General features: G+C 45.4%; 46 protein-coding genes and 4 pseudogenes (1 of these 50 cut by a window edge). 16 read left to right on the forward strand and 34 right to left on the reverse strand.

All coding sequences use genetic code 11. The features are described 5' to 3' along the window. The 9 genes from DW694_RS11005 to DW694_RS11045 form a co-directional block, all read right to left on the reverse strand. Positions 1–1,549 carry the 5' portion of a S8 family peptidase gene (locus DW694_RS11005; protein ID WP_118752997.1) on the reverse strand. 263 nt of this gene lie to the left of the window's left edge, so the window shows 1,549 of its 1,812 coding nt (coding positions 1–1,549); the start codon lies at positions 1,547–1,549; the stop codon falls past the left edge of the window. A 104-nt stretch (positions 1,550–1,653) separates the two neighbouring features. Then, on the reverse strand, positions 1,654–2,424 hold the full coding sequence (locus tag DW694_RS11010; protein WP_118752998.1) for a prolipoprotein diacylglyceryl transferase: 771 nt from the start codon (positions 2,422–2,424) through the stop codon (positions 1,654–1,656). Continuing rightward, complete coding sequence (locus DW694_RS11015) at positions 2,421–3,239, reverse strand: arginase family protein (RefSeq protein ID WP_118752999.1); 819 nt, start codon at positions 3,237–3,239, stop codon at positions 2,421–2,423. Before DW694_RS11015 ends, DW694_RS11010 begins: the two co-directional genes overlap by 4 nt. Positions 3,240–3,282: 43 nt before the next feature. After that, a complete protein-coding gene (locus DW694_RS11020; RefSeq protein WP_118753000.1) occupies positions 3,283–4,227 on the reverse strand; it encodes a DUF308 domain-containing protein in 945 nt (314 codons plus the stop codon). 168 nt (positions 4,228–4,395) lie between these two features. Continuing rightward, positions 4,396–4,587: a small, acid-soluble spore protein, alpha/beta type gene (locus DW694_RS11025; RefSeq protein ID WP_015527205.1), complete on the reverse strand. Its 192-nt coding sequence runs from the start codon at positions 4,585–4,587 to the stop codon at positions 4,396–4,398. Positions 4,588–4,684: 97 nt separating this feature from the next. Continuing rightward, a complete protein-coding gene (locus DW694_RS11030) occupies positions 4,685–4,867 on the reverse strand; it encodes a PspC domain-containing protein (RefSeq protein WP_015527206.1) in 183 nt (60 codons plus the stop codon). A 13-nt stretch (positions 4,868–4,880) separates the two neighbouring features. Continuing rightward, positions 4,881–5,798, reverse strand: coding sequence for a DUF4097 family beta strand repeat-containing protein (locus DW694_RS11035; RefSeq protein WP_118753001.1), 918 nt, complete (start codon positions 5,796–5,798; stop codon positions 4,881–4,883). Continuing rightward, positions 5,795–6,571, reverse strand: coding sequence for a DUF1700 domain-containing protein (locus DW694_RS11040; protein ID WP_092068371.1), 777 nt, complete (start codon positions 6,569–6,571; stop codon positions 5,795–5,797). The genes DW694_RS11035 and DW694_RS11040 overlap by 4 nt, the downstream gene beginning before the upstream one ends. Before the next feature lie 2 nt (positions 6,572–6,573). Beyond that, complete coding sequence (locus DW694_RS11045) at positions 6,574–6,891, reverse strand: PadR family transcriptional regulator (RefSeq protein ID WP_015527209.1); 318 nt, start codon at positions 6,889–6,891, stop codon at positions 6,574–6,576. A gap of 256 nt (positions 6,892–7,147) precedes the next feature. Between DW694_RS11045 and DW694_RS11050 the strand changes: the two genes are divergently transcribed. Then, the gene (locus DW694_RS11050; protein WP_182465496.1) at positions 7,148–8,608 is read left to right on the forward strand and encodes an RsmF rRNA methyltransferase first C-terminal domain-containing protein; all 1,461 of its coding nucleotides are present in this window, start codon (positions 7,148–7,150) and stop codon (positions 8,606–8,608) included. A 52-nt stretch (positions 8,609–8,660) separates the two neighbouring features. On the opposite strand, the gene addA is transcribed toward DW694_RS11050, so the two are convergent. After that, positions 8,661–12,383 (reverse strand): helicase-exonuclease AddAB subunit AddA, encoded by a 3,723-nt coding sequence (gene addA, locus DW694_RS11055; protein ID WP_118753002.1) that lies wholly within the window; start codon positions 12,381–12,383, stop codon positions 8,661–8,663. Next, the gene (gene addB, locus DW694_RS11060; protein WP_243164999.1) at positions 12,364–15,786 is read right to left on the reverse strand and encodes a helicase-exonuclease AddAB subunit AddB; all 3,423 of its coding nucleotides are present in this window, start codon (positions 15,784–15,786) and stop codon (positions 12,364–12,366) included. The genes addA and addB overlap by 20 nt, the downstream gene beginning before the upstream one ends. A 167-nt stretch (positions 15,787–15,953) precedes the next feature. Between addB and DW694_RS11065 the strand changes: the two genes are divergently transcribed. Beyond that, positions 15,954–16,391: a hypothetical protein gene (locus tag DW694_RS11065; protein ID WP_022426589.1), complete on the forward strand. Its 438-nt coding sequence runs from the start codon at positions 15,954–15,956 to the stop codon at positions 16,389–16,391. A 23-nt stretch (positions 16,392–16,414) separates the two neighbouring features. On the opposite strand, the gene DW694_RS11070 is transcribed toward DW694_RS11065, so the two are convergent. The 4 genes from DW694_RS11070 to DW694_RS11085 form a co-directional block, all read right to left on the reverse strand. Further along, on the reverse strand, positions 16,415–18,364 hold the full coding sequence (locus tag DW694_RS11070; protein ID WP_092068377.1) for an NAD(+) synthase: 1,950 nt from the start codon (positions 18,362–18,364) through the stop codon (positions 16,415–16,417). A gap of 19 nt (positions 18,365–18,383) precedes the next feature. Beyond that, positions 18,384–19,265 (reverse strand): Hsp33 family molecular chaperone HslO, encoded by an 882-nt coding sequence (hslO, locus tag DW694_RS11075; protein ID WP_015527218.1) that lies wholly within the window; start codon positions 19,263–19,265, stop codon positions 18,384–18,386. A gap of 17 nt (positions 19,266–19,282) precedes the next feature. Beyond that, positions 19,283–20,056: a class I SAM-dependent methyltransferase gene (locus tag DW694_RS11080; protein WP_022426586.1), complete on the reverse strand. Its 774-nt coding sequence runs from the start codon at positions 20,054–20,056 to the stop codon at positions 19,283–19,285. 176 nt (positions 20,057–20,232) lie between these two features. Further along, positions 20,233–21,345, reverse strand: a complete 1,113-nt coding sequence (locus DW694_RS11085; RefSeq protein WP_242872524.1) for a hypothetical protein — start codon at positions 21,343–21,345, stop codon at positions 20,233–20,235. Between the two features lie 443 nt (positions 21,346–21,788). Here DW694_RS11085 and DW694_RS11090 point away from each other — a divergent pair, with 443 nt between their 5' ends. Continuing rightward, positions 21,789–22,346 carry an ECF transporter S component gene (locus tag DW694_RS11090; protein WP_118753003.1) on the forward strand — a complete coding sequence of 186 codons (558 nt, stop codon included), beginning with the start codon at positions 21,789–21,791 and terminating at the stop codon, positions 22,344–22,346. 54 nt (positions 22,347–22,400) lie between these two features. Continuing rightward, on the forward strand, positions 22,401–23,531 hold the full coding sequence (locus DW694_RS11095; protein WP_118753004.1) for an alanine--glyoxylate aminotransferase family protein: 1,131 nt from the start codon (positions 22,401–22,403) through the stop codon (positions 23,529–23,531). A gap of 90 nt (positions 23,532–23,621) precedes the next feature. On the opposite strand, the gene DW694_RS11100 is transcribed toward DW694_RS11095, so the two are convergent. From DW694_RS11100 to DW694_RS11110, 3 genes are all read right to left on the reverse strand, one after another. Next, positions 23,622–24,443 carry a carbohydrate ABC transporter permease gene (locus tag DW694_RS11100; RefSeq protein WP_092068387.1) on the reverse strand — a complete coding sequence of 274 codons (822 nt, stop codon included), beginning with the start codon at positions 24,441–24,443 and terminating at the stop codon, positions 23,622–23,624. Continuing rightward, positions 24,443–25,324, reverse strand: a complete 882-nt coding sequence (locus tag DW694_RS11105) for a sugar ABC transporter permease (protein ID WP_226843038.1) — start codon at positions 25,322–25,324, stop codon at positions 24,443–24,445. Before DW694_RS11105 ends, DW694_RS11100 begins: the two co-directional genes overlap by 1 nt. 84 nt (positions 25,325–25,408) lie before the next feature. Then, positions 25,409–26,734, reverse strand: coding sequence for an ABC transporter substrate-binding protein (locus DW694_RS11110; protein ID WP_015527223.1), 1,326 nt, complete (start codon positions 26,732–26,734; stop codon positions 25,409–25,411). Positions 26,735–27,019: 285 nt separating this feature from the next. On the opposite strand from DW694_RS11110, the gene DW694_RS11115 reads away from it, so the two are divergent. Together DW694_RS11115 and DW694_RS11120 are read left to right on the forward strand one after the other, a co-directional pair. Next, positions 27,020–28,822: a histidine kinase gene (locus tag DW694_RS11115; RefSeq protein ID WP_118753005.1), complete on the forward strand. Its 1,803-nt coding sequence runs from the start codon at positions 27,020–27,022 to the stop codon at positions 28,820–28,822. 4 nt (positions 28,823–28,826) lie between these two features. Next, positions 28,827–29,594 carry a response regulator gene (locus tag DW694_RS11120; protein ID WP_092068395.1) on the forward strand — a complete coding sequence of 256 codons (768 nt, stop codon included), beginning with the start codon at positions 28,827–28,829 and terminating at the stop codon, positions 29,592–29,594. 98 nt (positions 29,595–29,692) lie between these two features. On the opposite strand, the gene DW694_RS11125 is transcribed toward DW694_RS11120, so the two are convergent. From DW694_RS11125 to DW694_RS11195, 14 genes and pseudogenes are all read right to left on the reverse strand, one after another. Further along, a complete protein-coding gene (locus DW694_RS11125; protein ID WP_092068398.1) occupies positions 29,693–31,795 on the reverse strand; it encodes a UvrD-helicase domain-containing protein in 2,103 nt (700 codons plus the stop codon). Between the two features lie 5 nt (positions 31,796–31,800). After that, entirely contained in the window at positions 31,801–32,121 is a 321-nt protein-coding gene (locus tag DW694_RS11130; RefSeq protein WP_015527228.1) for a putative heavy metal-binding protein, read from the reverse strand. A gap of 156 nt (positions 32,122–32,277) precedes the next feature. After that, positions 32,278–34,647, reverse strand: coding sequence for a TIM-barrel domain-containing protein (locus tag DW694_RS11135; RefSeq protein ID WP_118753006.1), 2,370 nt, complete (start codon positions 34,645–34,647; stop codon positions 32,278–32,280). A 172-nt stretch (positions 34,648–34,819) separates the two neighbouring features. Continuing rightward, the gene (locus DW694_RS11140; protein ID WP_092068404.1) at positions 34,820–35,689 is read right to left on the reverse strand and encodes an AraC family transcriptional regulator; all 870 of its coding nucleotides are present in this window, start codon (positions 35,687–35,689) and stop codon (positions 34,820–34,822) included. A 104-nt stretch (positions 35,690–35,793) separates the two neighbouring features. Continuing rightward, on the reverse strand, positions 35,794–36,087 hold the full coding sequence (locus DW694_RS11145) for a hypothetical protein (RefSeq protein ID WP_110103239.1): 294 nt from the start codon (positions 36,085–36,087) through the stop codon (positions 35,794–35,796). A 124-nt stretch (positions 36,088–36,211) separates the two neighbouring features. Next, positions 36,212–37,363, reverse strand: coding sequence for an aminotransferase class V-fold PLP-dependent enzyme (locus tag DW694_RS11150; RefSeq protein WP_110103240.1), 1,152 nt, complete (start codon positions 37,361–37,363; stop codon positions 36,212–36,214). A 4-nt stretch (positions 37,364–37,367) separates the two neighbouring features. Further along, complete coding sequence (locus DW694_RS11155; protein ID WP_092068733.1) at positions 37,368–38,735, reverse strand: hypothetical protein; 1,368 nt, start codon at positions 38,733–38,735, stop codon at positions 37,368–37,370. A 397-nt stretch (positions 38,736–39,132) separates the two neighbouring features. Next, entirely contained in the window at positions 39,133–40,965 is a 1,833-nt protein-coding gene (locus DW694_RS11165) for an ABC transporter ATP-binding protein (RefSeq protein WP_015527233.1), read from the reverse strand. Then, on the reverse strand, positions 40,962–43,124 hold the full coding sequence (locus DW694_RS11170; RefSeq protein WP_092068410.1) for an ABC transporter ATP-binding protein: 2,163 nt from the start codon (positions 43,122–43,124) through the stop codon (positions 40,962–40,964). The genes DW694_RS11165 and DW694_RS11170 overlap by 4 nt, the downstream gene beginning before the upstream one ends. Continuing rightward, positions 43,117–43,635: a MarR family transcriptional regulator gene (locus DW694_RS11175; RefSeq protein WP_286187040.1), complete on the reverse strand. Its 519-nt coding sequence runs from the start codon at positions 43,633–43,635 to the stop codon at positions 43,117–43,119. The genes DW694_RS11170 and DW694_RS11175 overlap by 8 nt, the downstream gene beginning before the upstream one ends. A 303-nt stretch (positions 43,636–43,938) precedes the next feature. Then, the gene (locus tag DW694_RS11180; protein WP_044961487.1) at positions 43,939–44,112 is read right to left on the reverse strand and encodes a DUF4250 domain-containing protein; all 174 of its coding nucleotides are present in this window, start codon (positions 44,110–44,112) and stop codon (positions 43,939–43,941) included. A gap of 287 nt (positions 44,113–44,399) precedes the next feature. Continuing rightward, positions 44,400–46,982 (reverse strand): ATP-dependent chaperone ClpB, encoded by a 2,583-nt coding sequence (gene clpB / locus DW694_RS11190; protein WP_118753008.1) that lies wholly within the window; start codon positions 46,980–46,982, stop codon positions 44,400–44,402. A gap of 105 nt (positions 46,983–47,087) precedes the next feature. Beyond that, a complete protein-coding gene (locus DW694_RS16955; protein ID WP_182465497.1) occupies positions 47,088–47,237 on the reverse strand; it encodes a hypothetical protein in 150 nt (49 codons plus the stop codon). A 208-nt stretch (positions 47,238–47,445) separates the two neighbouring features. Next, positions 47,446–47,712: pseudogene (locus DW694_RS11195) on the reverse strand (ABC transporter ATP-binding protein); the annotation flags it as partial. A 164-nt stretch (positions 47,713–47,876) separates the two neighbouring features. Here DW694_RS11195 and DW694_RS16960 point away from each other — a divergent pair. Further along, positions 47,877–48,017 carry a hypothetical protein gene (locus DW694_RS16960; protein ID WP_021651320.1) on the forward strand — a complete coding sequence of 47 codons (141 nt, stop codon included), beginning with the start codon at positions 47,877–47,879 and terminating at the stop codon, positions 48,015–48,017. Positions 48,018–48,023: 6 nt separating this feature from the next. Continuing rightward, a pseudogene (locus tag DW694_RS11200) lies at positions 48,024–48,131 on the forward strand (transposon-transfer assisting family protein); the annotation flags it as partial. Here the strand turns inward: DW694_RS11200 and DW694_RS17465 are convergent. Next, the gene (locus tag DW694_RS17465; protein ID WP_021651318.1) at positions 48,100–48,459 is read right to left on the reverse strand and encodes a helix-turn-helix domain-containing protein; all 360 of its coding nucleotides are present in this window, start codon (positions 48,457–48,459) and stop codon (positions 48,100–48,102) included. The pseudogene DW694_RS11200 and the gene DW694_RS17465 sit on opposite strands and share 32 nt — an antisense overlap. A gap of 331 nt (positions 48,460–48,790) precedes the next feature. Here DW694_RS17465 and DW694_RS11210 point away from each other — a divergent pair, with 331 nt between their 5' ends. The 6 genes from DW694_RS11210 to DW694_RS11235 are packed head-to-tail and all read left to right on the forward strand — an operon-like array spanning position 48,791 to position 53,414. Beyond that, the gene (locus DW694_RS11210; RefSeq protein WP_182465501.1) at positions 48,791–49,495 is read left to right on the forward strand and encodes a lantibiotic protection ABC transporter ATP-binding protein; all 705 of its coding nucleotides are present in this window, start codon (positions 48,791–48,793) and stop codon (positions 49,493–49,495) included. Then, on the forward strand, positions 49,496–50,242 hold the full coding sequence (locus tag DW694_RS11215; RefSeq protein WP_015527239.1) for a lantibiotic immunity ABC transporter MutE/EpiE family permease subunit: 747 nt from the start codon (positions 49,496–49,498) through the stop codon (positions 50,240–50,242). Between the two features lie 2 nt (positions 50,243–50,244). Then, positions 50,245–50,988: a lantibiotic immunity ABC transporter MutG family permease subunit gene (locus DW694_RS11220; protein WP_025580193.1), complete on the forward strand. Its 744-nt coding sequence runs from the start codon at positions 50,245–50,247 to the stop codon at positions 50,986–50,988. Next, positions 50,981–51,358 carry a NisI/SpaI family lantibiotic immunity lipoprotein gene (locus DW694_RS11225; protein WP_025580194.1) on the forward strand — a complete coding sequence of 126 codons (378 nt, stop codon included), beginning with the start codon at positions 50,981–50,983 and terminating at the stop codon, positions 51,356–51,358. Before DW694_RS11220 ends, DW694_RS11225 begins: the two co-directional genes overlap by 8 nt. Positions 51,359–51,396: 38 nt before the next feature. Then, positions 51,397–52,059: a response regulator transcription factor gene (locus DW694_RS11230; protein ID WP_182465498.1), complete on the forward strand. Its 663-nt coding sequence runs from the start codon at positions 51,397–51,399 to the stop codon at positions 52,057–52,059. After that, on the forward strand, positions 52,050–53,414 hold the full coding sequence (locus DW694_RS11235; RefSeq protein ID WP_118608395.1) for a HAMP domain-containing sensor histidine kinase: 1,365 nt from the start codon (positions 52,050–52,052) through the stop codon (positions 53,412–53,414). The genes DW694_RS11230 and DW694_RS11235 overlap by 10 nt, the downstream gene beginning before the upstream one ends. Positions 53,415–53,575: 161 nt before the next feature. Here DW694_RS11235 and DW694_RS11240 read toward each other — a convergent pair. After that, positions 53,576–53,811 (reverse strand): annotated as a pseudogene (locus DW694_RS11240) (MATE family efflux transporter); the annotation flags it as partial. Between the two features lie 200 nt (positions 53,812–54,011). Here DW694_RS11240 and DW694_RS11245 point away from each other — a divergent pair. Beyond that, positions 54,012–54,086 (forward strand): annotated as a pseudogene (locus DW694_RS11245) (IS200/IS605 family transposase); the annotation flags it as partial. An 8-nt stretch (positions 54,087–54,094) separates the two neighbouring features. Further along, on the forward strand, positions 54,095–54,887 hold a 793-nt coding region (locus tag DW694_RS11250), incomplete at its 3' end, for an RNA-guided endonuclease TnpB family protein (protein WP_286187042.1).

A 54,887-nucleotide genomic window follows, 5' to 3' on the forward strand; every position in this document is an offset into this window, starting at 1 on the left:
CAGGAGCTGCCAGATGTGGAGTGATCATGCCATCTGGCGTATAGCCTCTGCCTGCTGCAATGTAGATGCTTCCGTCACGATGCTGGTAGGCAGTTGCCGTAATGCTGTTCCTGGCGTCTCCCGGCGCTGTCACCGTGGTATAGGGGGATGGTTCCAGAAAATAGGTATCCTGGGAGATCAGCCCTTCCACAGGAAGCCATATATGGAACTGTACGTTCTGTTGATTTCTTGCCTGGGTAAAAATTTTCCAGATACCGGACGCCGGATGGAAAAATCGGATATACACCAGGGAATATCCGGTCTGACGCTCGATCAAGATATAATTCACATACACCTTTGTTTCCACAAAAACAAATGACAGCTCCTGGGTTCTGGAACCTATGGAACTGCTGACTTCCAGTATCTCACCGGTTGGTGACTGGATGGAAAGCTCATAGATTTCCGGCGGTTCTCCCCAGAATTCTATGGTAAAGCCCTGCTCTCTTTCCGCTACACGGAGTTCTGTCACGATCTGTTCCCTTCCCTGAGAAAAAATCCCCGTACTGTGGTTTCTTGTATTTCCTTCGTTTCCTGCTGCCACAGATACGGATACCTGAGAAAAATTTGCCACATAGTCCACATACTGGCTTAACGCATTGGTCCCCAGATGCGCGCCCTGGCTGCTTCCGATCCCCAGGCAGATAGAAAGTGGCATCTTCAGCTTTTTGGCCTGGGAAATCGCAAAAGCAATGGCCATCATCACATCATTTTCCTGAAAAGCTTCTGCCTCCGGAGGATAAAGATAAAAATTCCGGAGATATTGCTTTGCCGGCTTTACCTTGATGATGATCAGGGTTGCCTCCGGCGCTGCTCCGGTAAAATTTTCTCCGGGTACCATATTTCCGGCAGCAATACCCGCCAGTGCCGTGCCATGGCCGTTGGTATCTCTGGATGGCACGATGGCAAACGGCTCCTCGGAAGCCAGTGCCCGGTCGATATCCTTTTTCCGGAATAATTTGCCATATGGAACTTCTGTATCTGCTATATCATCCCCCGGCAAATTATCTGCATCTCCATTTTCAGCTTCCAACTCCCGTCCAGACTGATTTTGTTCTTCCTCTTCTATGGACTGATCCCATAAATAAGCGATTCTGGAGCCGCCTGCATTTCGAAACACTTCATTCTGATAATCAATCCCCGAATCGATCACCGCCACCGCAGTACCTTTTCCACGCAGCTTCAGATAAGGGTGATCGTGCAGCCTGTTGATCCCTGATTCCCCTGCTGCCTCCATATCCATGTAGGTATAACATTTCGGGATCGAATTATAGGAGGTTCCCGTGACCTCAATTTCTCCCATACTTTCCAGCGGAACATAAAGAACCCCGAAAATTTCATTGATCGCCCGAAAAGATGCCCCCGGAAAAAGTTCCATAGTATCCTGGACATTCTGCATATATTTCACGATAAAATCCCCGAAGCGCTGACTCTGTGCCGGATTTTCCGTCTGCGCTCCGGGGATCTTATCCTCTGTTTTCATATTTGGTTCAAAATCTTCTTTTCTGAGCATGACAGGCCTGCTTTCGCCTTTTTCATAGATGTATGCAGCGAAAACCTGTCCTTATACCACTATTGTCCAACTTTTTCCTGATACATGGGAATTCCCTAATCCGTTTAAACACTGCTCTTACTGTCTCTTTTTTTCCTGATCCGTATCAGCAGCACGATCCCCGCAATCCCTGTAAAAATACTGATAAACTGGGAAGTCGACAAAATTCCCACACTTCCACGGATAATATCCCCACGGAAAAACTCGATCACAAACCGTCCAATGCTATAAAAGATCAGATAACAGGCAGTAACCTGACCATCTTCTTTTTTGTTCCGTGCGATCAGCAACAACAAAAGAAAATGCAGAAAATCCAGTCCGCTGGAATACAACTGCGTCGGGATCAGCGCCACGTGATTGGGCGCATATTCGGAATTCTGAAATATCACAGAAAAAACACTCTCTGTCTCTTTTCCATAACAGCAGCCCGCCAGGAAACATCCGATCCGTCCAAATCCCTGGGCCAGTGCCACAGATGGCAGGATCACATCCGCGTATTTAAAAAATACAAGCTTTCTGATCCTGCAATACAGAAGCCCCGTCAGTATCCCGCCGATGATACCGCCAAACACCACAAAACCGGAGCTTAAAGTTTCCATTATAAATCCCGGATCCTGAACAATTGATTTCCACTCTGTGATCCAGAAGAGAAGCTTTGCACAGAAAAATCCACCCACCAGGCACCACAGGATCATTGGAAAGATCTGTTCACTGTCAAGCTTCTGTTTTCCGGCTCTATATTCTGCAATCAGGCAGCCTGCCAAAATTCCAATGGCGATCATCAGACCATAACCGTATACCGTAAATGGCCCGATGGTAAGAAGTTCATTTTTCATCGGTTTCCTCCTGTTATCTCATTCTTATTTCCGTCATGATCTTCGCTCCCGTATGCGGACAGAAAACACTCCAGCAATGCAGCATTGGCCCGGTCATTCAAGGCGCTGTTTCCAGATTCTGCTACATCACATTCACCACAGATATCCACGCCCAGGATTCCCTCTGCACATATTTCTCTGACTCTCTTCAGACATTCCAGCATCGTATTCAGGCGCATATCCCCCTGGCTCCAGTTCGTGTCCGCATCATCCTTGCAGAGAACATCTTTATCCACAGAAATGTACAGCGGCAGCTTTCCCACATGCTTGCTTACAAACGCACACACCTGCGCCTCTTCCATTTCCAGAAGCTTCTCTCTGCTCAAGAATTCCACCTTTTCCTGAATCTCCGATTCCACTCTGGAAAAAGCTTCCTCATCCGGACCGATCAGGATCACCCTTTTAAGCAATGGAAGTTCCATAACAGAATCGTAGATCCATCCTCCGCAGGAAAGCAGACCTCCGAATGCCGGCGGCTGCATATCCGTGTGATTGTCAAATACAAGAAGCGAGAAAGGCTCCGATATCTTTTCCAGCCAGATTCTTGTCATATAGTGATAGTTTCCGGAATCAATAAAATGGATTCCTCCGGAAGAATAAGGGGCAATACGGCTGCGAATGGCATTTATCGCATCCTCATCACAGTAGCAGTTGGTTCCGGGAATGTCCCTGGCCTCCACCCGGGATACTTCTTTTCCCCTCCAGAACTGCTGATCCTCATATATTCCGGAAAAATCCATCATCAGTATCTTTATATTTTTATCTGTATTTTTCATGTGCACATCTTACCACGGAATGGCAGATGATGCAAGAGAAGGGTCAGTCCTTCCACTCTTCCAGTTCTTCATCGGAACCGTCCAGAAGATCCTTCAGGCTGCCGGTTTCCGCCTGGTCTTTGCCTACAGCCCAGAGCTTCATCTCCACATTCTCCGGTTCTTTTTCCCATCGGGAATTCTTCTGCTTTTGCTCTTCTTCCGGTTCTGTGGATTCTTCTGTCTCTTTTCTGTCCGCAAAATATCCGTCTGCATCCTGCGCCGGCATAGCCGCTGTAGTCTCTGCTGTAGTTTCTGTTGGATATTCTGTTTCCTTCCCACTCTGCTGCTCACTCGGCGCATTTTCATCCTGGGTTCTTGTATCATTTGGCACATCCATATCTGCCGTTTCATTTACAGCATCTGAACTGTCTGCACCAGAATCTTCCTTCTCTGTCTCCGCCTTTTTTGCGATCTTTCGAAGCCCCAGCTTCATAATAATATAGAATACGATATCCGCAGCTCCGTCACACACCAGCACCCAGCCGGAAAAGATCAGCAGAGTCATGATCTTCGGAAATCTTCCAAACAGCATCACGATTCCAAGTGCAATGAAAACAAGACTGCCGATCAGAAGCACGCTCCATGTGCCGTTTCCTCCTTTTTTCAGAAGGAAGGCTCCTTTAAACTTCCACAGACTGTCAACCAGTACAAATGCGCTGAGCATCCATGGAAGCAGTTTGATCACGATAGACGGTGTCATAAAAAGAAACACCCCCAGCACAAAAACAACCACACCACTTAGAAGATCCATGATCGTAGCTTTCGCTTTTCCACGTATGTAAATATAGATATGATAAATGCCAGCTCCGATGAGGATCAGCCCGAATACTACTTTGCAGATCACGTCCACCGTCTGCGTGGGGATCAGGATCAGGCAAAGTCCCAGCAGTATATAAAATACTGAGGAGATGATCTCACCCTTTAGAATGTTGTTGATTTTTTCACCCATGTTCCTTCATACCTCCTCTGTTATTCCAACAGTATAGCTCTTTTCCACTGGTCAGTCCACCCTGAACCGTCAAAAAAATTTCTTTTTTCCAGAAAAATATTCTTATAATTCAATACAGCCCGAAGGACTTTTCCGGCGCCATTTCGCCTTGTTCCTTCAGGCTGTATTTTACTTTTTATGTTTCTTCTTTTTTGTCATAAGACCACCGATCCGTCCGGTTTCTTTTGCAGAAAGGCTTTTCCACCCGTCTTTGATCACTTTATCCAGAACTCCCATCTCATCGGCAATCTCGTATTTCAGTTTTTCCGCCTGGGAAAGCTTTCCCTCGAGATATGCTTTTACTTCTTTCTCCCTGTTCATCTTCCACACTCCTCATCTTTTTTATGGAGTATGGACAATTTCCGGATAAATTATGCATTCTGAAAAATATGTCCGTCCTTTATGGGTACTGTCATTTTTAATCCGGGATAATGATCGCCGCAATGATATACGCCAGGATTCCGGCTCCGCCCATCAGCGTGATGATCACCCATACCAGCCGGACAAGAGTCGGATCGATATTAAAGTATTCCGCAATTCCGCCGCAGACACCACATAACATACGGTTTACTGATGATTTGTAAAGTTTTTTGTTGCTCATAATGCTTCCTCCTTTAATCTTCTTCAAATTCAACCTCAACGTTTCCCATTCCGCAATCCAGTTTTATATTTTTCGTGGCACCTTCATTTGTGATCTGTTTATTTCCGGAAGTAATGGATGTTCCCAGAGAATCATCCACCTCCAGATTTCCAAGACCACATTTCAACTCATAATTATACTCAGCAGCTTTTCCTGTAAGTGTAAGCTCCATATCTCCCATACCACAGCTTCCTTTTAAATTCTCCACCTGAAGTTCACTGATGTCAGCAGTTCCCACTCCGACTGTAAAATCTGCTTCCTTTATATCCAGGCTGCTGGAATTTTCAATGGTTCCGGCCCCCACATTTACTTCCATCTGCTCCGCTTTAAAATCACCATCCAGTTCGATGGTTCCGGCTCCCATCTGAAGCTTTATCTTCTGAAAGCTTAAGTTTTCCGGGCAAAAAATTTCTATGGAACGGTTTCTCACTTTTTGATTGCTTGCAATTCTCAGACTACCGTTGTCATTGCTGATCTGAATGCGATTGTGATCCTTCCCTGAAACTTTCACCTGGACTTTATCCTCATTCCATGTTTTCAAAACCAGTTCTTCGTATCTCAGATCACAGAAAAGGTCTGACACAGCCGAGGCCTCATATACTTTCGTATATGCGGAACTGTCTGCACTGTCTGCCAGAACGCCCTTCTCAGTTACCGCGCTCTCTGCAGCTACCTGAAAATCGTCCTCCTGCTCATCCATATCTTCCTCGGAATCTTCCACTTCCCAGCTGTCTTCATGATCCAGAACACGAAGCACCTGCGTGATTCCATGATCCAGAACACTCACATCTCCCATAGTCGCTCCCATGGCAGCTCCGCCGGCAGTAAGTCCCAGGCCTGCTACACCGAATACTGCTGCAAGGATCAGAATTACCTTCAGAAAACGTTTCATACTTTTTCCGCCTTTCTTCCATTCAGGAGATTGCTGCAGAATCCCGTAAATTTCCGCAGGATCGCAGGCAATATCTTACCTGTAAACCACACCGTCAGTAACAGTAACAAAAGTCCAAATGCCATCATCAGGCATCCGATACCGATAGTCAAGATCCCGGCCGGCGGAAGAGACACCGTCATGGCAATCCCAACAACAATGCACGCAGCTGCACCGATCACAAGGATGATCGATCCCGCTCCTGCAAAAAATGTCAGCAGGAAAGGCAGCAATGCCAGTGTCACCAAAATCCCCAGTACTCCGCCAAATAATCCTTTTATCAGAGGAGCCGCAAAAACAAGAACGATCAGCGCAAGAATGATTCCTGCCTTATTCTGCTTTTTCTCTGCGTGATAGCCGCGCTGGGCACGTCTTTTCCTGCGGTCTTCGAAATTTTCTGTATTTCCCGTATCACGATGGGCCTCTCCCTGTCCATTTCCGTATACGGTTACTTCTGTATAATGGTCCGGCATTTCCCCGTTCTCTTTCACACGGGTATCCTGATATCCGTTCTCTGTGTATTCCCCGTAATCTTCACTGTTCTCCTGAAGATCTGCCTTAATGATCGCAGCAACCTTCCCCGGATTTCCCAGTTCCCGGATCACTTCCCCTTCATTCTCAGGACCTGCATCATCAAAATATCCTTCATAATATTCCAGTGCTTCCTGTCTCTCTGCCTCTGAAATATCGGAAAGCAGCCGTTCAAGCTGTTCCATAAACTGCTTTCTGTTCATAATCAAACTCCCTCCTCAAACATCCTGGTGATCTTGGATGAATAGATCTCCCATTCACTTCTGTAAAGATTCAGCTGCGCTGCGCCCTTATCTGTCAGCTTATAATATTTCCGGTTTCTGCCTGCATATTCCATATTGTAGGCTTCCAGACATTCATCCTTCTGAAGCCTGCGAAGGACCGGATACAGCGTAGATTCTGAAACCTCCAGAACACTTCGCACATCCTGGGTGATCTTGTACCCGTAGGTACCGTCCTTCTCTCTGGAAATAACAGCCAGGACGATCGCATCCAGGAGGGCTGCTCCTGTATTAAATACCATCTGCTCACCTCTCTATGACCTGTAAAACGGACATTCACATTCCGTCTTACTACATGCTGATGAACGCGATCACTTCACGATCCAACGCTCACATGATAAGTCATGTAATATTGTTCTGTGAATAATACTATATATCGTATAATATAGTTTTGTCAATAGTATTTAGAAAAATCCCTCTATACTTTATAATATTTTTCGGAAACCACTCTTTTCACACAATATCCGAGAGAGTCAAGTTTATATTATGGAGGAAATTATGACAGATTCAGATAAAATACAGACATTACCGCTTCCTTTTCTGGAGCGTATGAAAGAAATGCTGGGAGATGATTATGATGCTTTCCTGAAAAGCTACAAAAATCCCCGCACCTACGGTCTACGTGTAAACACCGCCAAGCTCTCCTGCCAGGATTTTCAGGCGCTTTCCCCTTTCCCTATCCGGCCGATCCCGTGGATCAATACCGGATACTTCTACGAGGAGGAAAGCCGCCCTGCACGATGTCCTTACTACCAGGCGGGTCTTTATTATCTCCAGGAACCAAGTGCCATGACACCGGCTTCTAGGCTTCCCATCGAACCTGGAGATTTTGTCCTGGACCTCTGCGCAGCTCCCGGAGGAAAAGCCACTGCCCTGGGTGCAGCCTTAAATGACACCGGATTTCTCCTTGCCAACGATATCAGTACTTCCAGAGCCAGAGCCCTTCTTAGGAATCTGGAGCTTTTTGGCATGAAAAATATGCTCGTCACCGACGAAAAGCCCGCCAAACTTGCCCAGCGTTTTCCTGCTTTCTTCAATAAGATCCTTCTGGACGCTCCATGCTCCGGGGAAGGCATGTTCCGAAAAGAGGAAGCCCTTGCCCGCGACTGGACACCGGAAAAATCCGCTGAGCTTTCTGATATCCAGAAAGACCTGGTCTTAAAAGCTGCCGATATGCTCCGTCCGGGCGGAATGCTGCTTTATTCCACCTGCACTTTTTCCCAATGTGAAGACGAAGAAGTGGTAGCCTATCTTCTCAGACAACGCCCGGATATGGAACTTATGGAAATGCCAGGATATGAAGGCTTCTCCAGCGGCCGCCCGGAATATGCCGGCACAGCAGACACTTCCGATTCCGAAATCACGTTAAGCTTAAATGCATTTAATCCGGAAGAACTTCAAAAATGCGTCCGAATCTTTCCACACAAAATGGATGGCGAAGGTCATTTTCTCGCCCTGTTCCGCAAAAAAGGTGACTCTCTTCCACCTGTTTTCCGCTTTTCCGCAAAAGGACCGGACAAAAATACCCGGAAATGGCTGGAGGAATTTTTCTCTGAGATCGGCCTGAAAACCATTGGCGGTCAGGAATTTGACTGGAACCGTGTGGAAGTCCGCAAAGATAAAGTATACTATCAGCTGCCCTTCCCTCTGGATCTCCGCGGAATCTCCTTTCTTCGAAACGGCCTCTACCTGGGTGATCTGAAAAAAAACCGTTTTGAGCCGTCTCAGCCTCTGGCGCTGGCGCTTCACAAAGGAGATGTGGAAGCAGTTATCTCCCTGCCGGTTTCCGACGAGCGGCTTACCCGTTATCTGAAAGGCGAAACGCTTATGATCGAGCCGGAAGAGGCCGCTCACAAAAAAGGCTGGCACCTTCTCTGTGTGGGCGGTTATCCTCTCGGCTTCGGAAAGCTTGTAAACGGGATCCTGAAAAACAAATATCCTGCTGGCTGGAGAGTGTAATCTCTCCGCCGCAGGATATCTGCCCACATTAACATATCATTTCATTTTCAGATCAGAGACTGAACGCTTCTCCAAGAGTAAACGAATAAATATACCGTTCCTTCACCTTCCGGCCTGTCATCCGTTCCAGCGCCTGGGCGTAATCCTCCAGCTGTACATGATAACGGTCGATCAGCTTCTGTTCTTCTCCACGTCTCACAAAGTCCGTTTTATAATCCACCAGAACGATTTCTTCATCCTCTATAAAATACGCATCAATGATTCCCTGTACCAGAACATTTTCCTCACACTGCCACTGCGGATCGAGCTCCGAAGCTTTTCTTGCGATCACAAAAGGCTGTTCCCGGAACAGAAGTCTCTTCTCTGAAGCTGCTTTCATCCGCTGTCCGAGAGGTGTTTCCACAAAATTCCAGATATCCTTTACCCGGACCGACTCAGCCTCTTTTCTTTCCATCTTCCTGGCGTCAACCCATTCTCTCAGCTGTCTGCGGATCTCATCCCTGTTTGCTGTCTTCTGATAGTCCAGGCATTCCATTACACGATGATAAGCCGTTCCACGAAGTGCCCCTGTATACCCTTCCTCTTTCTTCTCCTCGATAAATCGGGGAACCAGCGGCTGGATCTCTTCTTCCGTCTCATAATCCACCGTTTCTTCCAGATCCTGCTCACTGTGGTAGCTTCGCTTTTTCAGTTCTGATACACTCACCTTCACAGGAAGATCTTCCAGATATTGATAGGGATATACAAAGGAAAAACGTCTCTGGATCTCCTCCCGGATCTCACTGTCAAAAACTCTGCCCGGATTCCAGTTCTCCAGTGTTTCCTTCTTCATTTCCCGCTCTGCCTGTTCCATAACCTCACTTTCTGTCAGTTCCCGTGCTGTGACCCGTGTAACTTTGAATTCTGCCGGATCTTTGTACAGAGGATTTGCGGTATTCATAAAGATGCCATATTCATGAAATAATGGTGCCATGCAGCGATGTCTTGCCAGTGCCGGAAGCACATAATCCCAGTAAGTCTTCCCGCCAAGCCTCCTGCCCAGAGAAAGCAATGGTTCCTCACTGTCCCTTAATGCGGACAATTCCCCCAATTCCGAATGCAGGGCTCCAATGGTTCCACTGAGGATCAATTTTTCCTTTGCACGTGTAAGCGCTACATAAAGTACCCTCAGCTCCTCTCCAAGACTTTCCATCAGGAGCGCTCTACGTATGATCTGCCTGCAAAGGGATGGAGCGATGATCCTCTTCTCCGGCAGGATCGCATCCGCACCGATCCCCAGCTCCGGATGGATCAGGATACTTGCGTTCATATCCCGGAAATTAAAGCGTTTTCCCATTCCTGCTGCAAACACTACCGGAAACTCCAGTCCCTTGCTCTTATGGATCGTCATGATCTGTACTGCACTTTCCCCGGTTCCGGAAAGATTTACCTCCCCGTAATCCACCTGATACTGCTGAAGCTTCTGGATATATCTTACAAAATTAAAAAGGCCTCGATAGCTTGTCTTCTCATATTCCATTGCCTTTTCCACAAGCATGTTCAAGTTTGCATTCCTCTGTTCACCATTTGGCATTGCCTTTGCATGGTCTCCATATCCGGTACGTGCAAGTACCTCCAGGATCAGCTGATGGACCGGCGTGTAAGCCGCCTTATCACGAAGTGTATTCATGGTGTCCATAAAACAGGACAGCTTCTCTCCGAGGATTTTTTTGTTTTCCTCAGAGCTCCCATGCTTTCTGTAGTCCTCCACAAACCTGCACACACATTCATAGATCATTCCTTCCGGATATGCGATCCGAAGCTCAGCCAGCTCTTCTGTGGTACATCCAACGATCGGTGAACGCAGTACGCCGGTCATGGGAATATCCTGCAGCGGATTATCCAGGATCCGGAGATAATTCAGCAGTGTCACAACCTCTGTTGCAGAAAAATATCCGGTTCTGGAGGCCGTATATACCGGTATCCCTCTTGCACTCAAAACCTCCCCGAAGGTTTCAGCCCAGCCTGAAGCAGATCGGAGCAGGATCACGATATCTCCATATTGAAGAGGTCGATACTCTCCCGTTTCCTTATCCAGCACCCGTTCATGCCCTACCATAGATCGGATCCTTCCTGCAATGGCAAGGGCCTCCAGCTCTCTCTCATTCTCCGTTACTTCTTCATCCTCCTCTTCCAGCAGCGGACTGTATTTATCCACAAGAAGGATCTCTGTTTTTACAAATTCCGGATCCTGGCCTTCCGGAAAAGAAGCTCCGGGATACAGAGCTGCCGCCTCGTCGTAAGCAATTCCTCCCAGATCTTCCCCCATGATTTGCCGGAAAATAAAGTTGACACTTTCAAGGACTTCCGGTCTGCTTCGGAAATTTTTGTGCAGGTCGATCCGCTGTTCCGGACTGTCTTCCAGTGAATAGCTCTTATATTTTTCCATGAACAGTTCCGGACGGGCCAGACGAAAACGGTAGATGCTCTGCTTTACATCTCCTACCATAAATATATTTTTGCGTTCATTGACCCAGCCGGAAACTGTCTGCATCAGGATCTCCTGAACCAGATTACTGTCCTGATACTCATCCAGCAGGACCTCATCATATTTTTCAGAAAGCTCTCTTGCCGCCTGGCTGGGCACATAGGTTTCTCCTTCCTTTTTCAGAAGGATGTCCAGGGCAAAATGTTCCATATCTGAAAAATCCAGAACATTTTTTTCACGCTTCTTTGCCTGGAAACGTTCTGCAAAATCCTTTGTCAGCTTTACCAGCATCTCCAGCGGTGGTGCAGATGCTTCTGTCAGTTCCGTCAGCTCAGCCAGATTTCCGTAAAAATATCGGATTCCCAGTTCCTTCAGATTATCTTTTGCATCTTCGCGAAGAGCTTTTACCAGATTTTTCAGCTGCTCCGATACTCCCTCCATTTTTTTTGAGGAAAGTCTTGCAAACTTCAGATTCCGGAGATTCTGCGCTATCTCATCATAATCCCTTTTAACGGACAGTTGTTTTAACTGCCGGATCAGTATCATATCTTTTTCCAGAGCCTCCAGATAAAGCTCCGGTCCATCCTGGAGCTGACAGGTCTTCATTGCGGTTTCTGTAAGCTCTTCCGCTTCTTTCAGTGCACAATCTGCAGCCTCCCACAGATATCGGAACCATCGCGTTCCCTCAAGACCTTTTTCCGGATCCAGATGATAATTCTCCACACAGCTGTCCAGCCATTTTTCGGGCCATGGATTACTCATCGCAGCATTATAAAGCTCCAGCACATGTTCCTTCAGTCCTTCATCCGTTTTTCCTGGCGCATAGCATTCCACAAATGCAGTAAAATCTGCCTTTCTTTCTGCATAATGATCCTCAAAAAGCTCCTTCAGCACATCTTCCTGCAAAAGCTTCAGTTCACCCTCATCTGCAGTCCGGTAACCCGGATCCAGTCCGATCAGATGAAAATAATTTCGGATCACATAGGCGCAAAAGCCGTCAATGGTAGTGATCTGTGCCGTATGGATCAACGTCATCTGTCTCTGCAGATGCTCATTATCCGGATCTTCAGCCAGTGCCTGATCCAATCCACGTTCGATACGTTCCCGCATCTCTCCCGCTGCCGCCCTTGTAAATGTCATGATCAGAAGACGGTCAATGTCCACCGGTTTCAAAGGATCCATGATCTTACTTAAGATTCTCTGCACCAGCACTGCAGTTTTACCGGAACCGGCTGCTGCGCTGACCAGAATATTCCGGTCCCGGAGCGTGATGACCTTTTTCTGCTCTTCAGTCCATTTCACTGCCATTCTCTTCCTCTCCCTTCATGATTTTTTTCCACAGTGCATCTTCTTCTATGGACGACAGCCTGTGAAACTCATATCCCGGTATCTTCCTGTCGAAGCCGCACACAGTAAGATACGGACAATATGTGCAGGCATTCTTTTTTCCAAGTTCATAGGGTTCCACTGCCGCATTTCCATCCAGGATCGATTCCCTGATGTCACAGATCTTTCTCCGCACATACGCTCCCAGAGCATCAAACTGCTTCCTTGAGGCAACAGAAGATCTTTTGCTGAAGCTTCCGTCCCGGTTCAGGGATACCGGTATGGAGGCCATAGTGCTGTCGATTTTGGTACTCATATTATCATCTGCCTGTACAAGCCCGTTCATTTTCATTTTCTTCAGCATCTGCTCATTGATGCTTTCCATATCCGCATGGATCTTCTCCTGTATCATAGGATCCTTCACATTATAATAAAACACACCGGCCGGAACGATCTCGCGATCCGGATACTTCCGTTTTTCCACCTGTAATGCTCCATCCAGATAGACCATCAGCTGAAGCTGAAGGCCATGATACAACGCCAGCAGATCAAACGAAGTATTTCCGGTTTTATAATCGATCACCTTCACATAGACCCGGTTGTTCTCCGGCTCTTCCATGATATCCACACGGTCGATCCTTCCGCCCTGAAACCTCACCTCAAATCCTTCCGGCCGGAATGCTCCATGCTTCAGCTGTTCCTGCAAAGCCCACACGGTACGCCGCAAAATACGTCTGGTCCGTTCGATCATATATTCATTTCTCGCACTGCTTTTAAGGATCGTATTTCCGTAATCTGCGGAAACCTGATCCAGACAGCTGTCTATGATACGATTTCGCTCTTCCTCCGTAAGCTCTGCCCAGTCCAGTCCCTCTTTTCGGACTTCCGCTGCAAATTTTTCCAGTGCCATATGCATGACATTTCCCATATCCATAGCTCGGAACTCATACTCTGCACGTTCTGTAACCTTCAGGCCATACTGCAGAAAATGTGCAAATGCACAGGCCGCAAAACGCTCCAGCCGGGTAGCACTGTACGGGGAAATTTCTCCATAGAGGATCTTTGCCACTGTTTTTCCAATCTTATCTGACGGTCGTTCTGAAAAAGATGCCTCTGTAAGCTTTTTTACAAGGATCCGGTATTCCGGGCTCTGAAGATACCAGCTGTACAGTTCCTGGAAGACCGCATTATCCTGGTAAGCTTCTCCTGCAAGCCCTCTCAGGAAATAATCCAGGCTGATTCCCGGAAGCTCCAGTAATTCCATAGGTTCCTGCATATCTCCGCACTGCCGGATCTCCATTTCCGGAAACATCTCCCGGATATTACTGACAAGAAAGGCCGGACTCAGGGCTTTTCCCTGGCTGTCGGACTGACAGAAGGACAGACAGAGCAGTTCTCTTGGCTTGGTCATGTTCAGATACAGATAAAATCGCTGCATGTTCATCAGTTCCTTTGGCCCCGGTGCAAGCTGGATCCCCTGATCTTTAAAAAATTCTCTGTCAATCTCCGTAAGCATTCCTCCACCGGATGTATTCTTCGGAATATTCCCTTCATTTACTCCCACAAAAAACAGTGCACGGATATCCTTCAGCCTGGTTCTCTCCATATCTCCCACAAGTACCTGGTCCATACTTGGCGGGATCAGAGCCACCTTGGCCTGGTTCAGTCCTGTTTCCAGAAGCTGACGGAAATCCTGGCGGTTCACGGTTTCCTCTCCAAGGATCTCCACCATATTATCCAGAAGTTCCATAACAATTCCGTAGATCTGGGCATATTCCTTTTCCATGGCCTTGTCGCCCTGTTCCTTGAATTTCAGTTCCTGATGCTTCAGTTTCTGCTGCACCTGGCTCCGCACTGCAAACTCGTAGAGAAAAGTACAGTATTCCCGCACCGTCTTTTTCCCACCTTTAAAGCTTAGCGCAAGCTCTCTGGTCTCATCTGCGAACCGCTGCCGGATCTCATTAAGCCTCTGAATGCTTTCCGGCGGCATTCCCCGGTAAATACGCACCCACACTTCATCCCATTTCTTAAATCCACGGATACCAAGAGCTAGCACATAATTCTCCAGAAGGTCTGCTTCCTCCCTGGTCACACAGGACATTCCGCACCGGAGATACCGGAATACACTCTCATAGGAAAAATCCTGCACTGCCATCTCAAGTGCTGCCCGGAAATATTCTACAAACGGATTCATCAGGACCGTATGCTTCTCATCAATGAAATACGGGATCCCTGCTGCTGTAAATACCTGCTTTGCAAGATTTCCATACTCCTCCAGGTTACCTGTGATCACGGCGATCTCACCGTAACGGCAGCCCTTTTCCCTTACAAGTCTGGCGATCCGGCGGGCAGCTTCTTCCATTTCCTTCTGCGGGTTCACTGCCGAAAACATGCAGATCTCATCCTGCGCTTTTTTATATATATTTTTTCGGTAACGGAAGATATTTTTTTCAAGGAAATGAAGGGCAGGTGCCTGGGAAAAGCGGGATTTTCCCACATCCTTCAAAAGGACCGGTGTCTCGATCTCCCTGGTCAGCTCCGAAAGCCCGTGGATCATCTGACGGCTCATATAAAAAAGCTGATAAGGTTTTCCTCTCATGTTCAGATTCTCATCCGCATCCATGGTCACCGTTACCAACACCTTCTCACAGACAGCAAGAAGTTCTCCCACAACACGCATCTGAATAGGCGTAAAACCGGTGTAACCATCCAGAAGGAGTACACTGTTTTTCATTTTTTCAGAAAACGGAAGAGCTTTTTCCAGCGCATCCATTACTTCTTCTCCTGTCATATAATGATCCTTCAGATATCCGGTAAATGCCTGGTAAAGAACAGCTACGTCTTTCAGCTTCATCTGAAGTAACGCTCTGTCACCGGAATCCTCGATCATCTCCTGGATCTCACTGTCCCGGATATCGTACTGCATAAACTCCGACAGGATAGACTTCACTTCATCCAGGTATCCCGCTTTACGCATCTGACCTCCCAGATAGGAAAGCTCCTTTCCATGCTGCTGTACCATCTTCTGCAGCACCATACTCTTACCGGTTTCTTCCAGAAGGATGCGGCTGTCTCCTCCAACTTCCTCCAGAACACGGTATGCAAGACGCTCAAAGCTCAGGATATCAATATTCAGGATTCCCCTGCCCGGACTCATCTCCACCAGTGTCTTCTGGGTCTGCATGGTAAACTGCTCCGGCACAATCACATAAAAAAGCTTCTCAGGATGTAGCCCCGCCTGTTCTATGATATTCTGATAAGCATAACAGGATTTTCCGCTTCCGGAACTTCCTATGATAAACTGTAATGACATCTTCATCCTCCCGATCACTTGCAGATTTTCAGTCATTCCGGCGCCATCCTGCGCCTGAAGTATTCCTATCATACCACAAATTCTACTCCTATAGAACGGTCGTTCTCTATATTCTGAAATATCTGCCTGCTCTTTTCCTTATTTTTCCAGGCACAGTATCGGATAACCTGCGCACAGCTGTGGCATAAATCCTCCCTCCCGATAATAAACTATATAAAAAGCTTTGGGAGGCGTGCGCCATGAGTTCCAAAACCAGGATCATCGTCCTACATATGAAAGAGATCATTTACACAGCTGTCTTTCTGGCTCTCGCTGTTGTTCTGGCTGTCGTTCTTTTCTTCATGTTCGGTCCCGGAAAAAATGCCAGTCATACAGCCAGCGAAAAATCCCGCTACAAGCCGGGCGTCTATACCTCTTCCATCACCCTGAACGAGAATACCTTCGATGTGGAAGTTACTGTAAATGCTGACAGGATCAAGGCCATCCGTCTGGTGAATTTAAATGAAGCCACAAAAGCTTCCTATCCTCTTATGGAACCGGTTCTGGATTCTTTGGCAAGTCAGATCTATTCCAGTCAGTCCCTGGAAGACATTCAGTATGCAGGAGACCGGAAATATACCTCCCAGGTACTCCTTTCAGCTATCACGGATGCAGTAAAAAAAGCGGAGAACACTTAAGCTCTCCGCTTTGCGATCTACGTTCAGATTTCAATCTTCTCCAGCACATCCTGCCAGATCCTTGCACTTGCATCACTTGGCATTCTGAGATCTCCTCTTGGAGAAAGTGCCACACTACCTACCTTCGGGCCATCCGGCAGACAGGAACGCTTGAACTGCTGGGCAAAAAATCTCCGATAGAAGGTCTTCAGCCATTTCAGGATCGTCTCTTTATCATAAATCCCCTCAAAGGTCAGGCAGGCAAGCCTGTAGATCTTATCCGGTGTAAATCCTGCACGCAGCATGTAATACAGATAAAAATCATGAAGCTCATAAGGTCCTACCAGATCCTCCGTCTTCTGGGCGATCTTGCCATCCTTAGGAGGAAGAAGCTCCGGGCTTACCGGAGTATCCAGGATATCCAGAAGAACCTCTTTCAGCTCCTCATCTCCGCAGGTATCCGCATAATAACGTACCAGATGACGTACCAGTGTCTTCGGGACAGAAGCATTTACACCATACATGGACATGTGATCGCCATTATAGGTTGCCCAGCCAAGAGCCAGCTCGGAAAGGTCTCCGGTTCCCACAAGAACGCCGCCTTCCTTGTTTGCCGTATCCATCAGGATCTGCGTACGCTCACGTGCCTGACTGTTCTCATACGTCACATCGTGGATCTCCGGATCATGTCCGATATCCCGGAAATGGATATTTACCGCCTCTTTGATATTTACCTCGGTAAGCCTTGCACCAAGGCAGCGGCTTAACTTGCAGGCATTCTGATAGGTTCTGTCTGTGGTTCCAAAGCATGGCATGGTCACACAGTGGATCTGTTCTCTCGGCATTCCCATCCGGTCAAAGGCACGTGCCATTACAAGAAGCGCCAGGGTAGAATCCAGTCCTCCGGAAAGTCCTACCACCGCACTCCTGCTGTGGATATGCTCCATACGTTTCTTAAGTCCCATAGCCTGGATGTTCAGGATCTCCTCGCAGCGCTCATCACGCTCTTCCTTCACAGACGGAACGAAGGGATACTGTGGATATTTTCTGGTAAGTCTTGTTTCCTCCTCTGCTACGGAAAAATCAACTCTTGTATGACTGCAGGTAGAAACTGCCGGATACGTGGACATTCTTCTTCTCTCATCAGCCAGTCTCTGCACATCGATCTCACTGTAAATGATGCCGTTCTCAAAGCGTCTGCTTTCCGCAAGCATGGAACCGTTCTCTGCGATCATATTCTGTCCGCCAAACACGAGATCCTGGGTAGACTCCCCTTCCCCTGCACTGGCATAAATATATCCGCAGATCAGTCGTGCTGACTGCCCGCTTATCAGAGTTCTCCGGTAGGAATCCTTACCTACCATCTCATCACTGGCAGAAAGATTAACGATGATATGCGCACCGTTGACGGCATGACGGATACTTGGCGGCGCAGGGACCCAGAGATCCTCACAAAGCTCTGCTGCAACAGTGAATTCCGGAAATTCCTTACATTCAAAGATCAGCTCTGTTCCAAAAGGAATTTCATCCCAGAATTCATCCTCCTCATTTTTCTCGCACTTCAGGAAGTCCACAAATTCCACATCTTCTTCCTCTGCACCTGCAAACTGTCTCTGCTCATAAAACTCATTATAATTCGGAATATGAGTCTTCGGCACAAATCCCACGATACGGCCATGATTCAGAGCTGCTGCCACATTATAGAGCTTGCCTCTGTGACGCAGCGGGAGTCCCACAAAGATCAGGGCGTCCGTCTCCCTTGTCTCCTCTGCAATATGCAGAAGCTCATCCCACGCACTGTCCAGAAGACATCTCTGGAGAAAAAGATCGTGACAGGTATATCCTGTGATACAAAATTCCGGAAATACCATCAGCTTGACATGTTCCTTTTCCATTTCATGAATGGCCTTCAGGATTTCCTCTCCGTTTGCCTTGCAGTCTGCAACGGTAACTCTCGGCGTTGCCGCTGCCACCTTGATAAAACCATGCTTCATTTTTTCTTCCTCCCGAGTTTTATCGCTTGCACTCTCTTATGATCCTCTTAAGATCTTCCACGGTAAAATTATAATTCTTATTGCAGAAATGGCAGTTCATCTCAATGTCCTTGCCTTCCTGGATCATCTCGTTAAGTTCTTTTCTTCCGATGCTGATCAGCGCTTTTTCCACACGCTCTCTGCAGCAGTTGCAATGGAACTGTGTGGGCAGTGTATCATTGATCTCTATGTCAAAGCCTTCCAGTACTTTTTCAAGAAGACTTTCCGGTGTGTGTCCCTGCTCCAGAAGATTGGTAACAGAATCGATCTTTGATACGTTTTCCTCAAGCTTTGCGATCACCTCTTCCTCTGCAAAAGGCATCAGCTGTACAATAAAGCCTCCCGCCTGACGGACTGTATTATCCTTATTCATCAGCACACCCAGTCCTACCGCAGACGGAACCTGCTCGCTGGTTGCAAAATAATAGGTGAGATCTTCTGCGATCTCGCTGGTCTGAAGAGCAACCTGTCCCACATATGGCTCTTTCAGTCCCATATCCTTGATCACATCCATAAAGCCTACGCCGACAGCTCCCGCAACATCCAGCTTGCCTTTGCTGTTTGCCGGGATACATACATCCGGATTTCCCACATAGCCCTTTACATTTCCGTGAGAATCTGCAGTTACTGTGATTCCCTGCAGTGGTCCGCCTGCATGGATCCGAAGTGTAAGGAGATCCTTTTCCCCTTTCATCATAGCTCCCATCATGGCACCGCCGGTAAGGAGACGTCCCAGTGCCGCTGTTGCCACCGGACTGGTGTTATGATTCTTTCTCGCTGTCTCCACCATATCGGTTGTAACAGCCGCAAATGCACGGATCTGGCTGTTTGCCGCTGTTGCTCTTACAATATAATCACTCATATAAAAAATTTCCTCCTTTATTTCTCGTCTGACGGAATTTCCTTTCCATGTTCTCTGGCCACAAAAGTCAGTCTTCCGCTGTCCGGCTTCGGTGCATCCTTGGTGTATGCGTCATAAACCGCCAGCGGGATCAGGCCTGCCTTTTCAAGAAGTTCCCTTACTTTCTCCGGATCATAGGCCTTCTGGTAATGAATTTCCTCGTCTCTCTCATAAAGACCATCTTCTCTCGGAAGAAACAGAGTCAGATCATACACATTGATCCCGGTCTCCTCATCAAATTCATTTTCCCAGATAAAGCTTCCCTCTTCCCGATTCTCTGCAATAGTCGTATTTCCAAGCATTTCCCGGTATTTATACGGGGTGTTCATATCAAATATGAAAATTCCATCCGGATCAAGATAATTGTTCACCAGTTTAAATACAGTAAGCAGATCATCCTCCTCTGTGATGTAATTCATACAGTCACAGACGCTGACGACAGCACGTACCGTTCCATAAAGTTCAAACTCCCGCATATCCTGTTCCAGATAAAGGATCTCATGACCGGATTCTGCACGTTTTTCCATGGCTTCGCCAAGCATTTCCTCAGAGTTATCCACACCGATCATATCATAACCGGACTCAGCCAGAAGCTCTGTCATCACTCCGGTCCCACAGCCAAGTTCCAGCACGATCCCGTCTTCAATTCCGTATTCTTTAAGACTTCCTATAAGATATTCCGCCCATTTTTCATATTCCACATTGTCCATGAAAATGTCATAAACTCTGGCAAAATCGCTGTATGCTTCCATAAAAACCTCCAAATATTTTCCGGGCGTTCCATCGCCCGCAGCGTTCACATTATACCATGTCTTCCTGTATAAGTATACGCCTCTGACATAATATGACACAAAAAATCCGGGACCGCAGCTACAAAAGCTGTGATCCCGGAATTCTTATCTAACCGAATCTCCTGCTGCTCCAGGCTTTACTGTACAGGCATATAGTATACGTCTGCAGCCTCACCGTGCCAGTAGAAGCTTGTTCCATCCTCTTCATATACATCACAGTCATACTGAGAAGAGAAGGTGAAACGGTTTCCTTCGTTATCCATCCATGCACCGTTTCCGTCCGGAACGATAACACGTGGTTTACCATCGGAGTTTCTGTAAATAGTTCTTGTCTCATCTGTGTTGCCAAGCTGCTCATCTGTAAATCCGCCATTTACGATAGCACCGGAGGAGCTGCTGTCAGTGGATGCAGTTCCATTGGAAGAACCATCAGATGTACTGCTTCCGTCTGTAGATGTTCCGTCAGATGCTGTGCTTCCGTCGGCAGCTGTAGTTCCATCTGCTGCTCCGTCAGAAGAAGCTGCTGCATTACCATCTGCAGATGCACTTCCGTCAGAGGAAGCTGCTGCATTACCTTTACCGGCAGTCTTGGCTGCGGAACCATTTGCCGCACTCTTCAGAGTGGAATCACCAAGGATCGCAAAGCTGTCGACAGACTCCTGAACCTTTTTCAGAGCATCCTCTTTTTTAACAGATGCCACAAGGCTGTAATACTCACTGTCATTTACAAAGTATTTATTGATAGCATATACATAACCGTCACTCTTGGTCGTATCCTTATATTTCACAGTATAGGAATAAATGTTGATTCCGTCTTTCTGATCTGCCTTGTAATCCTGGATTTCAAAATCGGTTCCATTTACCATGTTCTCTGCCTGTGTCATGGAAACTGCCATATCCTGGGAGTTCGGGATCACTGCAGATTCCAGATCTGCACCGGAGCCGTGAAGGATCAGGATCCTGCCCTGGTCCGGAGACTCGAAGCTTACCATATCTGTCTCATCGGACTTGTTGGCCCAGGTTGCATCTGGAAGCTTGATCGCTACGGATTTATCCTTGGATGTATAGGTTGTATTCTGTGCGTCTGCTGCAACAGTCGGTGTAACCTTCGCTTTTTTCGCCGGTGTCGGAGTAGGAGTAGACTCCACAACCACGCTGTCCTCTTTTCCTCCTCCGAAACTACATGCCGTCATGACACCAGAAAGAGCAACAGTCATAGCTAAAAGTGCAATAAATTTTTTATTCTTCATAGTATCCTCCTCATAATCATCATCAGTCACAAAGTGTGTCCGGAATATTCACTCCTGAACACACTCTTTGCTATAGTTTACGATTTTATTACAGCTTTGTCAATTGATTTCTCCCTGTACTTTATGAATATCCTGTAAGCAGATATCCTGCTCCGTACAGGATTTTTCTAACATTATAATTTTCCCAGATATACCTATCTTATTCTCTTCTTATGCTGATCCTGTATTTCCCGTTTTACGCCTTCATTACGAAAGTTCTGATTTATTCCCCACCAAGTAAGCCTCCTGTTTTAATGACAAATATCTCCCTGGATCTGTCCCCTCTTTTTTTTCTATAATTGTGTCTTTATTCATGTACACTCATGTTGTAAAGTATACCCAACCAAAAATATATGAAAAGAGGACATCCATACATCGATGTTTTCGCGAAAGGATCTATCACTATGGAAAAAGCAGTTCAGACATCTCAGAGAACTGACCAGGAGCTTTCATCTGTTCAGTTTCTCACCATTACAGCCGCATTTGTTGCACTGACTTATATCTTCACAGCATTTATTAATGTTAAGCTTCCGATCGCTGCCAACGGCGGACTGATCCACCTTGGAAATGTGCCGTTATTCATCGGTGCCATTTTATTCGGAAAGAAAACCGGAGCCATTGCCGGTGGGATCGGAATGGGTCTCTTTGACCTTCTCTCCGGATGGACCCTGTGGGCACCATTTACTCTGATTATTGTTGGGATCATGGGCTTCACAGTAGGTAAGCTCACAGAGGATCCCCGGCACCAGAACATGAAATGGTATGTGAACGCCATTGCCGCAGCCTGCGTGATAAAGGTTGCTGGATACTACATTGCAGAGGTTATCATCTACGGAAATCCACTGGCACCGGTATCTTCCATCCCGGGAAACCTGGTCCAGATCGGTGTTGCAGCTGTCATCGTTCTCATAGTGATCACCCCCTTAAACCTTGCAGTGAGAAAAACCGGATTAAAAAAATAGCTGTAACAGCTGCCGTAATTTACGGAAATAATATAAAGATCAAGAGGTGAGCTTATGTATAAGATCATGACACCGGGACCTACACAGGTCGCAGAGAATGTCCGTCTGGCAAGAAGCATGGAATGCACAAATCCGGATCTGGACGAAGATTTTGTCGAATTTTATAAAGAAACCTGCGAGAAGATCAGCGCTCTTCTCCATACCTCCAACAAAACCCTCATCTTAAGCGGTGAGGGTATCCTTGGACTGGAGGCTGCCATTGCTTCCATGACTGAGCCAGGAGATAAGGTTCTTGTTCTGGACAATGGTATCTACGGAAAAGGCTTTGCCGATTTTGTTTCCATATACGGAGGCAGACCGGAGCTTTATACCAGAGATTATCAGAACACTCTCGATGTAAAGGAACTGGAAGCCTTCCTTGCGGATAACCATAACTACAAATATGCAACCGTAGTACACGGCGATACTCCAAGTGGCATGCTCAACGATGTATCTGCCATCTGCCCGCTTCTTAAAAAATACGGGATCCTTACCGTTGTAGATTCTGTCTCCGCTTCCTTCGGCGAGCCTCTGAACATTGATGCATGCCAGATCGATATCATGTGCGGCGGATCACAGAAGGTGGTATCTGCACCTCCGGGACTTACCTTTGTTGTAGTCAGCAGTGATGCAAAGAAGGCAATGACTGAAAGAAAGGCCCCCATTGCTTCTTTCTACGCAAATCTCACAACCTTCGCACATTATTATGAAGAAAAATGGTTTCCATATACCATGCCGATCAGCGATATCTATGGTCTGCGGGCTGCTATTGACAACATTGCCGATGATCCCGGGATTCTTACACGCCACGCCAAAATCGCCGCAGCCTCCCGAAAGGCCATTACAGGAGCCGGACTGAACCTTTACCTGCACAGCGGATATTCCAGTACAGTTACTGTTTTTGAAGTACCGGAGGGCACAACAGCCGAAGCGATCCTTGAGGGAGTAAAAAAAGACTACAACATTATGCTGGCAGGTTCCTTCGATGTCCTAGCTGGCAAAGTGATCCGCATCGGACATATGGGAAACAACGCTACATTCTATAATGTAAGAGAAGTTTTCGCAGCCCTAGACGGGACTTTGCGCAGGCTTGGCGTTCCGCTTAAGGCTTCCATGGAGGATATCTTCTGCAAAAACATGCAGTAATTTCTGAGATTTCAATAGTAAAAAGCACTGTAAGATGAATCCAACTTTTCATCTCGCAGTGCTTTTTTATAATTCTTATAATATTTTTCTTTATTCTTTTACCGCACCGGATGTCATACCACCTACGATGTATTTCTGGCCGATCATGTAAACAATAATAACCGGGATACAGGTAAGTACGATATCAGCAAAAATATAGTTCCAGTAACTCTTGTTCTTTCCGAAGAACTGATATACAGCCATTGTCATCGGGAAGAGACGGCTCTTGCTTGACAGATACAAAGGTGTGAGGAAATCACTCCATACTGTCATGAACTGAAGGATAAAACATGTTACCATAGTTGGTTTCAGAAGCGGCATGATGATCTTGAAGAACAGGCTTAACGGGCCTGCGCCGTCGATAACAGCAGCCTCGTCCAGCTCAACCGGGACAGAGATTACGAAGTTACGGATGGTAAATACACAGAACGGAATCATTGCACTGGTAAATACCATGATAATGCCAACTCTTGTATCGTTCAGGTGCAGTGTACTGAGTACACGTACCAATGTTACATAGTTGACCGGGAAGAACAGTCCGCAAAGTACAAAGTAATACAGGAATACATTCAATTTTGTTCTCTTACGGCACATAACAAATGCAGCCATGGAGCAAAGTACAACGCCAAGTGTTGTAGCGATCAGCGCATATGCAAAACTGTTCAGGAATCCCTGGATCAGGCTTCCTTTTTCAATAACCTCAGAGTAGTTGGAAAATACCCACTCTGTAGGAAGTGCCAGACTCATTCTGGCTGCCTCTGCTTTTGTCTTAAAAGAGTTGATCAATACCATATAAAATGGAAGCACGACACATAAGCAAAGCAGGATACATACAACATGTTTTAATAAATTCTGAATTCTTTTTTTTGCCATTACTGCTGTACCTCCTGTTTACTCAATGTCTTAACAATAAATACACCTATGATCGCTGTAATTACAAGAAGAACAGTATTCAATGCAGAAGACATTCCATACTGGCCTCTGGAATAGAGCTGGAATGCATAAGTTGTAAGAACCTCTGTTGCATGTCCAGGGCCACCGTTTGTAAGTACATAAACAATATCGAATACTTTCAGACCATATGTAATACCAAATACAAGGTTGATCATGATAGCACCACTCAGCATCGGAAGTGTTACATACCGAAGTCTCTGCCAGAAGTTTGCACCGTCAATCTGTGCAGCCTCATAATAAGATTTCGGAATCGTATTCAGACCTGCAAGAAAGATAGTCATAACATAACCAATACCTCGCCATGCATCTACACCATAGATGGATTTCCATACAATAGCCAGATCAGACAGCCATTTCTGTTTGAAAATTCCAAGATGGAATGCATCAAGAAGTGTGTTTAAAAGTCCGTTATTATAATTCAGGATGGATTTAAATACAAGACCAATGATTACAAAAGGCAGAATAGACGGCAGGTAGAGCAATGTTCTGTAAAGCCCTTTGCCTTTAAGTCCCTCCTGAAGCATAATCGCGATCAGAAGAGCCGGGATCAGCTTAACGATGTTGGAAATGATAGTAAACTTCAATGTATTGCCAATACCGCTCAGATAAGACTTATCTGATGTAAAAATCTCAGCAAAATTCTGCAGTCCCACAAAATGAGTACCATTAAGAACACTTCTGGAGTTCCAGTCTGTAAAGGAGTAACCAACACCCATTACACTGGGAAGCAGGAAAAAAATGATATATAATGCCAACGGCAGTATCAGAAACCACTGTGGATAGATTCTCTTCTTATTCACAGAAAGCACCTCCTGTTTTAAGTTAAAACAGAGCCGGCAAATACCGGCTCTGCCTTCGGGTCAACTAGTTTTAAGTTCTGTTATTTATTTCCAGTTCTCGTCGCCTACAGTTTTTGCTGCCTCAGCACGGTTGGTATCCATGTTCTTAAGAACATCGTTTGCTTCCATCTCGCCCTGGCAGAATGCAACCATATCCTGACCAAACTGTGTCCAGTAATCGTTTGTATATTTTGTACCTGTCTGAAGTGTTACAACAGCCTTCTTGTCATCCGGAACTGTTTTAAGGAACTCCTGCTCCTCCGGCAGCCAGTGCTGCTCAAGCTTGTCATCGTTAACGTCAAGGTTTGTGTATGCCGGAGAGTTGTCAAGAATTTCCTGAAGGCTCTCTGTTGTTGTAACGAAGTTGAAAAACTCTTTTACAAGATCCTCATGCTCTGTTCCCTTGTAACCAAACATTGTCGGGCCGGAGTTGCTGCTTGGATACCAGGTATTGTCGCCAAGTGGCTCAAGGAACATTCCAAACTCATCAGATGTGCCTGTGTCTTCCTGGATCTGTTTGATGAAACTGGAATTTGCAAGTGCCATTGCACAGTTTCTGTCACCAAATTCGTTGGACATGTTTGTACTGTCTGTTCCGATCCAGTCTTCTCCGAAGTATCCTGCATCAGAGAGTTCTTTGAACTCATTCAGAACTTCAAGCATCTTCTCGTTATCTGCAAATGTTGCTTTGTTTTCATTTAATTCGTCATATAGACCAGGTGTTGCTTCTTCATAAACGCCGCCGATCTGGAAAAATGCCAGCTGATGCTGCCATCCATCTGCACCAGGCATGAACCAAGGTGTGATTCCTGCATCCTGGATCTTACCGCAGAGTTCTTTCAGCTCATCATATGTTGTCGGTACTTCCCAGCCGTTCTCTTCGAACAGTGTCTTGTTGTAAACCATTACATACTCCGGAGATGCGTTCCAGATCTGAAGTCCGTACAGTTTGTCATTGTATACGCAGGACTCTTTTCTTGTCTCCGGCATAACATTCTCCCAGGAAGCTCCTGTAAAGTCGATGCAGTATTTCTCAGGATCAACGATGGTAGATTCAATTGCAAACGGGTTGGACTGGATCCAGAAGATATCTGCACAGGAATCTGTAGCAAGTTTGGACTGAAGAAGATCTGAATACTGATCAGCCGGAATCGTCTGAAGGTCTACGGTAACATCGTAGGTATCCTCAAAACGTTTAATTGTCTCATCGTAACGATTGTCCATCCATCCTGCTGAAACCAGGATGCTGAGCTCCTCGCCTGCGAAATCGCTCTTCTCATCCGCTGCAGATACGTTCACTGCAAGTCCTGTCGTCATGGAAGCGATCATTGCTGCTGCACAGGCTACTGCCAGAAATCTCTTTCTTTTCATTAATGTTTCCTCCTTTTTTTGAACTGATTTTTCGTTCTCTCTTGATGATATTAGTTTATCATCTGATCATTTTAAAAGCCATGGATATTCCTGCCCTGTATTTGTACTTTTTTCACAGTTTATTATACTTTTTTCATATTTTCCGTAACTATACACAAGTTTCTATTGACATTTTCAAGCACTATTTCAGAATTACATTTTTACGGTTTGTACTTTTTTTACAAATGTGCTATACTTTTAGCCAATGTTTTGCACGACCATTTCACACACAGGGGGCTTACCAATATGAAAACACGCAGTCTGCAGTCCAAACTTTTTATCGCCTATCTTGGCATGGCCTGCCTGATCCTTTTTTCTTTTGCCATATTCTTTTATGTTTTTGCATCCGGGCAGCTGAAGAAAAGCCAGATCAGTGCCATGAGCACCTTAAATTCCACATTTCAGTCCCAGGTAGACTCTGCAATCCAGAATCTTGACACTGTATCTGTAAACATCAATTACAGCAACATGTCGAAATCCGTTCTCGACCAGAAATTTGACCTTAATATTTCCGATGAAATGCTTTCTGCCATGTCCGATCTTTTTATCTCCTTAAGCGGCACCGAATTGAAAGCTGATCAGGTAAATCTTTATGATTTCTCCGGATATGTGCTCCAGGCCGGCCTTTCCACCATGGTCAAAAAAAGCGACGACTCTCATAATGAATGGATCCAGAAAGCCCGTGAAGCCAACGGAAAAAAAGTCCTGACAGCTCCTTACAGCACTTACGTCTATTCCAAATCTGCCCGCTATCCCCAGTGGTTCATCTCCCTGTACCGCTCCTTCACCAACCAGTACGGCCGTGGTGTCGGCGTGATTGAAACCGCCAAACAATGTAAATCCATCTTTAAGAGCATCATTTCCTATGAGAAAAAAAATCACGGAAATGCTGCCAGTGTCTATGTTTTCAATGAGTCCGGCGATCTTATCTATCCTTATGATATCACAGCCGACGATACCAATGATATTTCAAAATATTACAAACTTACTGATTCTGACCAGGATACCCTTACCGTACAGAGTCCCGTCACAGATCAGAAAGAATACGTCTCCAGACTGAATTCCGCATATACAGGCTACACTTATCTGACTATCCAGCCGGAATCTGTGATCCTTGCCCCTGTATACAAAATGCTGAAGATCCTTCTGGCTGTTGTTGCTGCTTTTCTTGCCGCAGCAGTAATCGTTTCCTACAGGCTTTCCCGTTCTGTAGTAAAACCGGTGAAACACCTGAAGCACATTATCCAGCGTATGGAACTGGACACTCTCGGCCAGGAAAAAGTCACTTCCTATCCGGTTTCCGTCAATGAACTGGAAGAACTGTATCAGGCATTCCAGCTGATGAGCGATAACCTAAAAGATTCCATGACTCAGCTTAACGAAGCCAAGGAGCAGGAAATGAAAGCACGCAGCATGGCTTTGCAGAGTCAGATTAATCCTCATTTTTATTACAACTCTCTTTCCAGCATTATGGTGCTTGCAGAAAACGGAGATACGGATACCGTGGAAAAAATGTGCCGCAATCTTTCCAGGATCATGCGTTATATTACCAATACTGCTGAAACAACTGTAACACTCCGCGAAGAGCTTGATTATGTCCAGAAATATCTCTACTGCATGAAGGTCCGCTACCAGTCCAGTCTGAATTATTCCATTGATGTGGATGAATCTCTTCTGGATCAGCCGGTTCCGAAGCTGATCATCCAGCCTATTGTGGAAAACGCTATCAAATATGGTTCTGACTGCGAACCGCCATGGACTATCACAATCAGCAGTACAATAAACCAAAACAGCTGGCAGATCGATGTTACAGACACCGGACCGGGATTCACTGAAAAAGCCAAGAAAAAAATAAATTCAGATATCATGAATGCCATTCGAAATCCCGGCATGCCTGCTTTGAAGATCAACGGTCTTGGCACTGTCAATGTATTTCTCCGCTGGAAACTCTTCTGCAAAGATGACATCATTTTCAGGTATGGAAATACAGCGGACGGCCACGGAATTGTTTCTATTGGACGGTATTTTCAGACAGATGCGGAGGAATAATACTATGAACTATACTGTTATTGTGGCAGAAGATGAAGAACTTCTTCTGAATAATCTGGTACATAAGATTGAAAAAGCAGATCCTGATTTTCAGGTGATCGGCACAGCACAGACAGGTGCACAGGCCCTCTCGCTGGTGGAACAGATGAGCCCGGATGTGGTATTTACGGATATCAAGATGCCCGTCATGGACGGAATCACCCTGCTCACCAGGATCCGTGATCAGTTTCCCTTTACGAAATTTGTGATCACCAGCGGATTTTCTGATTTTGAATACGCAAAAAAAGCCATCACGCTGAAGGTTTCTGATTACCTTCTGAAGCCTGTAGATCCGGACGAACTCCAAAATGTTCTCCTTAAGATCAAACAGGAACTTCAGATCAAACGTGATGACTACGAAACCGTATTCGCCCCAGGTGCTTCCTGCATGTCACCGGGACAGATTGCAGAGCTTCTCAAGAACTTCATGGTACAGAATTATGCAGAGGATATCAACCTGAACCTGATTGCAGGAACCATGAACTACAGTCCCAGCTACCTGACCAAAATCTTCTGTCAGGTCTATGACTGCACCCCTACCAAATATCTGATCAATCTCCGGATGAGCCATGCACAGAAGCTGCTGATCCATGAGCCTTCCCTTTCTGTAAAACAGATCGGTGAAATGTGCGGCTATCACGACCAGGGATATTTCAGCAGGATCTTTAAGAAACATACAGGGAAAAGCCCTCTGGAATATAAAGATGAGGGAGAGCGCCAGCAGATCAGTTAATAAATTTTCCAGGTATATATAAACAAAAAAGTCATTTCACGACGTCCGGTTATGCTCTGTTCCCAAAGCATCCGGCTTCTGAAATGACTTTTTATATTTTATTTCACAACTTCATACATATACAATTCATGAAGAGCTCTCGTCGCCGCAATATATCTCGCCCGCTCCACGATCGGACTTCGGTCTTCCCCAGGAAATACAGAAAATACTTGATCAAACTCCAGCCCCTTTGCCATGTAGAATGTTGTGACAGTCAGGCCTTTTTGGAAGTTTGTGCTGTCTCTGTGAAGAAGGGACAAACGCTCCTTGGTATCAAAGCCTTCTGCTTCCAGCTTCTCCTTCAGAATGTAGTAAGTTTCCCTTGCTTCATCTGCAGTTCTTGCGATCACTGCTGCTGTTTCATATGAAATAATATCTTCAACACCTTCATCTGCATTCTCAGCTATGACTGCCTGCTTCTCAAGCCGCAGCTCTCTCACTACGCTCTCCAGTGCCTCCTCAAGCCCCGGAAATTCTTTTTCCACAACAGGTTTTCCATGACGTTCAAAAAGCTCCACTTCCGTAATTCCCGCCAGTTTATTGGCATAAGACGCAATCTCAACAGTATTACGGTAGCTCTTGTTCATCACGATCCTGCGTATATCTTTTCCAAAGATCTTAGGCAGAAATGTCAGCACATCCTGTTGCTCGCCGTCCATAGTCTGTTCTCTGTCCCCAAGAATAGTCATCCTACATTTAAAGAGTCTCTGAATGATCAGATACTGGATCATGGAATAATCCTGCATCTCATCCACGATCAGATGGCGCACACCGGAATCCTCCTGCTGAGTTTCCAGCCGATATTTCAGATACAAAACCGGATACACATCCTCATAGCGCAGCTTTCTTTTTTCATACTGAACCTGTGGAAGAGAAGGAAAACCTTCCTGTCTCAGGAAACGGTTGTACAGCACATAGAGATCTCTTGTCTCATACATCCTGTAGAAACGGCTCTTCACAGCCTCCCTTTCCTCATCCGGAAGATCGAATCCCTTAAGAGTCTCCACCTCATCAATGAAATATTCTGCTACTGCATCCATTCTGGAAAGCAGCGGGATATCCATGAATTTAAAGTAAAAAAGCTCTATGATCTCCTGCTCTTTTTTGACCACGCCTCTGTGTTCCACATCACGGAAGTTCATAAGGCTGTCCTCAAGCTCCACCAGATATCCTTCCATACGATCCAGAAAATCCCGTGACAGTTTCTCTTTCAGAAGCTTTTCATCGCATAATCCTGCAATCTGACGCTCGATCAGATCATATCTGTCTTCACAGTCAGAAACAACATTTTTCAGTCTCTTGTATGCAAAAAGGTCAAAGCTCATCTCCCGGATATTCTCCTCGCCAAGCTCCGGCAGGATATGGGAAATATAGTCCGAGAACACCCCATTCGGTGAAAGCACCAGCACAGAAGAAGATTTCAGATTTTTCCTGTCATGATACAGGAGATAAGCGATCCTGTGCAGGGCAATGGAAGTCTTTCCGCTTCCTGCTGCTCCCTGGATCACCATGATACGATCCGAAGTGTTTCGGATGATCGCATTCTGCTCCTTCTGGATCGTGCGGATAATATTCTTCAGCTGTACATCACCGTTGCTTCCAAGCTCTGCCTTCAGGATCTCATCGTCGATCTTCACATCACTCTCAAACTCATAGATCATTTTTCCACCGCGGATCTTGTACTGCCACTTGGCAGCAATATCCCCGTGGATCTCGCCAAGCGGAGCCTGGTAGGAAGCCGGTCCCTTGTCAAAATCATAGAACAGTCCGGACACAGGTGCTCTCCAGTCATAGATCAACGGAAGTCCGCCGTTCTCCTCAGCCAGGTTCGCAATTCCGATATAAAATATCTCCGGCTCATCTTCTCCTTCATAGCAGAAATCCACCCTTCCGAAAAACGGTGAATCCATCATCTTCCTGAATCTCCGACGCAGTTCGATCTTCTCATTGCTGGCATTGATCTCATGGAGAAGTGCCTGCTGGTTATCAAAATTCTCATAACCGTACTGGTCCATCTCTGTATAGTTTTCCCAGTAGTACTCATGCATACCTTCGATTTCTTTCTGTCCGGCCTCTATGGATTCATCCAGCTGTGCGATCCTGTGCTTTAATGACTCTGTCACATGTGAAAGGTATTCACGTCCGTTTTTTACCGCTGCCATAAGCCTTAATCCACCACTACAGCAGTTCCGCTTGCTGTTACCATCAGCATTCCATTATCTGCACCAAGCACTTCGTAGTCAATATCCACACCGATCACTGCATTAGCTCCCATTGCACCTGCACGCTGCTCCAGCTCTGCCAGGGCTTCTCCTCTGGCTTTCTGAAGTTCTTCCTCATAACCGGCGCTTCTGCCGCCAAAGAAATTCCGAAGACCTGCTCCAAGATCTTTCATAAAATTTACTCCTGTGATCACTTCTCCGAATGCGATTCCTTTATATTCACGGATTGCTCTTCCCTCTACAGATGGCGTTGTTGTTATGATCATGGTAAAATCCTCCCGTTTCTGTTGTTTTTTCTCAGGCATAAAAATGCCTTATTACAGAATTATACCCGAAAGCCGTCACGATGTATAGAGTTAAAAAAGGCTGCCCAAAGAGATGCCAGGCACCTTTTCAGACAGTCTTTCCTTATTATCGCTTATTTATTTTACAACTTCAGTCACATAGGAAACTTCTTCCATTCCCGGATAACTTCCCTGACGCCCGCCAACAGTCAGAGTTCCTGTTTTATCATCCCAGGTAAGCTCTGTTGTTGCATAAGCACCGTTTTCAAAATTGTAGTTATTTCCCTCATCCTCATAAATAGTGAACTTGCAGTCTTCACCTGGATATACCATAAGTTTCACCGACTCCTCAGGTTTCTGGGAAGCATATACAAGTCCCTCTGCAACAGGAAGGATACTTCCTGCTTTTACAAAGATCGGCATCCGGTCGATCGGAGCATCTACGGTTACGTACTGGCCGCCTTCATACTCCTTGTTTGTCCAGTAATCGTACCATTTCGTACCTGCCGGGAGATAGCATTTCCATGTTTTCTCTCTATGGAGCTCAGTACTCTCCGGTCCGTAATACATCGGCTCTGTAACAGCACAGATCAGAAGGGACGGTCCGAACATAAACTCATTCTCAACCTTGCGTGCTTCTTTATCCTCCGGGAAGTCAAAGAGAAGGCTTCTCATAATCGTATAATCATTAAAATGTACAGCACCTGCAAGGGAATAAATATACGGCATCAGATGATAACGGAGCTTGATAAACTTCTCGATGGCATCATAGAACATGGTTCCTTTTTCACCAAAGTTCCAGATTTCTCTTGGTGTATCAGTTCCATGGGAACGGAACATCGGAAGGAAGGTTCCCATCTCCAGCCATCTTGTATACAGCTCACAGTATCCTTTATCCTTCACACCTTCGTTATATTTGCCCTGCCAGAACCATTTCGGCTCCGGATCTGTGTTGCAGCCGCATCCACGGTTCTGCCACTTATCAGCAACTGTAAAGAAAGCGCCGATATCCAGTGTCCAGTATGGATATCCACTCAGTCCCATATTCAGGCCTTCCACGATCTGTGTCTTAAGATTATCCCAGGATGCACAGGTATCGCCTGACCACAGCATTGCAGAATATTTCTGGCCGGAAGCATAGCCGGAACGTGTCAGGTTAAGAACTCGTTTCTCTTCTGTAGTTTTTCTCTGATTCTCATAAATTCCCTTTGCATGCATCAGTGCAAAAGCATTGGCAACAGCAGGATCCAGATATTTCTTGTGCTCACCGCCGACAAGCTCATATCTTTCCCATGGCTCTCTCTTTGCTGCACCACTCCAGTCAGGACCGGAAAACGGTTCTGTGGAATCGCACCACCAGGAATCAAAGCCCTGGTCAAAAAGTCCTTCCTGTGCCTGTTTCCAGTACATTTCTCTCGCTTCTTCATTAAAAGCATCATAAGTCGCATAATCATAAAGAAGATGACCAGTCTTAAAAAACTCTGTATGGTTCTTGCCGCCTGCATTCATATTCGGCCATACGGAAACCATGGTATGGGCATTCAGTTTGTGGATTTCCTCCGCACATTCTTTCATATCTCCGTAACGCTTCTGATCCAGGATCTTCTCGCCCCAGTTTCCAGGATCCCAGGTATTCCAGTCCTGTACCACACAGTCAAGCGGAACCCCGATCTTACGGTAGTGGCGAACAATCTCAAGAAGCTCTTTTGCCGTGTAATACTGCTCTCTGGACTGTACATAGCCATAAGCCCATTTCGGCAGCATCTGCGCCTTGCCTGTAAGATAACGGTAATCATGGATGATCTCATCCATAGTATGACCGCCCATAAAATAATAATCGATCTGATCTACAGTATCCAGAAACAGATAGGAATCTTTCAGATCATCATTAAAAGTCATAAGTGAACAGCAGTCAACAAGAATTCCATATCCTTCTGTGGAAACCAAAACCGGCATCGGGATACGCATGTTATGCTGATATAAGTACTGGCAGTGACCTCTGTAATTGTAAATACCTTCCTCTGCCTGGCCAAGCCCATGGATTTCCTCATCCTCTTTCCATGTGAAGAACAGTTTTCCACGATATGCTGTTCTTACTTTCTCAGCTTTCAGATTCTGGATAAAATTCCTCTCACCGTCAACTGTCTTTACACGGTTGATGATCGGCTCCTCATCGCCTGTATTATAGTGGATCACATCTGTTTCAGTCAGTTCCGGTTTCTTCTGGGAAAGCCACTTGCTTCCGTCTGCATGCTTCCAGATGATATCACCGGATGCAGTGTTGATCTCTGCACAAACTTTCACAGTTTTCACAATGATACTTCCTGCATTTTCCTCTGCTGAAAAATCAACCTCAGGATATTCTTTTTTCTCAATGATCAGGGAGTCCTGTGCCTCTTTGATCTCTTTTCCGGAAACGATCATGCGGATGATCTCCTCTGTCACCGGAACCACCCGGTATGTCAGCTTTCCTGCTTCAAACTGTACATAGCTATCTGTTTTAACCATAATTTCCCTTCTCCTTATCTGTCCGGTAAATCAGACATTAATATTCCGTTTCTGATATCGGAGCCTTTCTAATAAAAAAGCTCCGATATCAGGACAAAATTTCTTACTTTTATCCTAACATCGAAGCCTGATTTCCGTCTATGACTTATCCGCTCATGAATTTTAACTATTTTTACTGTTTCTTCTGCTTCTCATCTTTCGGCGGTTTCCCCACGTGTTTTTTGTAAAGTCTGTAAAAATTGGAAATATTATTAAATCCGCATTCCATGGCGATTTCCGTAACATTTTTATCTGTTTCCCGAAGAAGCTCACGCGCATGGTTGATCCTCATCCTTGTGACATAATCGCTGAAACTGATATTTGTCACCTTACGGAAATAAGAAGAAAAATAGTTGGAACTCATATATACGGAAGAAGCAACTTCTTCCAGAGTGATCTTCTCACAGTAATGATCATCTATGTAATTAAAAGCCTGCTCAAGACGCTTCATTGCATTTTTCTTCTCACGGAGCATTTCCCCTGACTTGCTCTCATCCTGATAAGCCCGGATCAGCATGGTAAGGATGCGAAGTACATTCGCCTTGATCATCAGCGGATAGCCTTCTTTTTTCTGCTGCCATTCGTGATAAATCTCCCAGATACTGGAACGGATCTCTCCGCTTACCTCTTCTTCCCTGCCGATACGGTTCTTAAAATTACTTCCTCTCTCAACAAAAGGCTTCAGATATTCCGTATCAAAAATACTCAGCTTTTCGGCCACGAATTCCGGTGAAAAGATCATCACAAGAAGCTTCATGTCTCCACCGATCAGCTTCCATCCATGAGGCTCCACATTATTGAAGATGATGATGTCATCTTCTTCCATTGTATATTCCTGCCCGTTTACAAAATAATTTCCCTTGCCCCCCAACACACAGGTGATCTCGAAATAGCTGTGCCAGTGATAACTTCCAGGCCGACTGTTCTCCGGTGTCAGTTCCACCTCTGAAATCTGAAAAGGAAATTCTTTGTCAAGGGGTATGTTGTCTCTCTCTAATCGCAAATTCTGCCTCCTGTAAACGCAGACACTGTCATCGCATCAGCTGTTTCCGGCAGGACCGGCAGCCTTTCCAGTGTCTTCTTACGCTCACAATATTATAGCAGATATTATTTTTCCATGCAATCTGTGATAGTTCGTTCTAACTCTTCCAGCTGATCTTCGTGCTTCCCATGGACAGCAATGCGGAAATAATCATTACCCTGAATTCCTTTTATCATATAGTAATCGCTGTCAATCTTAAAAAACGGCTGTTTCAGCATATCAAGATATGTGAATCCACCCAATGGTCTCAGCTTCAGAATGAATTCCCGCTCTACCGGTTCATCCAGAAGATAATCCCAGGCAAACCAGCCGGATTCTGCACATTTTTCCCTGGAAGGCTGTTTTCCTATTATTTTCATAATCGTGTATTCCCCTTTCCTTTACAGGCAGATTTCCCGTGGATCTGCTGTCTGCCCTATATGACTGATTCCTGTGATCGTTCTTCGTAATACATCCGTATAAATTTGCTCTGTAACTTGCCTGCTAAATATTCCGTGCCACAGATGCTGCTATTTCCTTCGCAGCTCCTAAAAATTCCTTTATATCCTTCTCCTCCGTAAACCACGAAACACTTACTCTCACAGTTCCGCCCTCTTCTGTTCCCATTGCCTTATGGATCAATGGCGAACAGTGAAGCCCTGAACGGACAATGATCCCATATCCGCTTTCCAGAATATACGCGGCATCCGAAGCTTTCAGTCCCTGAAAATTCAGGCTCATCACAGGTCCTCTGCATACGTCATGGTTTCCGTAGATCCTTACACCCTCTATCTGTTCCAGACCACAATAAAGCATTTCCATCAGACGAGCTTCTTTTTCCATAATTGCCGCAAGTCCTGTCTGCTCAATAAACTCCGCCCCAGCCAGAAGTCCTGTGATTCCCGGCATGTTCTGAGTTCCTACCTCATACTCATAATCTTTGTTCTCGTAGGTAAGCTGTGCGCTGTTTCTTCCGGTTCCCCCATATTTCAGAGGCTTCAGCTCAATTCCGCTCCTGACATAAAATCCGCCGGTTCCCTGAATTCCCATCAGACTTTTGTGGCCTGTAAAAATAAGCGCATCTGCTTCCCATTTATCTGCATCAACAGGGATACAGCCAGCACTCTGCGACACATCCACAATCAGGATCAGTCCATGTCTCTTTACAAATTCCCGGATCATCTCCATATCCTGCACACAGCCTGTCACGTTGGAACAGTGGTTCACGATCAGCACACGGCTGTCCGGTCGTACTGCTGTTTCCAGGGCTTCTTCCGTCACTGTCCCGTTTATCGTACACTTCACTACCAGCACCGGATGTTCTCTCAGCTGTTCCAGATTATATACCGGACGTAGCACACTGTTATGCTCTGTCTGCGTTACCAGGATGCTACTGCCTTTTTCACCATAGTCCAGCCCCCCAAGGACTGTATTCATGCTTTCTGTTGCCCCTGATGTAAAAAATATTCTCTCTGTTTCCCTGATTCCAAGGAGCTGTCCCAGTTTTTCCCGGCAAAGTACTTCCACATCTTTTTTCATGATCGAGCTGCCGCCCCGGAACTGCGAAGCAGGCGTGCCGCTAAGGCACGCCTGCACAGCTTCCAAAACAGCAGGGGGCTTCGGCCAGGAAGTTGCCCCGTTGTTCAGATATATCATCCAATCATCCTTCCAGAATATTGAAGTTCATAATTTTTGCAATCTTCTTGATCATCTTTGTGTAATCACCGAAGATCAGCACCTGATGATGTCCGAATCCTGCAAGATTGTGCATGAATTCTCTTGCATCGTCCATCTGGATGTAGTAGAACGGACTGCAGTATGTATCTGCATATTCAGAACGGATAACCTTGCCTTTCTTGATGCACATGGTATCGCCTGCCGGATTGAAACGTCCAAGTGTGATATAATCATCATCGTTCTCTGTGAAGTCAACCTGCAGTTTTCCACCGAATCCCTGGCCTGTGAATGCCCAGAGTTTGTATGCCAGCGGTTTTGTTCCATAACCGTTCATCTGAAGAGCCGGTACTGCATGGTGGATGCGGAGAAGCTCGTCTGTCTCGTGGTTCGGGTTACCCATGAATGCCGGACGTTTTCCGGCATACTGCATGATTAGCATGGCCATCAGTGCATTAAGATCTTCCTCACATCCGCTTGGAATTCCCTCGTCTTTCATGATGGAATGGCACATACATGGTGTGAATTTACGGTTCTGCGGGATTTCTGTTGTACAGAGCTCATGACATGCGGTTGAGAAAGCGTTGCAGTCATAAATATCCATCATCTTTTTGGCAGCCAGATAATATTTCACGTCATTGATAAACCAGTCTGTGTTTACCTGTGTATCGGTAGATCCTGCAATGATCTTATCTGCAATCGGTTTTGCTTCCTCATCTGTGATCTCATCCATATATTTGAAAATGGATGTAAATGGAAGCTTCACCACTTCAACTCCGTAACGCTGACGAAGGATCTCCGGATCGCGGATCAGACTCTGAATTCCGAATGTAGGCTGAGATCCTGCTGTCAGTACAAGCGCCCTTGTATTGCGAACTGCTTTTCTTACCCAGAGAATATGCATGATCTCATTCACATCCTGAAGATCCATACATACATATGCCTCTACTCCGATGGAACGGCAGTATGCTGCAAAATCAATTCCTTCGTTTCCGTTCTGCCAGATAACGACCGGCTTTCCGAAACGCTCAAGCTTAGGAATTCTCCATCCCATGCAGAGGAAGCAATCGATCTCATCAACATCCTCTCCGATTTTTGCAAAAAGGTCTTTATCTACAACAAAAGACTCATTATAGCGGACATCCACAGGCTCCGTGAATTCTACCTCATCAATAACCCCTTGTAATCCCTTAACTGAATTTTTGAACGCCTCATCAGCTGCTTTTGTCTCAGCTTCAACAGTCATATCCTCTTTATGTCCGGCACGACATGGTCCCTCCCAGAAATGTGTATGTGTCAGACATCCAACCAACGGTTTTACTACAAGTTTCATATCCATTGCTTTCTGTTTCATAATAAAAATACCTCTCTTCTCTTTAACATTCCGCATTTTCCAGTTTGTAGTTTTTCCACACACTCGATATATCCTATTATACTGTATGAATCATGGAATTCCTCTTTATTCTTCCGAACAGACTGTACTTTCTTACGATTTTGTGCTATTTTCATATAATTTATATTATTATTCCCATCATTTTTATATGAATTATACAATATTTATTCACCACATTAACCTGAAAAAAATCCGCAAAAAAAAGCACCGGAAACGTGGCCGATCCGTTTTTCGGATGGAAGTACATTTCCGGTGCTGTAATCCTGCCCAATACTCAGGTTATCTTATGCCTGTGCCTCTTTCAGCAAAGCAGACATTCGGAATCCGCTTCGCTACTTCCTCATGAACAAAAACAGGATTATGCCTGTTTTTGTTCAAACTGACTGTTATACAGATCCGCATAGAAGCCCTTCCGTGCCAGCAGCTCTTCATGATCTCCCTGCTCAATGATATCTCCGTCCTTCATCACCAGGATCAGATCTGCATCCTTAATGGTAGAAAGTCTGTGGGCGATAACAAAGCTGGTTCTGCCCTTCATCAGGTTATCCATAGCCTTCTGGATCTGCATTTCTGTTCTTGTATCAACGGAAGATGTGGCCTCATCCAGAATCAGGATCTTATTGTCTGCCAGGATCGCTCTTGCAATGGTAAGCAACTGCTTCTGCCCCTGAGAAACATTACTGGTCTCCTCATCCAGGACCATCTGATAGCCGCCGGGCTGCTGCATGATAAAGTTGTGGATATGGGCCGCTTTTGCTGCTGCGATCACCTCTTCATCCGTTGCGTCCAGTCTTCCATAGCGGATATTTTCCATAATGGTTCCGGAAAACAGCCAAGTGTCCTGCAACACCATTCCGAACATCTCACGGAGATTGCTGCGGTTGAAGTTCCGGATATCATGTCCGTCAACCTTGATGCTTCCGCCATTTACATCATAAAAACGCATCAGCAGCTTTACGATCGTCGTTTTTCCTGCACCTGTAGGTCCTACAATGGCGATCTTCTGACCGTCATGCACATCTGCGGAAAAATCATTTACAATGATCTTATCCGGATTATAACCGAATTTCACATGCTCAAACTGTACATTTCCTTCCAGTCCCTCAATGGAATCCGGGTTCTCCGGCTGAAGTTCTTCCTCCGGCTCCTCAAGAAATTCAAATACCCGCTCAGAAGCTGCCGCCGAGGACTGCAGAAGGTTTGTAACCTGGGCGATCTGCTGGATCGGCTGTGTAAAGTTACGGATATACTGGAAGAAGGACTGGATATCTCCAACCTCGATAGTTCCTTTGATGGCAAAAATCCCTCCGAGAAGTGCCACCATCACATATCCCAGATTTCCCACAAACTGCATGATCGGCATCATCATTCCGGAAAAGAACTGTGACTTCCATGCAGACTCATAAAGCTTCTGGTTGTCATGCTCAAATTCCTTCAGCGCATCCTGCTCTTTGTTGAATACTCTTACCACATCATGGCCGCCGAAATTTTCCTCAACCTGACCATTTACTTTTCCCAGATACTCCTGCTGTGCCTGGAAATATTTCTGGGAGTGTTTCATTACTTTATTAATGATAAGCATGGAAACCGGCAGGATCAGCACTGCTGCCAGTGTCATCCACACGTTGATGGAAAGCATCATGATAAATACACCGATCAGTGTTGTTACGGATGTGATCAGCTGTGTCATGCTCTGGTTGATGCTCATCTGCAGGGTATCCACATCATTTGTCACCCTGGAAAGGATCTCACCGTTTGTTCTGCTCTCGAAATAATTCATTGGCAGACGGTTGATCTTCTTTGAAATATCCTTTCGGAGATTGTATGTAACATCATTGGAGATCCCCGTCATGACAAATCCCTGGATCAGGGAAAAGCATGCACTTGCCACATACAGTCCCAAAGTCCACAGAAGGATCATTCCGATCTTACCGAAATCAATACCGCCTGTACCGTTTACCTTAGCAACCAGACCATTGAACAGCTCTGTGGTAGCTTTTCCAAGTATCTTCGGGCCTGCAATATTAAACGCTGTACCTGCCACTGCAAAGATAAACATCAGGATAAAACGAAATTTATATCTGCCCATATAGCCAAAGAGCTTTTTCATGGAGTCTTTGAAGTCCTTGGCCTTCTCTGTTGGCTGCATTCCGTGTCCGCCCATCGGACCTCTTCTTCTCTGCTGACTCATGCCAATTCCTCCTCTGATAACTGACTCATGGCAATCTGGCGATATACCTCGCAGGACTTCATCAGCTCCTTATGGCTTCCGATCCCTGCCATATGTCCATCGTCCAGTACAAGGATCTTATCTGCATTTAAGATCGTACTGATACGCTGTGCCACGATAATGGTTGTTGCTTCTTTTGTATGTTCTTTCAGCGCTTTTCGAAGTGTGCTGTCTGTTTTGAAATCCAGTGCGGAAAAGCTGTCATCAAAGATAAAGATCTCCGGATCTTTTGCGATAGCTCTGGCAATGGAAAGCCTCTGCTTCTGTCCACCGGAAACATTGCTTCCTCCCTGTGCGATCGGAGTCTTATATCGCTCCGGCTTGGTGTCGATAAACTCCGTAGCCTGTGCAACCTCTGCTGCTTTTTTCACTGCATCTTCCGAAATCTCTGTCTTTCCGTAACGGATATTGGAATCAATGGTTCCTGAGAAAAGTACACCCTTCTGCGGAACATAACCGATCCTGTCACGGACATCCTTCTGTGTCATTTTCCGGACATCCACGCCATCCACTTTCACAGATCCTTCTGTTGCATCATAGAAACGCGGGATCAGATTGATCAGTGTACTCTTACCGCTTCCTGTACTTCCGATGATCGCTACTGTCTCACCTTTTTCTGCCTTGAAGGAAATGTCTGTGATAACATTCTCTCCTGCCTCCGGATATGCGAAGCTTACATGATCAAATTCTACAGTCCCCTTCACATCCTGGGAAGGCTGTACCGGATCCTCCGGATCCTGGACACTGACTTCTGTCTCAAGCACCTCGTTGATACGGCGTGCAGATACATTTGCTCTCGGCAGCATGATAGACATTGCTGTGATCATCAAAAATGACATGATGATCTGCATTGCATACTGGATAAACGCCATAACATCACCAACCTGCATGCTTCCGCTGTCTACTGCATAAGAACCGCTGTAGATGGTCAGTACGGAAACTGCGTTCATGATCAGCATCATCACCGGCATCATAAATGTCATACAACGGTTTACAAAGAGGTTTGTCTTCGTCAGAGTGATATTTGCATCCTCAAAACGCTCCTCCTCGTGTTTCTCCCGGCTGAATGCACGGATAACCGGAATACCGGTAAGGATTTCTCTTGTTACCAGGTTCAGCTTATCTACCATGGTCTGCAGGGCTGTAAATTTCGGCATTGCGATCCTGAACAGCATTGCCATAAATGCCATGATCAGTACAATGGCCACCCCAAGGATCCATGTCATGGAGGAATCTCTCTGAAGCACGCGGATCACACCACCGATTCCAAGGATCGGCGCGTAAAGCACGATACGGAACATCATAGCCATTACCTGCTGGATCTGCTGGATATCGTTCGTGCATCGTGTAATCAGGGATGCTGTTGAAAACTTATGGTACTCTCTGCTGGAAAAACCTATGACTTTGTTATAAACCAGCCCACGGAGATCATGTCCCATAGATGCAGCAACTCTGGATGAAAGAAATACCACACATACTGCAGCCATCATGGTGACCAGTGCCATCAGCACCATGCGGATACCTGTTGCTTTCATGTAATCCATCTGTATGGCATCCACATCTTCACCCATAGCTTCATATTCTACACGAACATAGGAAACACCTGCCTGTGTGATGATGGATTCCTGCATCTTGTCGATCTTTTCTCCGACCTGGTCCTTCATAGCAGCCAAAGCCTCTGCCGGCATCTGAGAAAGAGCCGCCAGTGGATCCGTCCCTTCCGGGATTCCCATTTTTGCAAGAGCTGCCTTTGATTCCTCACTGTCGGACGTCAGAGTAGAAACGATCACCATCGGTTTGCCGAAGATATCGTTGAGTTCTTCTCTGTCTTCTTTGGAGATTTTATCCTTTAATACCAGATCATCTCCCTCTTCCTCATAAAATCCATCCACAGTTTTCGCATCATCCTCTTCCATAAACAGCTTCAGACTGTCCATAGACGTCTTTCTGATCTTCTCAGGAACACTGTCTTCAATACCGTTCTGCTGAATTCCCACATTAATGATATTTGATGTGTAATTCGGCAGAGACAGATCACAGTATGCCTGAAGAAAAAGAAGCGCAATGATGAGTACGATGTAACCTGCAGATCGTTTCAGATATTTCATCAGTTTAATCACGTTTCTGTTCCTTCCTTTCTGTCATTTCATCCGGATGAAGCTTTTCTATGGCTTCCTCCGGCTGGATCTTTTCGATATTTACAAGGATCTGCTCCAGAAATCTCCGAAGCAGGCACTGTTCCGCCTCACTGAAGCCTTCCATCATCACAGCCTCATTTTTATGGATCCGTTCCAGTGCTTTTGCCTTGATTTCCTTTCCCTTTTCTGTCATGTAGATCCTGGTCACACGCTGGTCCTTTTCATCCGGTTTCTTATAAAGAAAGCCTGCTTTCTCCAGTCTCTGTATCGATACATTTACCGTAGGCGGCTTGATATGCAGGATCTTTGCAATTTCCCGCTGACTCAGGCCATACCTTCCGGACACAAGCCCCAGAACCGGTATCTGTCCCGGATAAATCCCAAGCTCCTGCATCTGACCAAAGCATTTCGTCATAAAATAACGGTCTACCTTCATAAACAGAGATAAAAAGCTGCTCTGCCTTTCTTTCTCATCTTCCTCCTTACAAAACACGCTGTCACTCCTCTCTCATCCGATCAGACACCTGCTCTTTGTTAATGATATACGAAGCAGTGATCTTCTTTTTTAATTAGTCAGCTAACTATATATAATATACATCTGCACAAAAAATGCAACTGGTTTTTGTAAATTTTACACTTTTTTAAGATTTACAGCTTCTTTAATTTCCACCTGAAATCTATTAATTAATTTGTCAAGCTAATTTATTTTCTGCTGTTTTTCCTATTTTTTTCGCAAAAAAAATACCCGCTTCGTTTTTTTATTCGAAACGGGTACTTCTTTCTGTTCCTGATTTTCTTATACAAACTGATTCACAGCCGGATCATAAGCATAATCGATCATGTCAAGCTTATCCTCCAGTTCTTTCCGGTTAAGTCCTCTGTCCTCACAGAAGGCATCCAGGGATCTGTAAAAATCCCGCAGCTGTGTATTTACGTAACTTAAAAGCATTACCGGGTCCTTTGGTATCATAATCTGTTTCCATCCTTTTATCTGATATTTATCCAATATCCCAGATGCTGCTGGATAGCTGTCTGATCTGAAATATCAGATTTACTATCTTACCAATTTTATTTTTTGTCAAGAGCCAGTAAAAAAATTTTTCAGGATTTTTTATTTCTTCAGTATTTGATAAAAATATTCCATTCCTTGTCCCAAAAAAGAACTGCCTGGTTCCGATCTTCATCCTGAAATGGATTTCTATCAGAACCGACAGTTCTTTTCCTTGTCAATCTATCATAACTTTATGGAGTTATTTTTTACTTCGTGCTGACGGTAAACGCTCCGTCCTTCACATCCAGCACAATGGTATCTCCGGCATGCACATCACCGGAAAGGATCTTCTTGGCTGTCAGTGTCTCCACATAATTCTGGAGATAACGCTTCAGAGGACGTGCTCCATAAACCGGATCATAACCGTTATCCACTACCATCTGTTTGGCAGCATCTGTAAGCTCCAGAGAAAGCTCCTGGTCAGCCAGACGGTCGCTGAGCTCTTTGACCATAAGATCTACGATCTTACCTACATTATCCTTGGTCAGCGGCTTGAACATGATGATTTCATCCAGACGGTTCAGAAATTCCGGACGGAAATGACCACGAAGATCATTCATAACCTGTTCCTGTGCCTCCGGTTTGATATCTCCCTTCTCGTCGATACCGTCAAGAAGGTACGGAGAACCAATGTTGGAAGTCATGATCAGGATCGTATTCTTAAAATCAACCGTACGTCCCTGTGAATCCGTGATACGTCCATCGTCCAGTACCTGCAGAAGTACATTGAATACATCCGGGTGAGCCTTCTCGATCTCATCAAAAAGAACAACACTGTACGGTTTTCTTCGAACGGCCTCTGTCAGCTGTCCGCCTTCCTCATATCCGACATATCCTGGAGGCGCTCCGATCAGACGGGACACGGAATATTTCTCCATGTATTCGCTCATATCGATACGGACCATATTCTGCTCATCGTCAAACAGTGTGGCAGCCAGAGTCTTGGCAAGCTCTGTTTTACCAACACCGGTTGGTCCAAGGAACAAGAAGGAACCGATCGGCTTTGTGGGGTCCTTGATTCCGGCTTTGGAACGAAGGATCGCATCTGTTACAAGACGAACACCCTCATCCTGTCCTACTACACGTTTGTGCAGCTCATCCTCAAGGCCCAGCAGCTTGGTTCTCTCACCTTCTGTCAGCTTGGTTACCGGAATACCGGTCCATCTGGAAATGATACGAGCAATCTCATCATCTGTGACAGCCTCATGTACCAGGCTTCTGTCACTCTCCTTAACCTGCTTCTCCTCAACCTCCAGCTGCTGCTGAAGCTTCGGCAGCTCGCCATACTGCAGCTCTGCTGCTTTCTCCAGATCGTAATTCTGTTTTGCTTTCTGGATCTGTTTATTGATATCCTCGATCTGCTCACGCAATTTCTGAAGCTTCTCTACGGAATGCTTCTCATTATCCCACTGAGCTTTCTGGGTATTAAAAGTATCTCTCAGCTCTGCAAGTTCTTTCTGCAGATCAGCCAGACGCTCTTTACTTAAGTTATCAGTTTCTTTTTTCAGGGCAGACTCTTCAATCTCCAGCTGCATGATCTTACGTCTCTGCTCATCCAGCTCTGTCGGCATGGAATCCAGCTCCGTCTTGATCAGCGCACAGGCTTCATCAACAAGGTCGATGGCCTTATCCGGGAGAAAACGGTCTGTAATGTATCTGTGTGAAAGTGTGGCAGCTGCAACCAATGCACTGTCTGTAATCTTAACACCGTGGAATACCTCATATCTTTCCTTCAGGCCACGGAGAATGGAAATGGTATCTTCCACTGTCGGCTCATTTACCATAACCGGCTGGAAACGACGGGCAAGTGCAGCATCCTTCTCAATATACTGGCGGTATTCATCCAGAGTTGTTGCACCGATACAGTGCAGCTCACCTCTGGCAAGCATAGGCTTCAGCATGTTTCCTGCATCCATGGCGCCATCTGTCTTACCTGCACCCACGATCAGATGAAGCTCATCGATAAACAGAATGATCTGTCCTTCGCTCTTCTTCACTTCCTCAAGTACCGCTTTCAGACGTTCCTCAAACTCACCACGATACTTGGCACCTGCAACCAGCGCACCCATATCCAGGGCAAAAATCTTCTTATTCTTAAGACCTTCCGGTACATCTCCTGCCACAATACGCTGTGCCAGTCCCTCGATGGCTGCTGTTTTACCAACGCCAGGCTCACCGATGAGAACCGGGTTGTTCTTGGTCTTACGGGAAAGAATACGGATAATATTCCGGATCTCCGCATCACGGCCGATCACCGGATCAAGCTTCTGGTTCTTCGCCTTCTCCACAAGATCCTCGCCATATTTATTCAGGGTGTCATAAGTTGCCTCCGGGTTGTCACTGACAACTCTCTGATTTCCTCTGACTGTAGAAAGTGCCTGAAGAAAACGCTCTCTGGTGATTCCAAACTCATTGAAGATCTTCTTCATGCTCGGGCTTGGATTCTTCAGCATGGAAAGAAAGAGATGTTCAACCGATACATACTCATCTCCCATAGCCTTCGCTTCGTCCTCTGCACTGACCAGTGCCTTGTTCAGATACTGACCAAATCGAAGCTCTCCACCGGAAACCTTAACCTTTGCATCCAGTGCTTTCTTAACTGTGTCAATAAAATATTCCTTCTGGATCTCCATCTTCTCGATCAGTTTGAGAATCAGGCTGTCCTCCTGTGTCAGCAATGCATACAGAAGGTGTTCCTCCTCGATCTCCTGATTGCCATATTCATAAGCAACCTTCTCAAGATCCTGGACAGCCTGTACGGATTTCTGTGTAAACTTACTGATGTTCATAGGCTTCCCTCCTATTCTATGAAAAACATTTCCAATATTCTCATACCGGAAATGCTGTGCTTTTTTCTTGTTCTAGGAGAAATATAACACCATTTGTTAGCACTGTCAAGAGGTGAGTGCTAATTTTTGTGTTATTTTTTTGCAACCGTAAAATGAAAAACTAATTTCCGTCTTTAGCTCTTTATGTTCTTTTATTGAAAGGTGTTTCTTTACGAGCTCAAGTTTCAACTCCTTACTATACTGTTTCATAGACATAAAAATATGCTCCTCATATGATAGATTTTTGGATATTTCCATTGTCTACCATATGGGGAGCATATCAATCCAACGGTTTTCAGTGCTTTTTTCATATTACTTTATTGAATATCCCTCATTCTGCCTATATAAGTGAAACTTAGCGAAACTTAAATTAAATCTCTTTCAGACAATTCAATTTGGATATTCACCAACTGTGGATTATTTCTCAGTGCACCAGTTTCCAACTTACCGCCTGCTGCCTTGCATCCACAAATCTCTTATAAATACCTTCCTGTTTCATTAATTGCTCATGTGTTCCATGCTGTGCAATTCTTCCTTTTTCAACAACCACAATCTGGTCTGCATGTCTGACTGTTTTTAATCTGTGGGCAATCATAATAATCGTTTTTTCCTTTGTAAGTGCATCTACTGCATCCATAGAATTCTGCAGAATCGCCTCGTTTTCCGGATCCGTGTAAGCAGTAACTTCGTTCCGATTAGCACAACCAGCGCAAACCCGCATAAAACCGGGACTTTTCAAAAATCTAAAGACAATTAAACATCTCTATAATCACACCTGAAATGCCTTTTTCGTAAGTCTGCGACGAAAAAGGCATTTCTTTTTGCCCAAGGAAAGGAGGTGACGGGGTATATGCCATGATTAACAAAGATGAGCGCCGTGATGTGAGTATTCGCAAGCCCCGGCCATCTATCCGCAAGCAGCTTGCCGACAGCAAACAGGCCACCAGCCCGAAAAAGGCGGCGGCCAGAACCAAGAAAAATGAATTGGAGGTATGAGGAATGATGCACTTTACCGTGGAAGAAGAAAATTTGATCTGTATGTACCACAACGCAGACCGACGCAGGACGATAGGCAAGATCACCGCAGCCATGCCGGGTATGGACGGGGATAGGATAAAGTATTCGCCCACCTCTGCAAACATGCGGGAGAAGCTTTGAAACTGGCGGTTATCAGCCCCGAAAGGCGTAGGTTACAGTCATTATTAGCCCCTGAAACAGGTACAGATGCGCAGCGGGTGTATCTGTTTCGGGGGTGTGCAGGTGATAGCCGCAAAGCGGCGTAAGAGGGTGCAGCCCTCTTGATCGTTATTCTTGTTCCAGCGGGAAGCTCGTCGATGTAGTCCGCATAGTGGGCCAGCACCTTTTCTGTGGCCCACTTCTCACCGGCAACGGCGGCTTTGATTGTTTCATAGTCCAGCAGCTTTTCTTGTCCGTCCATCCTGATACCCCCGTCAGATTGATTTTTTCCATGATACCATATCTGGGAGTATGGAGCCAGAGAAACCGGCGATTTTCTGCTGGTAAATTCTACGCATTTAGAGCGGCACTATGGCGGGGATAGGATAAAACACTCACATACCCCGCCGACTATGCGGGAAAAACCTTGAAATATAGGGCTTTTTAAGGCCCTAAATGCGTAGGTTGGTGCTTTGTTGCGATATGCTCCACAGTTACGGTGTATTGTTCATATTCTGTTTTCGGGAATCTTTATGAAATCTTCAAAATTGCCCGGTATGCTATCCGTAGAATCAAAGAAAGGACTTGATTATATGGATATGATTTTGAAAACGACTGACCTCTGCAAAAATTTCAAGGGGCAAATGGCGGTAAACAATGTGTCACTGAACATCCGGCGCAACTCGGTTTATGGTCTGCTGGGGCCGAATGGGGCTGGCAAATCCACGATCTTAAAAATGCTCACCGGCATTTTGCGCCCCACATCGGGAAGCATCGAGTTTGACGGCCACCCGTGGAAGCGGAATGATCTGGAGCATATCGGTGCTTTGATTGAGATGCCCCCGCTTTACGAAAATCTGACTGCATACGAAAATCTCAAAATCAGAACTACATTGCTCGGCCTGGACGATGCACGAATTAACGAGGTATTGCAAATTGTCCAGCTCACGAATACCGGCAAGAAACGGGCCGGGCAGTTTTCTCTTGGTATGAAGCAGCGGCTTGGTATTGCTATTGCATTGCTGAACAGTCCCCAGCTTTTGATTCTGGATGAACCGACTAACGGCCTTGACCCTTTAGGGATTGAGGAACTTCGAGAGTTAATTCGCTCTTTTCCCTGCAAAGGGATTACAGTTATTTTGTCCAGCCATATTCTGTCAGAAGTCCAGCAGATTGTAGATCATGTGGGTATCATTGCTGGCGGCGTCCTTGGATATGAGGGAGAGCTTCGCGCCGGTGAAGATTTGGAACAACTCTTTATGGATGTTATTCGCAGAAATGGTAAGGAGGGATATTAAATGGAGATGGCATATATTCAGGCAGAGAACCTAAAGCATAAGAGAACTTTCACAAAAACGCTGATCGTTCTGGCCCCGTTTGTAACTGCGCTTATGAACTTTTTTGCCCCTCTTTGGTTCCAGCTCAATTCTTATAATTGGTGGTATAACCTGCTTTATCCTGGATTCCTTACGCTCACCTGTGCCTTGATTGAACAGCGGGATAATGGCAAACTAAAATATCGTGCCGTTGCTTCATTGCCTGTTTCGCAGAACAAAGTCTGGAAAGCAAAAATTGGAGTGGCCGGTATTTACTCCTGTGTGGGGAATTTCATTTTCCTGGCGCTAAATCTGTTGGGCGGTTTTGCAATATTAGTTATCAACGAAATTCCCCTGACAATCGGAATTTGCCAGGCTGCGGCCGGAACAGCTTGTATTGTCATTGCAAGCCTATGGGAAGTTCCGCTGTGCTTATGGTTATCAAAAAAAGTTGGTATCTTTGTCACGGTTATTCTTAATGCCGGACTTGGAAGCGTTTTAGGGATTTTCACGGCTACAACCTCTTTGTGGATGATCTGCCCGTATAGCTGGGTGCCGCATCTTATGATTTCCGTGTTAGGTATTTTGCCTAATGGTGAGCCGGTTGCAGATCAGAGTACGGCAATGGCATTTTGGATGATTATACTTGTATTGGTCATTTCGCTGGCCTGGTTTGCGGCGCTGTCATTTTTAACTGCAAGATGGTTTGAGAAAAAGGAGGTGGGGTAACTATGGTATCTGTGGTTCGCTGCTGGAAAGCAGAATATCAGAAGTGTAAACATAGCATTTTGCTCTATATGCACAGCATGATTCCGATTATATGTGCGGCGATTTTTGCGGGTTACTATCATATATCCAGATGGGAACTGGCAACCAAAATCAGTGCCTATCTGGAAGTGCTGGCCGTTGCGTTCCCGTTTCTGATCGGCATTATTGTGGGCCTGGTTGTTCAGATCGAAAATCAGGCCGGGCATTATCAGCTTTTGTTGGGAACAATCCCATCTCGCATGGCAACGTATATTGGTAAACTTGGTTTTCTGATGATCTGTGCTTTTGGCGCAACATTTTTAGCGTTAGGAACATTCGCTGCACTATATAGGGATGCTCCGGCAAGCCTTTACCTGAAAGCAGGGATTCTATTGTTGATTACCATGCTTCCCATTTACCTGATTCATTTGTTTGTGGGAATGAGCTTCGGAAAAGGTGCATCTATGGGATTGGGAATTGCAGGGAGTTTAATAGCTGCCCTTATGATAACAGGGCTTGGTGACGCTACATGGAAATATATTCCCTGGGCCTGGGGCGTTCGTGCTATGGATTACACTGTGCTTGCATGGGATAGCCCCCAACTGTATGCACAGGTAAAAACCGATTTTTTCAGCGGTATGATTATTTCTGTATGCTGCACTGTTTGTCTGCTGATTGCCAGTTTGGTTTGGTTTCATGGTTGGGAGGGAGGTAAAAACAGTGAATAAAAAGTGCCTGTTTGCCGTGGTAATTGTGCTTGTAAGTCTTATATGCTTATCGGCCTGCGGTGCGCTCCGCGATACCGCCGATAAAAATAAGGCGTTAAATGAATCTCTGCCGTATTATGAGCTGAACGCCGCAAACTATGATGAAATTTCATATAACGGCCTGACATATACCATAACGGATGAATGTCTTGAAATGTCAGAACTGCAAGAAGAAATCGGGCAGGTATCGAAACGCTTCAAAAATGTGGCGGGGGAAGATTTCAGTTTCGGCTACGTTTACAGTATTGTGGATGTGGATATAAGCAATGCCGTAGCTGTAAATATCAACAATGAATATCGGAAAGCTGACATTAAAAATAATGATGAGTAACCTCGACAATGTGGTATAATGGGGCGGGAGGTGATTTTTTGACCCACTTACTTGTAGTTGACGATGAAGTTTCTATCTTGGAATTGATTAAGAACAGTTTGGGGAAAGATGGATATTTGATAACAGTCTGTCAAAATGCGGATGATGTAGACATCAAAAAGCTGCATTTCTATAACCTCATTCTTTTGGATGTGATGATGCCTGGCACAGACGGGTTTGAGTTTTGCAAACAGATCAGGAATATGGTAGACTGCCCGATTCTCTTTCTGACCGCAAAGACATTAGAGGAAGATATATTGTTTGGATTGGGCATCGGTGCGGATGATTATATTACGAAACCTTTTCGTATTCAGGAGCTTCGCGCCCGTGTCGCGGCACATTTACGCAGAGAAAAAAGGGAGCATCACAGCACACTTTCATTTGAGCCTGATATAAGATTTGACCTTTCCGCAAAGGTACTGTATGTTTCAGAACAGCCGGTTCCCCTTACCAAAAGCGAGTATTCAATCTGTGAATACCTTGCGAAAAACCGGGGACAGGTTTTTACAAAAGAACAAATCTATGAAGCCGTTTTCGGGTTTGATGGAATAGGCGATAACTCTACGATCTCAACGCATATAAAAAATATTCGTGCGAAATTGGAGCATTTCAAAATAAGTCCGGTCAGCACCGTATGGGGGATAGGATATAAATGGGAGTGAAAAAGAAACCTACATTGAAAATATTGTTTCGCCAGTTTGCTATCTCCCTCATTGTCATGCTGGTAGCGGCAATTATTGTCCCTTCTGGTTTGGAGGGACTTGCTGTAAATGCTGGATTAGCTACAAGAGCAAATCTAAGTGAATTGCAGGTAAAAGAGATCATTCCAACGCTGACGATTGCCCCGGATATTACAAAGGTTGTGATTCCACAGGGATGCGGCTACTTAATTCTGGACAAGAACTTTAATGAGCTTTACAGCAATATGGACGATGATGAAAAAGAAATTGCCCTGCTGTACGCAAAGGGAGAATATATTGAATATGCTACGGGGAGGCAGTTTGCACTTGTTGTCCGGGAAAACGAATTTTGCGTTTTAAGGTATTATATTGGTTCTCAATTTACAGTGTCATGGCTACCGGAATATTTTCCATCTCCTGACACGCTTGCGTTTATCCTGATGGCTGTAAATTCGCTGCTGGTCATTATCATACTGACCGCCAGATTTGCTAAAAACCTGCGTACACAACTGACCCCGCTTTTTGAAGCAACTGCGGAGGTTTCAAAGCAAAACCTTGATTTTGAAGTAGGACACGCCAAAATCAAAGAGTTTGAAGATGTCCTTGCATCTTTTTCAGATATGAAAGATAATCTGAAAATTTCGTTAGAACGGCAATGGAAAACCGAACAGACACAGAAAGAGCAAATCGCCGCGCTTGCCCATGATTTGAAAACGCCTCTGACGGTTATTCAAGGAAATGCTGATTTACTCACAGAAACAAATCTTGATGATGAGCAACGATTATACGCTGGTTACGTCGTGGAAAGCTCCGGCCAGATGCAGTCATATATTCAAACCCTGATTGATATATCACGGGCGGCGGTTGGTTATCAGCTCCATATTAAAAGTATAGACTTGCCAGCGTTCATGCAGCACTTGTTCGGTTATATGGAATCACTATGCCGGACAAAAGAAATCCGGCTGCAAATGAATACTGTTTCACTCCCTCAAATGCTGAAATTTGATAGGGTGCTGATAGAACGTGCTATTATGAATGTTATCAGTAATGGGCTGGACTACTCCCCGCAAGGCGGAACGCTTTATGTGGATATTCAGAGTAACAACGGTTTCGTGGAAATTTCAGTCACAGACGAGGGAACGGGGTTTTCTAAAGAGGCATTATGCCACGCACAGGAACGGTTCTATATGGGCGATCAAAGCCGCAATTCAAAGTTACACTTTGGTATGGGTCTATATATTACAAATTCGATTATGGAACAACATAATGGTCAGCTTATTTTAGAAAATTCAAAAGAAACCGGCGGCGCAAAGGTTACTATGAAACTTCCTTGCTGATTTTCCGATAGTGTAATGGACGTCTTTTATGTCCGTCCATTTTTCAAATCTTTATGGAATCTTCAAAAATTCCTCTTATCATGTATCTAAAGAAAAAACATCTGCCCAGCGGCAGAAAAGAAAAAAACCGCTGCTGGGCAGACCCATTTTCACGCTTAATTTACCTTTGCAGCTTTTTTACTGTCTCCCTGTCCAAGTGTCCTTGCAAGAAGTGCATTGGTTCCTACACCGGTTCCAATCCCCACTGCCACCATAAGCATCTGCACTGGAAATACCAGTGTCAAAGCATTTAGTGCTGTCTCACTGCCTGCAATGCCATAGATAGGATCATCGGGATTCCCATCTGGATCATCAGCTTATTTACCAGCATATCCTTCATCTTGTTGCTTTCCGCCATTTTGTTTTAACAAATGTAGCAAGAATTCTCCCACCTCTTCAGGTGGTGAGATGAATTGCACATCTGGGCATATCTGCTCAAAAAATCCCTATAGTACAAAAGAAACACTTGTTCTCCATCCCCTGATGTAGTATACTAAAAAAGAACAATTAGTTCATAAATACATATCAGTCGATAAAAGAAAATGAATGATAAATATAATGGAATTAGACAATAATTCCCATTCAGTATTTCTACTATACTATCACCTGGTGATGGTTATAAAATACAGAAGGTGAGAAGAATGAACCGCGCCGTAAAAATAAGGATCTATCCAAATAAAGAGCAGAAAGTCCAGATAGAGAAAACAATCGGCTGCAGCCGCTTTATCTATAACCAGATGCTCGCGGACAAGATCAGCTATTACCAGAAAGAAAAAAAGATGCTCCGGAACACACCGGCCGGATATAAGAAGGAATATCCCTGGCTGAAGGAGGTAGACTCCCTTGCCCTGGCGAATGTGCAGCTGCATCTGGAAAGTGCGTTCCGGAAGTTCTTCCGGGAACCATCCTGCGGATTTCCACGTTATAAATCAAAGAAGCATACAAGAAATTCGTATACGACCAATGCAGTAAACGGGAATATCCTTTTGCAGGATAGCCATCTGAAGCTTCCGAAGATGGCTGCCATAAAGATAAAACTCCACCGGCAGATTCCGTCAGACTGGAAGCTGAGATCCGTAACTGTGAGCCGTGAGCCATCCGGGAAATATTTTGCAAGTCTTTTGTTCTGCTGTGAGAACCAAACCGTGGAAAAAAGACCGGCAGAGAGATTTCTTGGGATCGATTTTGCCATGCAGGGAATGTGTGTATTTTCTACAGGAGAAAGAACTGGGTATCCTATGTTTTACAGAAAAGCAGAGAAAAAACTTGCAAGGGAACAGAGAAAGCTCTCCCACTGTGAAAAAGGAAGCCGGAACTATCAGAAACAGAAGAAACGGGTAGCTTTATGTCATGAAAAGATAAAGAACCAGAGAAAAGATTTCCAGCATAAGCTCAGCAGGGAGCTTGCTGAAAGATATGATGCAGTATGCGTGG

It is taken from the genome of Ruminococcus sp. AM26-12LB (assembly GCF_003480785.1).
Taxonomy (GTDB): Bacteria; Bacillota; Clostridia; order Lachnospirales; family Lachnospiraceae; genus Blautia_A; species Blautia_A fusiformis.

Bases quoted from the DNA above. Each gene is read 5' to 3' on its own strand.
- DW694_RS11025 (WP_015527205.1), bottom strand. From the start codon at position 4,587: ATGAACAGGGAGAAAGAAGTAAAAGCATATCTCGAGGGAAAGCTTTCC.
- DW694_RS16955 (WP_182465497.1), bottom strand. From the start codon at position 47,237: ATGTCTATGAAACAGTATAGTAAGGAGTTGAAACTTGAGCTCGTAAAG.
- hslO (WP_015527218.1), bottom strand. From the start codon at position 19,265: ATGAGTGATTATATTGTAAGAGCAACAGCGGCAAACAGCCAGATCCGT.
- DW694_RS11090 (WP_118753003.1), top strand. From the start codon at position 21,789: ATGGAAAAAGCAGTTCAGACATCTCAGAGAACTGACCAGGAGCTTTCA.
- DW694_RS11145 (WP_110103239.1), bottom strand. From the start codon at position 36,087: ATGAAAATAATAGGAAAACAGCCTTCCAGGGAAAAATGTGCAGAATCC.
- DW694_RS11215 (WP_015527239.1), top strand. From the start codon at position 49,496: ATGGAGATGGCATATATTCAGGCAGAGAACCTAAAGCATAAGAGAACT.
- DW694_RS11130 (WP_015527228.1), bottom strand. From the start codon at position 32,121: ATGATCATAACAACAACGCCATCTGTAGAGGGAAGAGCAATCCGTGAA.
- DW694_RS11020 (WP_118753000.1), bottom strand. From the start codon at position 4,227: ATGGGTGAAAAAATCAACAACATTCTAAAGGGTGAGATCATCTCCTCA.
- addA (WP_118753002.1), bottom strand. From the start codon at position 12,383: ATGGCAGTGAAATGGACTGAAGAGCAGAAAAAGGTCATCACGCTCCGG.
- DW694_RS11210 (WP_182465501.1), top strand. From the start codon at position 48,791: ATGGATATGATTTTGAAAACGACTGACCTCTGCAAAAATTTCAAGGGG.
- DW694_RS11135 (WP_118753006.1), bottom strand. From the start codon at position 34,647: ATGGTTAAAACAGATAGCTATGTACAGTTTGAAGCAGGAAAGCTGACA.
- DW694_RS11070 (WP_092068377.1), bottom strand. From the start codon at position 18,364: ATGAAGCATGGTTTTATCAAGGTGGCAGCGGCAACGCCGAGAGTTACC.
- DW694_RS11180 (WP_044961487.1), bottom strand. From the start codon at position 44,112: ATGATACCAAAGGACCCGGTAATGCTTTTAAGTTACGTAAATACACAG.
- DW694_RS11165 (WP_015527233.1), bottom strand. From the start codon at position 40,965: ATGAGTCAGCAGAGAAGAAGAGGTCCGATGGGCGGACACGGAATGCAG.
- DW694_RS11235 (WP_118608395.1), top strand. From the start codon at position 52,050: ATGGGAGTGAAAAAGAAACCTACATTGAAAATATTGTTTCGCCAGTTT.
- DW694_RS11030 (WP_015527206.1), bottom strand. From the start codon at position 4,867: ATGAGCAACAAAAAACTTTACAAATCATCAGTAAACCGTATGTTATGT.
- DW694_RS16960 (WP_021651320.1), top strand. From the start codon at position 47,877: ATGATTAACAAAGATGAGCGCCGTGATGTGAGTATTCGCAAGCCCCGG.
- DW694_RS17465 (WP_021651318.1), bottom strand. From the start codon at position 48,459: ATGGACGGACAAGAAAAGCTGCTGGACTATGAAACAATCAAAGCCGCC.
- DW694_RS11065 (WP_022426589.1), top strand. From the start codon at position 15,954: ATGAGTTCCAAAACCAGGATCATCGTCCTACATATGAAAGAGATCATT.
- DW694_RS11010 (WP_118752998.1), bottom strand. From the start codon at position 2,424: ATGAAAAATGAACTTCTTACCATCGGGCCATTTACGGTATACGGTTAT.
- clpB (WP_118753008.1), bottom strand. From the start codon at position 46,982: ATGAACATCAGTAAGTTTACACAGAAATCCGTACAGGCTGTCCAGGAT.
- DW694_RS11050 (WP_182465496.1), top strand. From the start codon at position 7,148: ATGACAGATTCAGATAAAATACAGACATTACCGCTTCCTTTTCTGGAG.
- DW694_RS11045 (WP_015527209.1), bottom strand. From the start codon at position 6,891: ATGGTATTTAATACAGGAGCAGCCCTCCTGGATGCGATCGTCCTGGCT.
- DW694_RS11125 (WP_092068398.1), bottom strand. From the start codon at position 31,795: ATGGCAGCGGTAAAAAACGGACGTGAATACCTTTCACATGTGACAGAG.
- addB (WP_243164999.1), bottom strand. From the start codon at position 15,786: ATGATAGGAATACTTCAGGCGCAGGATGGCGCCGGAATGACTGAAAAT.
- DW694_RS11220 (WP_025580193.1), top strand. From the start codon at position 50,245: ATGGTATCTGTGGTTCGCTGCTGGAAAGCAGAATATCAGAAGTGTAAA.
- DW694_RS11150 (WP_110103240.1), bottom strand. From the start codon at position 37,363: ATGATATATCTGAACAACGGGGCAACTTCCTGGCCGAAGCCCCCTGCT.
- DW694_RS11015 (WP_118752999.1), bottom strand. From the start codon at position 3,239: ATGAAAAATACAGATAAAAATATAAAGATACTGATGATGGATTTTTCC.
- DW694_RS11080 (WP_022426586.1), bottom strand. From the start codon at position 20,056: ATGGAAGCATACAGCGATTTTGCCAGAGTTTATGACATTTTCATGGAC.
- DW694_RS11155 (WP_092068733.1), bottom strand. From the start codon at position 38,735: ATGAAACAGAAAGCAATGGATATGAAACTTGTAGTAAAACCGTTGGTT.
- DW694_RS11035 (WP_118753001.1), bottom strand. From the start codon at position 5,798: ATGAAACGTTTTCTGAAGGTAATTCTGATCCTTGCAGCAGTATTCGGT.
- DW694_RS11120 (WP_092068395.1), top strand. From the start codon at position 28,827: ATGAACTATACTGTTATTGTGGCAGAAGATGAAGAACTTCTTCTGAAT.
- DW694_RS11040 (WP_092068371.1), bottom strand. From the start codon at position 6,571: ATGAACAGAAAGCAGTTTATGGAACAGCTTGAACGGCTGCTTTCCGAT.
- DW694_RS11095 (WP_118753004.1), top strand. From the start codon at position 22,401: ATGTATAAGATCATGACACCGGGACCTACACAGGTCGCAGAGAATGTC.
- DW694_RS11100 (WP_092068387.1), bottom strand. From the start codon at position 24,443: ATGGCAAAAAAAAGAATTCAGAATTTATTAAAACATGTTGTATGTATC.
- DW694_RS11115 (WP_118753005.1), top strand. From the start codon at position 27,020: ATGAAAACACGCAGTCTGCAGTCCAAACTTTTTATCGCCTATCTTGGC.
- DW694_RS11110 (WP_015527223.1), bottom strand. From the start codon at position 26,734: ATGAAAAGAAAGAGATTTCTGGCAGTAGCCTGTGCAGCAGCAATGATC.
- DW694_RS11085 (WP_242872524.1), bottom strand. From the start codon at position 21,345: ATGAAGAATAAAAAATTTATTGCACTTTTAGCTATGACTGTTGCTCTT.